This window comes from Actinoplanes sp. NBRC 103695 (assembly GCF_030269485.1).
Classification (GTDB): Bacteria; Actinomycetota; Actinomycetes; order Mycobacteriales; family Micromonosporaceae; genus Actinoplanes.
The window spans coordinates 1-55,336 of the sequence record NZ_BSTL01000011.1 but is presented as its reverse complement, the minus strand read 5'-3'; the positions used below and the strand labels follow the sequence as shown (position 1 = coordinate 55,336).

The window sequence follows — 55,336 nt, the reverse complement described above, 5'->3', positions numbered from 1 at the left end:
CCCGCTCGCGCACATAGGTGTGCACCTGCTCGGGGGTGGCGTGGCCGAGCTCGTGGACGGCCTCCAGGATCAGCTGGCGCTGCGGGGTGAGGCGCAGGCCGCGTTCCCGGAGCATCGTGGCGAGGGTCGAGGCGGACACGTTACGAGCATAGTTCGGCCGTGCGGCTAATCTGCGCCGGTGGACGTGCTGATCCCCGCCGGGACGATGATCCGGCCCGATGATCGCGGGGTGCTCTACGGCGAGGGCGTCTTCGAGACGCTGCTCGTCGAGGGTGGGAGGGCTCGGCTGCGGGCCGCCCATCTGGCCCGGATGGCACGGTCGGCGGCGCTGCTGGGGATCCCGCTGCCTGATCCGGCGCCGCTGGTCGACGAGGCGGAGCGGGCCTGGCCGGAGGGTGAGGGTGCGCTGCGGCTGGTGTGCACGGCGGGGCCGGCCGGTGGGGAGCCGGTGCTCTACGCGACCGTTTCTTCCGTACCCCCGGCGGTGATCGCACAGCGAGCAACCGGTGTGCGGGTGGTGACCGCCGAGGCCGGGGTGTCCCACCGGCGGCCCGCATGGTCGCTGACGACGGCGAAGACGATCTCCTACGCCGCGAACCTCGCGGCGCGGCGGGCCCGGGCCGAGGAGATGTTGTGGATCTCCACCGAGGGGTACGCCCTGGAGTCACCGACCGCGGGCCTGGTGTGGCTGGCGGACGGCGCATGGCACGGCGTCGCGGGCGGCGGAGTGTTGCCGAGCGTCACCGCAGCGGCGATTCTATCCGAAATAGGCGGTAATTACAGCTCTGTGACGGTCCCTGAGCTGCACCGATCGGACGGCGCCTGGCTGGTCTCGGCCCTGCGCGGCGTCGCCGAGGTGACCGAGCTGGACGGCCGGGAGCGCGCCCGGTCACCGTGGACCGGGCGCCTCCAGGAGATCATCGGCCGCGCCGGCGCGTGAGTCAGCCGCCGGCGTGTGAGTCAGCCGCCGGCGTGTGAGTCAGCCGCCCGCGCGTAAGTCAGCCGCCGACCCGGATGAGCCGAGCCGACATGTGCGGGTGCGGGCCGTCGCCGCCGGCCACCATCTCGTGCGCGTAGAGCAGGGCACCCTCGACGATGCCGAACAACCGCTGGGCGCCGGTCACCTCGGCGCCGGTGGGCGTGCGCACGATGGCGTCCGCCTCCATCTCCAGCCGGGTGCCGTTCGCCCGGCCGAGGTACAGCTCCATCACCCCGTCGGGCGAGATCATGGTGGCCTCCATGTCGTCCGAGGGCCGGTCGTCGACCAGCACCGGACGCCAGAAGCCGAACTCGCGCGCCGCCGAGCCGACCGGTTTGGAGTCGCCGTCGAGCACCCAGGCGCGCGACTCGTACATCAGGAACGGCCGCCCGTCGTGGCTGATCGTGATCTCCTGCGCGAAGTCGTAGTCCTCCGGCGCCGGGAATCCACCCTGGCCACGGCCGCGCCACTGCCCGACGAACGGCAGCAGGCCGAGCAGCGCCGGGTGCAGGTCAGGTCCCTTGCGCAGGTCGTATGTGTCCTCGTAGGGATACGGCTCGACGGGTGGCGCGTTCAGCCACGGCGGCGGGCCGATCGGGTTCTCGTCCGTCACCAACGCCCCCTAGCAATACGAATGGCCAGATAGCCGACGCCGCCGGCCATGGCGCCCAGTCCCGCGACGAGCAGGCTCACGAATCCGATCTCGGTAACCATGGGGACCCATCCTATGCTGAGCCGCATGGCACGCATGCTCGTCGTCAAGGCGACCGCCGGTTCGGACGCTCCGGAGCGCTGCTCGCAGGCCTTCACGGTGGCCAGCACGGCGGTCGCGTCCGGTGTCGATGTCTCGTTCTGGATGACCGGCGAGTCGACCTGGTTTGCGCTGCCGTCCAGGGCCGCGGAGTTCGAGCTCCCGCACGCCGCGCCGCTGCCCGAGTTGCTCGGCATCCTGCTGGAGGCGGGCCGCGTGACCGCGTGTACACAGTGCGCGGCCCGCCGCGGCATCGGCCCCGACGGCGTCCTCCCCGGCATCCGGATCGCCGGCGCCGCGGTCTTCGTCGAGGAGATCATGAGCGAGGGCGCCCAGGCTCTCGTCTATTAGCGGGCAGCCAGGTGTGGGAGGGGTAGGTCCTCCGGCTCGGGCGGGAGGTCGTCCACACCTGAGGCGACCGCCTCGGCGTGCCGGCGGCGGGCCGACGGGACCAGGAGCGCGGCGACGATGGCCAGGACGGCCACGCCGGCGCAGACCCAGAAGCCCATGGTGAACGCGTCGTCGGTGGGCAGGCCCCGCGGCGTCGTGTTCGAGGCGATGACCGCCGCGATGACCGCGGTGCCGATGCTGCTGCCGACCGTACGGGCGATGGTGTTGACGCCGATCGCCTCGCCGGTCTGGTCCGCCGGGACGCTCTCGATGATCGCGTTGGACATCGCCGCGAAGCAGAGGCCGATGCCGGCGCCGACCAGCACGCCGGAGAGGACGACCTGCCACAGCTGGCCGTGGCCGAGGGCGGGGACGGTGAAGCCGGCGACCACGACGACCGCGCCGAAGAACATCGGCACCTTGGGGCCGTAACGGCGGTCGAGCAGGCCGGCCAGCGGGCCGAAGATGACCATGGTGACGACCGTGGGCAGCAGGAACAGGCCGGCCTGAGAGACGGACTTGCCGAAGCCGTAGCCGGTCAGCGCGGGCAGCTGGAGCAGCGTCGGCACCAGCAGGAACGTGCCGAACATGGCGAATCCGAGGATCAGCGCGACCAGGTCGGTCGCCCACACGCCGCGGATGCGCATCAGGCGCATGTCGATCAGCGGCTCCTTCGTCCGCGTCTCGACGACGACGAAGACGACCAGCGCGACGGCTCCGAGGGCCAGCAGGCCGATCGTCGAACCCGAGCCCCAGCCCCACTCGCGGCCCTTGCTGATCGCCAGCAGCAGCGAGACCAGCGATACCGAGAGGATCGCGGCGCCGGCCCAGTCGAGGTGGCCCGGCTTACGCACGTCCGACTCGGGCATGCCGAAGAGGGCGCCGAGCAGCGCGACCACGACCAGCACCAGCGGCAGCCAGAACAGCCAGTGCCAGGACAGGTGCTCGACGATCGGGCCGGCGGCGACGATGCCGATACCGGCGCCGACGCCGAAGATGGCGGAGATCAGGCCGACCGTGACGCCGACCCGCTCGCGTGGCAGGGCGTCGCGGACCAGGCCGATGGAGAGCGGCATGATCGCGCCGGCCGCGCCCTGCAGAGCGCGGGCGACGATCAGCACGGCCAGGTTCGGCGCGAGGGCGGCCAGGGCGGTGCCGATGGCGAGGATCGCGAGTACGCCGATGAGCACCTTCCGCTTGCCGACCATGTCACCGAGTCGTCCGAGGATCGGCGTGAGCACCGACGCGGACAGCAGGTACGCGGTGATCACCCAGCTGGCGTCGCCGCTGGAGACCTCGAGCTCCCGCGCGATGGTCGACAGGGCGGGTGCCACCAGCGACTGGAGCACGGCGAAAGCCAGGCCGCCCAGCGACAGGTAGATCACGAGCAGGGTGCCGTTGACTTGACGGCGTGGCTGAGTCATGAACCCCAGTGTGGGGGTAGTTCCCCGGATAAGTAAACGGTTGTTTACGTCACACCACGCCATGGATACGCTGCACGGCATGACGCAACCCCCGCGCCGCCGCGACGCCGCCGGCACCCGGCAGGCGCTGCTCGCCGCGGCACGCCACCGGTTCGCCACCAACGGGTACGCGGCGACCACCGTGCGCGACATCGCCGACGAGGCGGGCGTCAACGTCGCCCTGATCAGCCGCTACTTCGAATCCAAGGAGGGCCTCTTCGAGGCGTGCCTGACCGGCGCCGTGGACGAGATCGGCCACAGCGTCGCGGCCGGCATCCCGCTCGACGACCTGCCCCGGATCATGGTCGAGAAGATGCTCGACGACCAGGCCGGCAAGCACCGCCTGCTGCTGCTCCTGCGGACGGCCGGCGACCCCGCCGCCGACCAGGTCCGGCGCAACGTCCTGCGGACCATCGCCGAGCGCCTGGTCGCGTCGGCCGGTCTGGACGCCCCCGACGCGGTCCTGCGTGCCGAGATGGTGCTGGCCACCGCCCTGGGCCTGGTGCTGATGCGGTCGACGATCGCGGTGGAACCGATGGCGTCGGTCGACCAGGAGGACCTGGTGGAACCGCTCGGCGACGTCATCACAGCACTGCTGCGGCCCAGTCCCCGAGCATCCTGATCAGACCCTGGAGACGCAGCATCGCGCTGTCGCCGGTGGTGTCCTTGCCGTACGTCTGCTGACCCAGCGTCCCGTCGCGCTTCATCCGGCCGAGCAGCGCGGGCGCGAACCAGCTGTACTTGGTAACGCCGAACAGCATGATCCACCGCCGGACGTCGTCGGCCGAGCCGGTCCAGCCGCCGTCCCGCAGCCCGCCCGCGTACTCCGTGATGACCGCCTCGGCCAGGGCGGGAAGGACGGTGTGGTCCATCAGGCCGTCGGTGACGCTGTCGATGATCAGGTTGGCCGGGTCCTCGCCGATCCCGCCGTCGCCGGCGAACGCCCAGTCCAGCAGCACGCTGGTCGAACCGTCCTCGATCAGGTTGTTCGGCCAGACGTCGAGGTGGCACAGCGTCCGCGGGACCGCCTCGCACCGGGCGATCAGCGCCGGCCGCGCCACCCACACCGCACGCAGCTTTTCCAGGGCGTCCGCCGGCCACAGTGGATGCGTCCACGGCTCGTCGGGTGAGAGCCGGACCGAGGTGCTCGGTCCGTGTTCGAGATATTGCGCCAGCCAATGCCGGGAGAGCCAGGGCAGATCCGGTACGCGGTCCGCGAACGGCGCCTGCGCCCGGCCGAGTTGCCGGGCGAACGCCGCCAGCCGGCTCACCGGCCACGACATCCCGGGCGCGCCGGGCATGTCGGCCAGCCACAGCTCGATCTCGCCGTCCGTCCGGTCGACGGTCCGCAGCAGCGCCGGCGGCACGATGCCGGCGTCCGCGTACGCCGAGGCGGCGAAGCCGGACCGGTAGGCGAGCACCTCGCGCTGCCAGTAGTTCCAATGTGCCGGGTCGTCGCTGGTCGGCCAGGTCACCGGGTGCAGCGGCGGTAACGACGGCGGGCGGGCGACCTTGAGCACGCCCTCGCCGGGCACCCGCCAGACCCCGCCGGTGGCGGCGTTGCCCTTGTTGTGAATCAGAGTCTCAAGCTGAGGCACGGACCACCAGTTCGGTCGCGAGCACGACGGACTGCGGCACGTCCAGATCGTCGTTGACCAGGCCGAGCATCTGCCGTGCCATGGTGCGCCCCATGTCCACTATGGGCTGCCGCACCGTGGTCAGCGGCGGATCGCTGTACCGGCTGATCTCGAAGTCGTCGAAGCCGATCACCGCCACGTCGTCCGGCACGGTGCGCCCGGAGTCCTTGAGGGCCCGCAGCGCGCCGTGCGCCATCATGTCCGACGCCACGAAGACCCCGTCCAGCTCCGGGTCGTCGGCGAGGAGCTGGGCCATCGCGCGTACGCCGGAATCGCGGGTGAAGTCGCCCACCGCGACGTGCCCGCTCAGCCCGGCCTCCTCCAGCGCCGCCCGGTAGCCGTTCAACCGGTCCACCCCGGCCACCATGTCCTGCGGGCCGGCGATCGTGGCGATCCGCCGCCGCCCGCCGGCCACCAGGTGCGCGACCGCCTGGGCCACGCCGCCGAAGTGGTCGACGTCGACGTACGGCACCGGCGACTCGGCAGGCGTCATCGGCCGGCCGCTGCACACCACCGGGATGCCCAGCCGGGCCAGCGCCCCGGGCAGCGGGTCGGCGCCGTGCATGGACGCGAACATGACGCCGTCCACGTGACCGGCCATCGCGTACCGCTCCACCCGGCCGTGGCTGGCGGGTGACCCGGCCATCATCAGCACCAGCTGCTTGTCGGCAGCTTCCAGCTCCTGGCTCACCCCGCGGATCACCGCGGGGAAGAACAGGTCGTCGGAGAAGACCCGGCTCGCGGTCTCCGGCAGGATCAGCGCGATCGACTCGGTGCGCTGCGTGACCAGGCTGCGTGCCGCCTGGTTGGGCACGTAGCCGAGTTCCTGCACGGCGGCGTTGACCGCGTCCCGGATCGCCACCGCGACCGTGGTCGAGCCGTTGACCACCCGGGACACGGTGGCCCGGGAGACACCGGCCCGCCGGGCGACCGCCTCGAGGGTGGGCCGTTCCCGGGTCACCATCGACTCACCCCAAGCCGTTGCGTCGGATCACGTCCGAGTACCAGAGCGCGCTGTCCTTCGGGCGGCGCTCCTGCGTGGCGTAGTCGACGTGGATCACGCCGAACCTTTTCGCATATCCCTCGGCCCACTCGAAGTTGTCCATCAGAGACCACACGAAGTAGCCCCTCAGGTCAACCCCGTGGGAGATGGCGTCGAGGCAGGCGCGCAGGTGGCCGTCGATGTACTCGATCCGGCGGGTGTCGTGCACCTCGTCCGAGCCGGCCGCCGGGCCGTCCGGGAACGCGGCGCCGTTCTCGGTGATCATCAACGGTACGCCGTAGTCGTTGTGCAGCCGTTCCAGCAGCAGGGTCAGCGCGGCCGGCTCGATCAGCCAGTTCATGTCGGTGACCGGGCCGGCCGGCTTGGTGAAGTCGATGCCCTCGGTGCCGGGGGCGGCCGGCGATGCGGGCTGCCCGGGCTTGGCCGACACGTAGGACGGCGTGTAGTAGTTCACGCCGAGCACGTCGATCGGCTGGTTGATCTGCTTCTCGTCGCCGGCGGAGATGAAGTCGAGCGGCGTGAACCGCGCCATCAGCTCCCGCATGTCGTCCGGGTAGGCGCCCTTGATCAGCGGGTCCAGGAAGATCCGGTTGTGCAGGCCGTCCGCGATCCGCGCGGCGGCCAGGTCGGCGGGGCTGGTCGGGTCGACCGGGATGACCGCGTCCGGGTTGAGCGTGATGCCGATCGTCTGGGCGCCGGCCGCGCGCAGCGCCTCGGTGGCCAGGCCGTGGCCGAGCAGCAGGTGGTGGACGGCGCGGAAGGTGGCGGCCGGGTCCTGGATGCCGGGCGCGTGCACGCCCGCGGCGTAGCCCAGGAAGGCCGAGCACCACGGCTCGTTCAGCGTGGTCCAGGTGCGGACCCGGTCGCCGATCCGGCCGTACACGATCTGGGCGTAGTCGGCGAACGCGAGAGCGGTCTCCCGGGAGGCCCAGCCGCCGCGGCTCTCCAGCGCCTGGGGCAGGTCCCAGTGGTAGAGCGTGATGACCGGGTCGATGCCCTTGCTCAGGAGCTCGTCGGTGAGCCGGTCGTAGAAGTCCAGCCCGCGGGTGTTGACCGGGCCGGTGCCGTCCGGCTGGATCCGCGGCCAGGCCACCGAGAACCGGTACGCCTGCAGCCCGAGGTCTGCCATGATCGCGACGTCGTCGCGGTAGCGGTGGTAGTGGTCGCAGGCCACGTCGCCGGTGTGCCCGGCGTGGACCCGGCCCGGCGTACGCGAGAACGTGTCCCAGATCGACGGCCCGCGCCCGTCCTCGGCGGCCGCCCCCTCGATCTGGTACGACGCCGTCGCCGATCCCCACACGAATCCGTCCGGGAACCGGGCCGATGCGGGCTGAGCCGCTTCGCCGGGGTCCACCGACTCGGACGTGACGGTTGCCGTCATGCCTTCACCGCTTCCTACGACTGGGTGTACGTCCGCTACAGACTAAATCCCCGAGCGGTTGCGGTAACCCACCGATAGTTGCGGAACCTTGTCCACGATATGGGATCGCCTACGCCGCGTGCAGGGCGTGCACCAAGCGTGGGTCGCCGGTCACGGACAGCGTTTCGGCCGGACGCCGGCCCATCAGCACCAGCTGGAGGTCGCTGGCGGTCCCGGTGGCCTCGGCCCGCGGGTGGTGGTCGTCGGTGTCCAGGATCGTCCCGGTGTCGAGCAGGGCCACGCCGGTCCCGCGCAGCCGGATGAACCACTCGTACGCCGCGTCGGTCGCGGTCAGGTGCACCACGCCGGAGAACTCGGTGCGCTCCAGGCGGCGTCCGGCCGGCAGCCAGGTGTCCAGGATCTCCATCACGCCGTCGGCGGCCAGCTTGGTCTCGATCGGGGTGGGCCGGCCGGCCGCGCTCTCCGCGTCCCACCGGTGCACCGAGACCTCGTGGGCCATCCGGCGCGACCAGAATCCGGCCTTCTTGGCCTGCGCCGGCCAGGTCCAGGCCGGAAATTCCGGGTCCAGCGCGTCCAGCGTCTCGATCGTGCCGGTGAGCTCGCGCCGCAGGCCCTCCAGCGCCTCGGACCACTCCGGGCGGGGCGGGGGCGGCTGCTTCTCCGGCGCGGTCGTCACGCCGCGCGGCGCCGACTCGCGCACCCGGCGCAGCACGCCGGTGAGATGCTCGACCAGGTCGGCCGCCGTCCAGTCCGGGCAGCCGGGCACCGGCGCGTCGGAGCCGGCCTCGGCCACCGCGTCCTGCAGCGCCGGACCGTCGGCGCGCAGAGCGGCCAGCCAGAAGTCCTTGGTCGCGTGCAACCTGTTCATGACAGCTCCCTGCCCGAGTCCTGCGAAATCGATGAGCCTAGGGTTTAACCGTGTCCGAAGTCTCCCCCGTGCAACGAGTAGAAGCACCCCCAGGTTCACTCGGGGCCTACACGACGCTACGCCTCGGCGGTCCGGCCGGCTTACTGACCGTGGCCACCGAACCCGACGAAGCGGTTCAAGCGGTGCGAAACGCCTCTGTCGCCGGGGAGCCGGTGCTCATCCTGGCAGGAGGGAGCAACCTGGTCGTCGGCGACGCCGGGTTTCCGGGCCACGTCGTGCTGCTTCGTACTCGCGGGATCAGCGAGATCGGGCGCGACGACGACTCCGTCACGCTCCGGGTCGCGGCCGGCGAGGTCTGGGACGACTTCGTCGCGCGTACGGTCGCCGAGGGCCTGTCCGGCGTGGAGTGTCTGGCCGGTATCCCTGGGTCGGCCGGCGCCACCCCGATCCAGAACGTCGGCGCGTACGGCCAGGAGGTCGCCCACACGATCGTGGCGGTGCACGCCTACGACCGGGTGGCCGGCGAGCTGGTCACGATGACCGCGGCGGAGTGCGGCTTCGGCTACCGCGGCAGCATCTTCAAGTACAGCGACCGCTGGCTGGTCCTCCAGGTCGACTTCCGGCTCGCCCGCAGCCGGGACTCGGCACCCGTCCGGTACGCCGAACTGGCCCGCCGGCTGGGCGTTGAGCCCGGCGACCGGGTGCCGCTGGAGCAGGCCCGCGACACCGTCCTCAAGCTGCGCGCCGGCAAGGGCATGGTGCTCGACCCGGACGACCGGGACACCTGGTCGGTGGGCTCGTTCTTCACCAACCCGGTGGTCGCCGAGCTCCCCGAGCCGGACATGCCGCACTGGCCGACCGAGGACGGGCGGGTGAAGATCCCCGCGGCCTGGCTGATCGAGCACTCCGGTTTCGCGAAGGGCTTCAGTACCGGCGGCGGGGTCGCCATCTCGAGCAAGCACACGCTGGCGCTGACCAACCGCGGCACGGGCACCACCACGGCGCTGCTGGAGCTGGCCCGGGTGATCCGGGACGGTGTGCGGGACCGGTTCGGCGTCGACCTGCATCCCGAACCGGTCCTCATCGGTTGTGAGTTCGGTTAGCCGAACTCACCTCCACCCGAAGATCTGGGTGTAATACGGCGTGCCGTCGGCCGCCCGGCGGGTGGCGATGCCGACCGACCGCACCTCGCAGTTGAGGATGTTCTGCCGGTGCGGCGGGCTGGCCATCCACGCGTCCATCACCTGGCCCGGGCTGCGGTAGCCGTAGGCGATGTTCTCGGCGGCCGGTTGCCGGTACCCGGCCTCGTGGGCGCGGACGGCGAAGTTCGAGCCGTCCGGGCCGGTGTGACCGAAGTTGCGGGTCGTGGCCATGTAGCCGCTCTGCTCGATGGACGCGTGGAGCAACTCGGTCTCGACCCGCAGCGGCTCGCAGCCGGCTTCGGCCCGGACCTCGTTCGTGGCGGTCAGCAGCGCGTAGCTGAGCATCCCGTCGGGCGAGTACCGCGGCGCGGCGGCCGCGGGCGAGGGCAGAGCGAGCAGAGCCGGCACTGCGAGGCCGGCGACCAGGGACTTCCACACCATGGGGTGCCTCCCGATAGAGGCCGGGCGTCCGTCGCCCGGTATCACGTATCGGACCTTCTTTCCGGCCGTCCGTCCGATTTATCGTGATTCTTACCGTCCGATTCGCTCGAAAGAGTCACGCTTGGTGTTTGAGGGGTAACTGGATCCGCGCTCCCGTGCCCGCCTCCGTGTCGTTCGTGAGCTCCACCGATCCGCCGTGCCGCCCGGCGATCGCATCCGCCAGCAGCATCCACAGCGCGGTGCTGCGCCGCCGGTGCGGTGGCTCGGGTGCGGCCAGCATCCCGGCCATCAGGGACTCGTCGGTGAACGGCTCGGCCTGCCGCGCGACGATCGTGATCGTCCAGCCGTCGTCCACCGTCGAGGCGGTGATCGCCGCCGACCGGTCGACGGCGCCGCTGGCCACGGTGCCGAGCACCGCGTAGAAGAGGTCGCGCAACAGGGGCCGGTCGGCGTACGGGTCGGGACCGGCCCCGATGTCGAGGGTGGCCGCGGTGTGCGGTTCCCGGCCGGCCAGCAGGTCGACCGCCTCCCGCAGGATCGGCGCCAGCGGCACGGTGGCCGGCTGCAACGCCAGGTCGCCGGTCTGCAGCCGGCTGACCACCATCAGGTCGTCGACCAGGGTCAGCATCCGGTCGGTGTTGCGCCGGACCGCGGAAAGCGCCAGCGAGCGTTCGTCGGGCGCGAGATCGTCGTGGTCGAGGCTTTCGGTGAACGAGGCGATGGTGGTCAGGGGCGTTCGCAGCTCGTGGGAGATGACGGCCAGGAAGCGGGCCTGTAAAGCGGCGGTCACCGGATCCACGCGGACCGGCCCGGACGGCTGATAAGCACGCTAAAGTTTAACTGTCCGTATTTGACTGGACACATCACGCTATCGCGGTGTTTCGCGTGTTTCGCGTGTACCGGCACGACGGGGGTTGTGGCGATGTTTACAACGAGCATGACGTGCTCCGGTGACGCCGGATGAGCCGGCTGCTGGTCGTCGAGGACGATCCGGACATCGCGCTTGCCCTGCGCCTGCTGTTCAGCCGGGCGGGCTACGAGGTGGCACACGCCGGTGACGGCCGGACCGGCCTCAAGGAGGCGTACGCCGAGCATCCCGACCTGGTGGTGCTCGACGTCGGTCTGCCGGAGATGGACGGCTGGCAGGTGCTCGAACGGCTTCGTGACGTCTCCGACGTGCCGGTGCTGGTGCTCACCGCGCACGGCCAGGAGGCGGAGAAGGTTCGCGGCCTGCGTGGCGGCGCCGACGACTACCTGACCAAGCCGTTCGCCAACAACGAGCTGCTGGCGCGGGTCGAGGCTCTGCTGCGGCGCTCGTCGGCCGGGCAGAACAGCTGGGCCAGTCAGATCTACGACGACGGTCTGGTGCATCTGGATCCGACCAAGCGCCGGGTCTACGTCAAGGGCGACGAGAAGCGCCTGACCCCGACCGAGTTCCGGTTGCTCAACGCGCTGGTGCGGCACGCGGGCGCGGTGCTCAGCCCGAACCAGTTGCTGACCCAGGCCTGGGACGACCCGACCGGGATCGGTCAGGAACGGGTGAAGTTCGCGGTTCTCCGACTGCGTCGCAAACTCGGCTGGTCGGATCCGGACGAGTCGCCGATCGAGTCGGTCCGCGGGTTCGGCTACCGGTACCGGAAGGCGTCCGGGGACGACGGATAAGGGTGCGGCCCCGGTGTGCTCAGGTTGCGCGTACACGGGTCGATCAGGGTCCTTGAAGGCTTGAGCGGGAGGTAGGCGCACGTGGAAGACCTTGGTGAGATCGTTGGCGAGTTCCTCATGGAAAGCCACGAGAACCTGGACCAGATCGACCGCGATCTCGTCGACCTGGAGCAGGACCCGAACTCGCGCGATCTGATCTCGCGCATCTTCCGGGCGATCCACACGATCAAGGGCACCAGCGGATTCCTGGCCTTCGGCCGGTTGGAGACGCTCGCCCATGCCGGAGAGTCGCTGCTGTCCAAGCTGCGGGACGGCGTCATGCCGGTCACGCCGCAGACGATCACCACGCTGCTGGCCACCATCGACGGCGTCCGGTCGCTGCTCGCCGAGATCGAGGCGAACGGCAACGAGGGCGACGTCGACGTGGAGAGCATCATCAGCGCGGTGCACGCCCAGATGCAGGCTCCCCTCGCAGAGGAGAAAGCTTCTGCCGAGCCCTCGGCCGAGGCGGCCGCCTCCAACGAGCCGGAGGTGGCGCCCGCACCGCTCGACGAGCAGGGCAGCCGCCCGGCGCCCGAGCCGGTCGAGGGTCAGCGCCGCCCGCTGGGCGAGATGCTGGTCGAGTCCGGCGCGGCCCAGCCCTCGGACGTCGGCTCGGCGCTGCAGTCCCAGCTCGAGGGCGACGAGCGCAAGCTCGGCACGATCCTGCTGGAGGAGGGCAAGGCCCAGCCGGCCGCGGTCACCGAGGCACTGCAGCAGCAGGCGCCCAAGCGCAGCGTCGCCGACTCGGCCATCCGGGTCGACGTCGACCTGCTGGACAACCTGATGAACATGGTCGGTGAGCTGGTGCTGGCCCGTAACCAGCTGGTTCGCGGCGTGATGGAGGTGGGCGACTCCGGCCTGGTCCGCAGCGCCCAGCGGCTCGGCATGATCACCAGCGAGCTGCAGGCCGGGATCATGAAGACCCGGATGCAGCCGATCGACCACATCTGGTCCAAGCTGCCCCGGGTCATCCGGGACCTGTCCGCCTCGCTCGGCAAGCAGGTCCAGCTGGTCATGCAGGGCAAGGAGACCGAGCTGGACCGCAGCCTGCTGGAGGCGGTCAAGGACCCGCTGACCCACCTGGTGCGCAACGCGGTCGACCACGGCATCGAGGAGACCGAGCGGCGGGTCGCGGCCGGGAAGTCGCCGGAGGGCACGCTGACCCTGCGGGCGTACCACGAGGGTGGGCACGTCGCGGTCGAGGTGGCCGACGACGGCGCCGGTATGGACGTCGACCGGATCGCGCAGAAGGCCGTCGAGAAGGGCCTGATCCGCGCCGACCAGGTGGCGAGCATGGACAAGCGCGACATCATGGCGATGGTCTTCCAGCCCGGCTTCTCCACCGCCGCCAAGGTCACCAACGTGTCCGGCCGCGGCGTCGGCATGGACGTGGTGAAGACCAACATCGAGCGGATCGGCGGCGCGGTCAGCGTCGACTCGACGCTGGGCGAAGGCACGGTGTGGCGGCTGAACATCCCGCTCACGCTCGCGATCATCCAGGCCCTGACCGTGGACTGCGGGGACCAGCGCTACGTCGTACCCCAGGTCGCGGTCCTTGAACTGGTCTTCATCGACGGCCAATCCACCAAGATCGAGTACGCGTCCGGCGCGCCCGTCTACCGGCTGCGCGGCAAGCTGCTCCCGCTGGTGCGGCTGGACGGCGCGCTCGGCCTCGAGGTCGGCGGCGACCAGGGCGTCTACATCATGGTGCTGCAGGCCGACGGCCGCCGTTTCGGCCTGGTCGTGGACCGCGTCCTCAACACCGAAGAGGTCGTCGTCAAGGCGCTCAACAGCAGATTCAAGGACATCGGCCTGTACGCCGGAGCGACCATCCTCGGTGACGGCAAGGTCGGCCTGATCCTGGACGTCTCCTCGCTCGCCCGGCGCAGCCACCTGGCCGCCGACTCGAAGGAGAGCACGGTCGGCACGTCCCGGGAGTCCAAGCTCGCGACCAACGGCGAGCGGCTGCTGGTCACCGCGGTCGGCGAGCGCCGGGTGGCGATCCCGCTGGACACGGTCACCCGGCTCGAGGAGTTCCCGCGGGACCGGATCGAGCAGGCCGGATCGCGCGAGGTCGTGCAGTACCGGGGGCAGATCCTGCCGCTGGTCCGGCTGTCGCATCTGCTCGGGGCGTACACCGAGGAACTCGAGGGGGACACCGTGTCGGTGGTGGTCTACAGCGAGGGCGGCCGCAGCGTGGCGCTGGTGGTCGACCGGATCGTGGACATCGCGGAGAACTCCACGACCGCGCGCCGGGACGCCGAGGAGGACGGCCTGGTCGGCACCGCGGTGATCCAGCAACGGGTCACCGAGTTGCTCGACGTGCGCCGGGCCATCCTCGCCGCGGACCCGAACTTCTATCAGGACAGCGACGACCCGATGCTGGTGGAGGCCTGACATGGCGAGCCGGCAGTTCGCCACCTTCGAGGTGGCCGATCAGCTCTTCGGCGTCGAGGTGGACACCGTGCAGGAGGTGCTCTCGTACAACGAGTACACCCCGGTGCCGCTCGCCCCGCCCGCCGTCGGCGGCCTCTTCAACCTGCGCGGTCAGGTGATCGCGGCGGTCGACCTGCGGGTGCAGCTCGGCCTGCCCCGGCAGTCGCTCGAAGGCCCGGTGATGAACGTGATCCTGCGCGGCGACGGCGAGCCGGTCAGCCTGCTGGTGGACCGGATCGGCGAGGTGGTCGACCTGGACGACGAGGCCTTCGAGCCGCCGCCGGACACGCTCGGCGGGCCGACCCGCGAGCTGGTGGTGGGCACCTTCAAGCTGGACGGGCGGCTGATGCTCGCCTTGGACGTACGCCAGGCCGTCGACACCTATCGAGCCACCACCTGATGTACAGCCTGGTCAGCGCTCCCGTCCTCGGCTTCGACCTGACCCGCCTGGGCGGCGGGTCGGCCACGGCCGAGGTGATGCTGCGCGGCCTCCGGCTGGGGCCCGGCGACCTGTCGATCCTCGCGGAGCGTCTGCCGCACGAGGACCTGCGCGGCCCGCTGTGGGTCGAGGTGGAGAGCGCCGCCCGCCGGTTGCCGTCGTTGAAGAAGCTCAAGGAGGACGACCCGGCCGGTGCGCTGGCCCTGGTCGAGCGCGCCCCGATCGGTTCGGTGGACGCGCTGCTCACCTGCCTGCGGTACGACGTGATGGCCTGGACGTGGCACGGCACCGGCCGGGACGCCCAGCAGTCCGAGCCGGCCGCCGCCGCCACCGCCCTGCTCTGCGACGCTGCCGTGGCCAGCTATCTGCGCGAGGTGCTGGACGAGTCGACCCGGCGGATGCTCGGCGCCGGATGGGTGTCCGCGTTGCGGAAGCTGCCGTCCGGCGCGCCGATCGACCTCGGGCCGCACCACTACGCGTTGTCCGCGTTGCTGGAGCGGCTGCGTGGCATCCGGCACCGCGATCTGACCCGCCTGACAGCCTCGGCGGAGGACGCGCGGCGCAACGCCGGAGGGTGGTCCCCGGCCGTTCATTCCGCGTCCTGGGCGGCCTATCTGTCGGATCGGGTCCGCACTGCCGCCGCAGCACAGATGCTGTTGGTGCAGGCCGTCGACACGGCCGGTATTCCGCTGGCCGATCGGGCCGGTGGGGTGTGGAACATGCTCAGCGGCGCGGTCCAGGCGCTGGTCGTGCGTGACCTCTTGGACACCGCCACGGCACACCGGCTGCTCGCGCCGGTGGTCGCGGCGCTCGGCCCGTCCTGGCTCGGCGAGAAGGGGGTGATCTGATGATCGCTGTCCTCGTCGTGGACGACTCCGTCGTGGTTCGCAAGCTGATCACCGACGCCTTGGGTGGTGCGCCAGGCATCTCGGTGGTCGGCACGGCGGCCAACGGTCAGCTGGCCCAGGCCAAGATCGACCAGCTGAAGCCGGACGTCATCACCATGGACATCGAGATGCCCAAGATGAACGGCATCGAGGCGGTCAAGGAACTGCGCAAGCGGCACCGGACGCCGGTCATCATGTTCAGCACCCTGTCCGCGGCGGGCGCCTCGGCCACGCTGGAGGCGCTGGCCGCCGGCGCCACCGACTACGTGACGAAGCCGTCCAACGTCGGCTCCATCGCGGAATCGGTCGCGGCGGTGCGCGAACAGCTCGTACCCAAGATCCACGCGCTGGCGAAGAAGGGCGGCCCACGGCCCACCCTGCGCGGGCCGCAGCGCCCACTTTCCGCACCCGGCCGGCTCGCGCCGCCGAAGCTCCCGGCCCGGCCCGCCCGGCCCGGCCCGGCGGCCGTCCGGCGCGGACCCCAGGGACGGGTCGACCTGATCGCGGTCGGCAGCTCCACCGGCGGACCGGACGCGCTCACCAAGGTGCTGCTCGGCCTGGCCGCCGACCTGCCGGTGCCGATCGTGGTCACCCAGCACATGCCGCCGGTGTTCACCAAGATGTTCGCCGAGCGGCTGGACCGCAGCACGCCGCTGCGCGTGGTCGAGGCCGGCGACGGCATGGAACTCACCGCCGGAACCGTCTACATCGCCCCCGGCGACAAGCACCTGGTGCTGCAGCGCAAGGGCACGGCCGTGGTCGCCCAGCTCAGCGGCGCCCCGCCGGAGAACTCGTGCCGGCCGGCGGTGGACGTGATGTTCCGGTCGGTGGCCCAGGTCTACGGCGGGTCCGCGTACGCCGCGGTGCTCACCGGCATGGGCCACGACGGCCGGGTCGGCGCCAAGGTGCTGCGCGACGCCGGCGCCGAGGTGCTCGCCCAGGACGAGGCGAGCTCGGTGGTCTGGGGCATGCCCGGCGCGGTCGTGCAGGCCGGGCTCGCCGACGAGGTACTGCCGCTGGACCGCATCGCGACCGGCCTGCTCACCCGGCTCAAGGTCGGCCGATCCGCGGCGGTGGCCCGATGACCCTCTCGCACACCGACTTCTCCTACGTCTCCACACTGGTGCGCCGCGAGGCGTCGATCGTGCTCGCCCCCGGCAAGGAGTACCTGGTCGAGGCGCGGCTCATCCCGGTCGCCCGGGCGGTCGGCGCGGCCGGTGTCGCGGACTTCCTGGCCGATCTGCAGCGCCGCCCGAACAAGCTGAACGAACGCAAGATCGTGGACGCGCTGACCACCAACGAGACGTCCTGGTTCCGGGACCGGGAGCCGTTCACGGCGCTCACCGACGTGGTGCTGCCCGAGCTGGTCAAGTCCCGGGCCTCCCAGCGCAAGCTGCGGGTCTGGTCGGCGGCCAGCTCCAGTGGCCAGGAGGCGTACAGCCTGGCCATCACCATGCAGGAGCACCTGCCGCCGGGCTGGTCGTACGACATCATGGGCAGCGACATCTCCACCGAGATGATCAAGCGGGCCGAGGCGGCCGAGTACAGCCAGGTCGAGGTCAACCGCGGCCTGCCCGCGGCGCAGCTGGTGCAGTACTTCGAGCGGGCCGGCGCGCACTGGCGGATCATGCCGGCGCTGCGCCGCAACGTCAGCTTCAAGCTGATGAACCTGACCGCCCCGTTGCCGTCGATGCCGCCGTTCGATGTCATCTTCCTGCGCAACGTGCTGATCTATTTCGACGTGGCGACCAAGAAGAACGTGCTGCGCAACGTCGCGCGGCTGCTGCGGCCGGACGGCTGGCTGTTCCTCGGAGCGGCCGAGACCACGATCGGCATCGACGACAACTACGAACGGGTGGCGGCCGGCCGGACCTCTGCCTACCGGATCCGCACCGCGGCACCCGTCGGCGCCGCAAGGAGAGGATGAATCCGCATGCGCGCCATGGTTATCGACGACTCCCGAGCGATGCGCATGATCCTCAAGCGCATCGTCAGCAAGCTCAACTTCGAGGCCACCGAGGCCGGTGACGGGCAGGAAGCCCTGGACCTGCTGGCCACGATGACCGAGGTGCCGGAACTGGCCCTCATCGACTGGAACATGCCCAACATGAACGGGCTCGAATTCGTCACCCGGGTGCGGTCGGAACCGCGCCTGCGGGAGATGACCCTGGTCATGGTCACGACCGAGAGCGAACAGAGTCAGATCGTGCGGGCGCTCGCGGCGGGCGCCCACGAATACGTGATCAAGCCCTTCACCGAGGGCGCGATGATCGAAAAATTGGCCCTGCTGGGCCTCGTCCCGACCGGAGCGAACTCATGAGCGTCGACGTCGTGGTGAAAGAGGGCGACCTCGCCGAGATGGTGGAACAGGTCTGGGTGTCCTACCTGGACCCGGAGGGGATCAGTCCGCTGATCCCGAACGGCGACGACAAGCAGCCGTCCGAGGTGCACTCGTCCGTCTCGATCACCGGAGCCTGGAGCGGACACGTGGTCTACGCGTCGTCCATCCACGCCGCGAAGAAGGCCGCGGCCGCCTTCCTGGCGATGGAGCCCGACGAGGTGAGCCAGGAGGACCTGACCGACGTCCTCGGGGAACTCGCCAACATCGTCGGCGGCAACGTCAAGGCGATGCTGCCGCCCGGCTGTCTGCTGTCCCTGCCGCAGGTCGTGATGGCGCCGGACACGGCCACCAGATATCCGGCCGCCGAGCGGATCAGCGGCCTCTACGGGGTCTGGGACGGCGAGCCGGTGTCGGTGTCGATGTGGCAGAGCCGGGAAGCGAGGGGAGAGGAACTGTGAAGATTCTGATCGCTGACGACAGTCGCGTGATGCGCCAGATCGTCACCCGGACGCTGCGTCAGGCCGGTTTCGGCGACCACGACCTGGTCGAGGCCGCGGACGGCAAGGAGGCGCTGGACAAGGCCGCCGCCGAGAGCCCCGACCTGGTGATCTCCGACTGGAACATGCCTGAGATGACCGGCATCGAGGTGCTGCGCCAGCTGCGTGGGGCCGGGAACGAGGTGAAGTTCGGCTTCGTCACGTCCGAGTGCACGCCGGAGATGCAGCAACAGGCGGAGGCGGCCGGCTCCCTGTTCTTCATCGTCAAGCCGTTCACCGCGGAACGTTTCGAAGAGGCCTTCTCACCAATCTTGGGATGATATTCATGTCTGACACCTCGGTTATCCCCGGTTCCCACCTCGTTCGCAACCTCTATGAGGACCTGCTCGGCCGCGACTGCAACGTCAGTCCCGGCGACCCCATGACCGCCGAGGACCTGCCCGGCGCCAGCATCGCCGTCTACACCGACAGCCAGCAGCAGATCTATGCCGTGATGGGCATGCAGCTCTCCTTGGCGGCCAACGTCGGCGCGGCCCTGGGCCTGCTGCCGGCCGGCGCCGCGGAGGACAGCATCGACGAGAAGAAGCTGGCGCCCAACCTCGCGGAGAACGTCTTCGAGCTGTTCAACGTGCTGACCTCGCTGCTGAACCGGGAGGGCGGGCCGCACGTCAAGCTCTACCAGGTGGTCTACCCCGGCATGGAACTCCCCAACGACGCCCGCGCGCACTTCCTCGCCCTGGGCCGCCGGCTGGACCTGACCATCGAAGTAAATCGCTACGGCAAGGGGAAGTTCTCGTTGTCGATGGCTCATTGAGATCAAGAGCTTTCGTTGCCCGCGTCCGTCGGGGTACGGACCGTATGCTCCCGCGGGCACCGGGAGAGGGGCCCACCTGACGGTGCCCCTCTCCCTTCCGGGTTCGTGCGTGCAAGGACAAGAACTGACCGCAATTGCTGACACGCTTTCGGCATGGCCGTTCTCACCGACCGCCGGCTCAACCGGGCGACGCTGCACCGCCAGCTCCTCCTGGAGCGGTCAGCGGCGACGACGCCGCTGGACGTCCTGAGGTTGCTTGTCGGGTTGCAGGGTCAGGATCCGGAGCTGCCCCACATCGGGCTGTGGAACCGGCTTTCCTCGTTCCGGACCGAGGAACTCGACGAGCTGCTGGAGCGGCGGGCGGTTGCCCGGGGGACGCTCTTCCGGGGCACGCAGCATCTGCTGGCCGCCGACGACTACGTGTGGGTCCGGCCGTTGCTGCAGCCTCTGCTCGGCCGGATGTGCACGACGCTCTTCAACCAGTGGGTGCCGGCGGCGGCGCATGACGAGCTGGCCGCCGAGGCGGCGCGGCTGCTGGACGGTGTCACGCTGAGCCGGCCCGAGCTCGGGCGTGCGCTGCGGGAACGCTGGCCGGAGCAGGAGGGCGTCTTGCTGGCGCGGGCCGCACAGGTGGCGCTGCCGATCGTCCACCCGTACCCGGACGGGACCTGGGGCAGGCGCGGGCCGACGCCGTTCGCACTGGCCGAGCAGTGGCTGGGGCGGCCCTTCGCGACCGGCGTCGAGCTGCGTGAGCTGGTACTGCGCTACCTGGCCGGCTTCGGGCCGGCGAGCGTGCGGGACATGCGGGCGTGGAGCGGCCTGACCCGGATGAAGCCGGTCTTCGAGGCCCTGCGGCCCGAGCTGGTCACCTACCGCAGCGAGCACGGGACCGAGCTCTTCGACCTGCCCGGCCGCGACCTGCCCGAGGAGGACCTGCCGGCGCCGGTCCGGTTCCTGCCCGGCTTCGACAACGTGACCTTCGGGTACGCCGACCGGCGCCGGATCATCGACGACGAGCGCCGGCCCGTGCTGGTGGAGTTCGCCGCGTTCACGGTCGACGGCCGGGTCCGCGGCGCGTGGAAGATCCGCGCCGGCGTCCTCACGATCCGGCCCTTCACCCCGCTGACCAAGACCGAGCTGGCCGACGTGGAGTCCGAGGCCGAGGCCCTGCGCGCCTTCACCGGCGCGCGGGAGCTGGCACTCTCAGCCGGCTAGATCCTGTCTCGTGGACCCCGCCTCGCACTGGGGTGATCCACGAGACACCAGGCTCAACCGGCCAAAACGAGAGCCATCCGGCCCTGTCGGGTGCGTTTGGCCTCGTACATGGCGGCGTCGGCGCGCGCGATCAGGGACTCGGCCGGGGCGCTGCCCGAAGCCGCCCACGCGACGCCGATGCTGGCCTGCGGGTGCATCTCGGTCGCGCCCACCTCCAGAGTCGCCGCGTTCAGGGTCGCGACCACGGCCTCCGCGATGCGGGCCGCCCGGTCGATGCCGGACACGTCGGCGCAGATCACGACGAACTCGTCCCCGCCGAAGCGGCCGATGACGTCGGCGGCGCGGACCGCGGCGCGCAGCCGGTCGGCGACCAGCCTCAGGAGCTCGTCGCCGATTGCGTGCCCGTACTCGTCGTTGACGGTCTTGAAGCCGTTGAGGTCGATGAACATCACCGCCGTGCCGCGGCTGCCCGGGCTCGCCAGCTCCTGCTGGAGGGCGGCCAGGGCACTGGCCCGGTTCAGGCAGCCGGTCAGCGCGTCGTAGGTGGCCCGGTGCCGGAGCTCCTCGCGCAGCCGGGACGCGTCGGTGATGTCGTTGAAGCAGACGATCGCGCCGTTCACCGCGTCGTCCTCGCCGGTCAGGGTGCGCAGCAGGGCGTGGATCCGGCGGTGGCCGGCGCGCGCGTCGACGTAGCCGTACTCGATGTCGATGTCGTCCTCGCCGCGCAGCACCGCCTCCACCGCGGCCCGCACCGCCGGCCGGTCGTCGGCGTCGACGGTGTCCAGCGGGAGCGTGTCACCGACCGTCGCGCCGGTGGACCGGGCGACCCGCGAGTTCTGGTAGACGACCCGCCCGTCCCGGTCCAGTTGCAGCACGCCGACCGGCAGCGTCTCGGTGAGCCGGGCCAGCATCCGCTCGTTGGCGCGTAACGCCTCCTGCGCCGCCATCTCGTCGGTGATGTCCAGCATCTCGGCCAGGACGTGCGGCAGGTCGGCGTCGTCGACGTGGCTGTGGTTGGTGATCTCGAACCAGATGGCGGTTCCGTCCTTGTGCAGGTGCCGCAGACGCACCCGGCGGGCGGCGCCGGGCGGCGCGGCGAGCATGTCGATCCAGCTCGTGATCGCGCGCGGGTGGTCGTCCGGGTGCACCAGGTCGAGGGCGCGGCGTCCGGTCAGCTCCTCGGCGGTCCAGCCGAGCACCAGCTCGACCGTGGGATCCACGTCGATGACCTGGGCCGCGGGGCTCTTGCGCATGCTGATCAGGCGCGGTTTGACCGGTCCGATGTCCAGCGCGCGGGCGGAGACGCTGCCGGCCGCGCCGGTGACCAGGCCGATGTAGACGCCGTGCGAGTGCCGGGCGTCGATGAAGTGCAGCCGTACCGGCTGCTCGGGCGCGGCGAGCAGGCGCACGTCGCAGTTCGCCACGCCCTCGGCGTGCACCTCGTACCAGGCCTCGAAGACGAAATGCTGGTCCTCGGCGACGACCAGGTCGAGCGCGGAACGGCTGTTGCTGATCGGCTGGTGCTCGATCAGCTCGAGCGTCGGCGGCACCGACACGAAAAGACCGTTCTGACTGATCCCGGTGATGTGAGCGTCCGGGTACTGCGCGAGGGCGGCGGTGAGCACGGCATCCAGCCCGGCATGGTCCATACCCCTCTGATCGGCCTGTTCTAGCCGCCGGTAAGGGAGACGACCGCGGAGACTGCCTTGTCGATCAGGCCGTCCAGGGCCCGGGGCAGCATCGTCACCGCGGTGCCGGCCAGCGTGAGGACCAGCAGGATCTTGGCGGGGAAGCCGAGCTGGAACGCGTTGAGCGCGGGCGCCACCCGGTTGAGCAGGCCGAACGCGACGTCCGTGAGGAACAGCACGGCGATCAGCGGGCCGGCGATCTGGAGCGCGGCGAGGAACATCTCGGCGATGCCGGTGATCAGCAGGCGGCTGAACGTCTCCATCGAGATGTTCGCGTTCAGCGGCAAGGCCCGGTACGACTGCATGAACCCGCGCAGGATCAGCTGGTGACCGTCGGACGCGAAGAGCAGCGTGGCGGCGGTCAGGTTGTAGAACCGGCCGAAGATCGAGCTCTGGTTCATCGACAGCGGGTCGAACGCCGAGGCCAGCGTGAAACCGCCGAACACGTCGATCAGGTCGCCGGCGGCCTGGATCGCGGCGAACAGCAGCGCGGTGATGAAGCCGAGCGACGCGCCGACGAACACCTGGAGCGCGGCGCAGGCGATCAGGTCCGGCGTCTCCAGCGAGGGCAGGCTGCCCCGCAGGTACGGCGCCATCGGCAGGGTGATCCCGATGGACAGCAGCACCTTCACCTGGCGCGGGATGAGCCGGCTCTGGAACGGCGGGCAGATGGCCAGCCACGCGCCCGCCCGGACCGCTCCCAGCATGATCGTGAGCAGCTCGTTGATCGGGACGTCGAAGTTCACTGGTAGCTCGCGACCAGCGCCGTGATGATCAGCCCCCAGCCGTTCACCAGCACGAACAGCAACAGCTTGAACGGCATCGCCACGGTCACCGGCGGCAACATCATCATGCCCAGCGACATCAGGGACGCGGACACGACCATGTCGATGATCAGGAACGGGATGAAGAGGACGAAGCCGATGATGAACGCCGCCCGGATCTCGGAGAGCACGAAGGCCGGGATCAGGGTGGTGAGCTCGACGTCGTCCTTGTTCTTCGGCTGCTCCTGACCGGACACCTTGACCAGCAGCGCCACCTCGTCCTGGCGGGCGGTCCGCCACATGAAGTCGCGCAGGGGCTCCACGCCGTCCTTGAACGCCTGGCTCTGACTCTTGTCGCCCTTCAGATAGGGCTGCACGCCCTGTTCGTTCACCTGCGAGATGGTCGGCGACATGATGAACAGGCTGATGAACAGCGCCAGCCCGGCCAGCACCTGGTTGGGCGGCATGCTGGTCATCCCGAGCGCGTTCCGGGTGATGCCCAGCACCATGAAGACCTTGGTGAAACACGTGCAGAGCAGCAGGCCCGCGGGTGCGATCGAGAGCAGCGTGAGGCCGAGCACGATGACCAGCGAGGTGGCCGGCTTGCTGCCGTCCGGGTTGGTGCCGCCGACGTCGATGTTGATGCTCGGCGCCGAGGGTGGCGCCGGTGGGGCGGGCGCCGCCCACGCCACGTCCGGCAGGAGCACCAGCCCCACACCGAGACCCAGGATCAAGATCAGCAGGGTACGCCGCATGTCAGCGCCTCGTGGTCCGGTCGCGCAGGAAGTCCATGGTCGATCGCCAGGTCTTGGGCGACAGCGCCGAGCCGTCCAGCGGCCCCGGCGTGGCGACCGTGTTCGTGGGCAGGTCGAGCGCGTCCCGCTTCTCGTGCGGATGGGCCGCCTGCTTCTGGAAGACCGCCAGTTCCGTCTCGCCCAGCAGGCTGACCTGCTGGTCGGTGACGCCCAGGATGAGCGCCTTGTCGGCCACCTGGACCACGGTGACCGCGGCGCCCCGGGCCAGCTGCTGCCGGGTGAGTACCGACAGCGTTCCCGTCCCGCGGTGCCCGCCCAGCGGGCGCCGGGCCATCTTGGCCAGGCCCCACATCAGGCCGAAGACGACCAGGAGCGAGAAGCCGATCCGCAGGGCGAGTTCGAACAAGGGGTCACTCCCGTTCGGTGCCCGGGGAGACGATCTCGGTGATCCGGATCCCGAAGTTCTCGTCCACCACGACCACCTCGCCGCGAGCGATCAACCGGCCGTTGACCAGTAGGTCGGCCGGGCTGCCCGCGGCCCGGTCCAGCTCGACGATCGCGCCGGGCGAGAGGGACAGGAGCTCGCGGACGCTCATCCGGGTCCGGCCCAGCTCGGCGGAGACCTCCATCTCGACGTCGTGCAGCATGTCCAGGCCGCCCCGGATGGCGGCGGCGCCGGGCGTCCGGGGGGCCACGCCGCCACTGTCGCCGTCGGACGGCCACGGGCTGAGCGCGAGCGCCACCACGGCCCGGGTCACCCCGGCGTCCAGCAGCGGCACGGCGACCGCGTCCGGCTTGGCGGCGATCGCGCTGAGTGCCACGCCGGGCTCCATCAGCTGGCCGGGGTCGAGCACGGTGGGGCCGAAGGCGCGGGCGGCGGCCTCGAGCGCCGGGCGTACCGCGGCGGTCAGGTCGAGCTCGCCGAGTGGGCTCTCCTTGAGGGCGTCGGCCAGGTCCTGACCGACGACCACGACCACCTCGCCGGTCGCCGCGCCGCTGAACCTGGCGGTGATCGCCTGGCCGTCGGTGAGGATGTCGGCGGAGGCCGCGACGGGTTCGCCGGCGACCAGCTCGCGGCTGGTCGGCAACACGCCCAGCGCGGCCTCGGCGGCGGTCCGGGCCAGCATGAGCTGCGGTGCGGTGATCGTCGGCGCGGTCATCGGCGGCCAACCTCCTTCGACTTCGGCGGCGTGGTCATCGGCGGCCGACCTCCCTCGACGGGGCCTCCTTGGGCGCCGGCACGACCAGGACGGCGAGCCGCGCACCCTGGTTGCCGGGGACCGCATGCGCGAACACGGTCTCGTTGACGGTGACCTCGAGCGGCAGGCTGGTCGAATGACTCAGCGGCACGACGTCGCCGGGTCGCAGATCCACGATGTCATCCGTACGCATACGAATGGGCTGGAATCGAACGGCTACGTCGATCGGCGCCGCGGAAAGCCCGGCGGTCAGATTGCGCGACGAGGTGTCCCGGACCATCCGCTCGGCGGCGGTCAGCTCGATGTGCTCCTGCTTCTCCAGCACCGGCAGGATCGTGTTGAACGGCAGGCAGATACTGGCCACGCACTCCTCGGTGCCGATCTTCACTTCGAACGACGCGACGACCACCGCGTCGCTGGGCTGATGGGCGCGCAGGAACTGGGCGTTGTACTCGATGTCGCGCAACTTGGGCGAGATGTCGACCAGCGTCTCGAAGCCGTACCGGAGCTCGCCCAGCATCCGTTCCAGCAGGCCGCGCAGCAGCGGCATCTCGACCTCGGTCAGCGGGCGTTGCGGCTGGGCACCGCCCGGGCCGCCGAGCATGTGGTCGATCGCGGTCATCGCGGCCGACGAGGCCATCTCCATCAGCACCGTGCCGGGCAGAGGATCGATCGAGACCGTCGCGAGGACGGTGGGATTCTCCAGCGAGCTCACGTACTCGTCGTAGTTCAGCTGCTCGATCGAGGCGAGCGTGACGCTGCTGACCACGCGCAGTCGCGTGGTCAGCAGGTTGCCGCAGCTGCGGGCGTACGTCTCGAAGCAGATCTGCAGGGTGCGCACGTGCTCACGGGACAGCTTGATCGGCCGGCGGAAGTCGTACGCCACCGGCCCGCTTCCGCGGCCTGACATCTTGCCCGGCGGGCGCGCTGCGGTGGAGGTCACATGGTCATAATCGCGTCATTTCACCCCACCCCGTGCCGCATTGCGCAAGATGCCTTGTTCCAGATTCGCTTTCGAGGCGTTGAACTGGCGGCGAATCTGGAACTTGGCAGAGGGCAGGTCCGGCGTCTGCCAGGCCTGCCCATCTGCGTGCTTTGCGTTACTGCGTCACGAACTGGGTGAAGTAGAGGCCCATCACGGGCGACTCCTCCTCACCCTCCTTCAGGTAAGCCTTCTCGATCTTCTTGAGCAGGTCTTCCTTCTTCGTCTCCCGGCCCTTCTCGGTCTCCAGCTCCGCGATCTTCACACCGGTGTACTCGTCGATGGCCAGGTCGATCGCCTCGGCGATGTCCGGGGCCTCTTCGCCGGCGGCCTCGGTCAGCTGCAGCGTGAAGGCGAGCTTGAGATAGTGGGCGTCGGCCAGGTTGATCGTGATCGCGTTCTCCATCGTCACCACCGCGCCCTTGACCGGCTCGACCGGCTCGGCGGCGGCCTTGTCGCCCTTCAACATGAAGAACGCGCCCGCACCACCGCCGCCCAGGACGACCACGGCGATGATGATGATCATCAGCATCTTCTTGGACTTCTTCGGCGCCTCGGCGGCGTCTTTCTTTTCTTTCTCAGCCATTTCGGTCCCCCTGTCGCTCAGTCGTGGGTGGTGGTGGTCGTGGTGGTCTTTTCGGCAGGAGCCTCGGCGTGCGTAGCGCCGGCGTGCAGCTTGGCGTCGTCACCGGCGACGGTCGGCAGCAGCGCCGCCTGCTCCGCGGTGAGCTGGGTGAGGACCACGACGTCGACGCGGCGGTTCATCGTCACGGACCTCGGGTCCTTCGGGTTGATCAGCGGCTTGGTGTCGGAGAACCCGACCGCGCTCATCCGGTTCTTGGTCAGGCCGTGACCGGTCAGGTAACGCACCACGGTCGAGGCGCGGGCCGCGGAGAGTTCCCAGCCGCTCGGGTAGTAGGTGGTCGTGGCCTTGAGCTGGTTGGTGTGCCCGTCGACCTCGACGCTGTTGGGCAGGTTGGCGAGCGCCGGCGCGATCGTGTCGAGGATCTTCGCGCCACCGGGCTGCAGGTCGGCGCGGTTGCCGGCGAAGACCACGTCGTTGGTGACCACGGTGATCACCAGGCCGCGCTGGTCGATGGTGAACTTGACCTGGTTCTGCAGCTTCGCCTTCACCAGGGCGTCGGTCACCTTCTTCTCGACCTCCTTGAGGTTCTTGGCCTCCTTGGTCGCCGCCTCGGCATCCTTCGAGGCCTTGGACCGGTCGGCGGCCCGCAGCGCGGCCTCGACCGCCTGCTTGTCCTTCTTCGACATTTCGGCCGTGCCCGAGCCGCCCTCACCCGGGTTCGCGCCCGGGTCGATCGGCACCACCGAGGTCGAGTTGCCCGAGCCGTCGAGCGTCGCGGCCGAGCCGCTGAACGCCGCGCTCTGGGCGCCGAAGCCGTCGGACAGGCCGGACGCCAGCTCGGCGAACTTCTTCTGGTCGACGCTGCTCATCGAGAACAGCACCACGAACAGTACGAACAGCAGCGTGAGCATGTCAGCGTAGGACACGAGCCAGCGCTCGTGGTTGACGTGCTCCTCGTGCTCCTCGTGACCGCCCTTCTTCCGCTTGCTCCCGCCGCCTGAACTCACCTAAATCACGCCGCCTTCTTCGTCGATGCGGCCTCGGCCGCCGCAGCGGCGTCCGGGGGCAGCAGGGAACGGAGCTTCTGCGCCACCAGGCGCGGGTTCGAGCCGGCCTGGATCGCCAGCACACCGTCGATGACCAGTTCCATCTCGTCCGACTCGATGCCGGAGAGGCGGTCGAGACGGGCGGCCATCGGCAGGAAGATCAGGTTGGCCGAGAGCACGCCCCACAGGGTGGCGACGAATGCCGCGGCGATGGAGTGGCCCAGCGACTCGGGCTTGTCGAGGTTCTCGAGCACGTGCACCAGGCCCATGACCGTGCCGATGATGCCGACGGTCGGTGCGTAGCCGCCCATGTTCTCGAAGATCTTCTTGCCGGCCTTGTCGGCCTTCTTCTTCGCGGCGATCTCCGCGTGCAGGATGTCGTGCAGTTCCTCGGGGTCGGTGCCGTCGATGGCGAGCTGCAGACCGCGCTTGAGGAACGGGTGCTCGACGGTCTTGACCGCGTCCTCGAGGGCCAGCAGGCCCTCGCGCCGGGCCCGCTCGGCCAGCTTGACGACCTCGTCGACCAGCAGGTTCGGCGGGGAGACCTTGGCCAGGAACGCCTTCTGGAGCAGCTTGCCGACGCCGAGCGCGTCCTTCATCACACCGCCGGCCATGGCGGCCATGAACGCGCCGCCGAAGACCAGGAGCATCGACGGGATCAGGATGATCGACGCCGGGCTGCCACCCTCCAGGATCTGGACGGTGAACACGATGACGACGGCGACTACGACACCAATGATGCTGGCGAGATCCATCAGCGGTCCTTCCGGTGCAGCGGGAGCACGACGGCGTCCTGCTCGACGTTGTCCGAGACCGCGGTGGCGGGCTCACTCTCGAGGCGACTCGCCTGGGCGATCAGGGAGGCGCGGTAGTGGCGCACCGAGTCGATGAACTCGGGCACGGATTCCGAGATGACGTACTTGGTGCCGTCGACCAGCGTGATGACCGTGTCGGGCGTGCAGTCGGCACGCTCGACCAGGTCCGGGTTGAGTGCGAACACGGCACCGTTGATGCGGGTTACGAGGATCAAGACGTCCATCCTTGGTCAGTCATGTTTCGGCTGGGTGGGCCATCCGTAGCCCGTCAACTTGTCCATCGGCCCCCGCCCGGTTGCCGATGAGCGCGCATTAGTCGCCATCCGGGTGTAGAAAAGCGAGGCTGGGGCGGGCATGGTGCCCACCCCCGCCTCGCCATTTGCACGATGCAACGGGACCGCCCGCGATTGCCGCCGGCGAGTTGCGGACTAAACCGGCCGCCGCGGGGTTTGCAGCAGTCGTTTTCGGCCGAAACTCGCCGGTTACAAGGCGATCGCCGCGGAGCGAAGCGGAGCCAGCCAGCTCAGCGCTTCAGGTTGACCAGTTCCTGGAGGATCTCGTCGCTGGTGGTGATGATCCGGCTGTTGGCCTGGAAGCCGCGCTGGGCGATCACCAGGTTGGTGAACTCCTGGGCCAGGTCGACGTTCGACATCTCCAGCGCGCCGCTGGTGATCAGACCGAGCCCGGCGGTGCCGGCCGAGCCGACCTGCGCCAGGCCGGAGTTGACCGTGCTGCGGAACATCGAGTCGCCGATCTTCTCCAGACCGTTGACGTTGTTGAAGTTCGCCAGCGCCACCGTGCCCAGCGTCTGCTTGAGGCCGTTGGAGAAGACACCGACGATCTGGCCGGTGTTCGACACCGTGTACGAGTTCAGCACGCCCGCCCCGGATCCGTCCGAGTTACTCACCCGGGCCTCGGTGTTGCCGCTGAACTGGGTCAGGTCGTGGATGTCGAAGCTGAAGTCGCCGATCTGCCACTTGCCGGAGTCCGCGCCGGTGTCCGGGTCCGGCGAGCCGACCGCCCTGCCGTCGGTGAACGTGATCGCCTGGCTGCTGCCGTCCGGCAGTGACGCCGTCCACTCCGTCGCGGCCGTCTTCTCGAACGTCACCACCATGGTGTTGGCGGCGCCCGCGGCGTCGTACACCTTGATCGGGATCTCTTTTTTCGTGCCGATCAGGGACTCGTTGGAGAAGTTGCCGGTCAGGGTGATGTTCTCGGTGATCTCGGGCTTGAGGCTGATGCCGATCGGCAGCTTGATGTTTCCCGGTGTGCCGGAGGTGTTGACCATCCCGTCGCTGTCCGCCGACCAGCCCTGCACGATCTGACCGCTCGGGGTGGTCAGCGAGCCGTTGGCGTCGAAGGTGAAGGATCCGGCCCGGGTGAACAGCGACTCCCCGCCGCTCTTCACCACGAAGAAGCCGTCGCCTTGGATCATCATGTCCGACGACTTGCCGGTGGTCTGCGCGGCGCCCTGGCTGAAGTTGGCGTTGATGCTCGCCAGCCGCACGCCCAGGCCGGCCTGCGCCGGGTTGGTGCCACCGGACTGGTTCTGCGGGGCGCCGGCCGCGTTGACCATCTGCGACAGCGTGTCCTGGAAGACGGTCTGGCTGGACTTGTAACCGGTGGTGTTGACGTTCGCGATGTTGTTACCGGTGACGTCCATCATCTGCTGGTGCGCGCGGAGACCGCTGATGCCGGAGAAGAGGGAACGCAGCATAGGTCAGACTTCCTTCTTGGTGGTGGAGGTGTCGGAGGTTTGCTGGACTTCCGTGACCTTCGACAGCTCCACATCCGTGTTCCCGACCGTGAGGGTCGGGCCGCTGTCGCCGTTGAGCTTGGTCTTCGTCACGACGCCGGTGTAGTCCATGCCGTCGGCGCCCTTGTACGTGACCGTGCGGCCGACCAGCGAGCTCGCGCCGATCAGCTGCTGGGCGGAGAGCATGTCGGCGATCTCGCCGAGCTTCTCCACCTGGGTGAACTGGGCCGTCTGCGCGAGGAACTGCGTCGAGTCGGCCGGGTTGCTGGGGTCCTGGTACTTGAGCTGGGCCACCAGCAGCTTGAGGAACGTGTCCTGGTCGCCGAGCTTCTTGGTGCCGGCGTCCGTGCCGCTCTTGTTGGTGTACATGGAGGTGGGCGACACGTTCGCGGCGTCGTACTCCCGGCTCACGTTTCCACCGATCGGCGACGTCATGACGATTCCCCCTGAACGTTGGCGGCTCTTACTCCCTGGTTTTCGGCCGCTCACGCGATCCGCTTAGGCAAGGATCACGGAAGGTGAGGGAGGTGAGAGTGGGCCGTGAGCGAGAAGACCGAACAACCCACCGCGCAGAAACTCAAGAAGGCCAAGCAGGAGGGCCAGATCGGGCGCAGCCAGGACGTCGGCGCCTGGTTCGGGATGCTCGCCGCCAGCATCGTGCTTCCTCGTACGCTCAGCTCGGCGATGGACCACGCGCGTGAGCTGATGGCCAAGGTCCCGGACGTGATCGCCGACCCGGACCCGGCCCTGGCCCTGGGCATCATGAAGGACGGTCTGATGAGCGCCGTCTGGGCGGTGCTGCCGCTGGCGCTCACGATGATGGCGGTCGGCATCGCCGCGGCCGGCGCCCAGGGTGGCATCCGGGTGGCCACCAAGCTGTTCATCCCGAAGTTCAACCGGCTGAACCCGTTTCCCGGCATCAAGAAGATGTTCGGGCCGCAGTCGTTGTGGGAGGGCACCAAGGCGCTGGTCAAGACCGGGGTGCTGGCCGGGGTGCTCTACCTGACGATGAAGGACATCGTGCCGCTGCTGATGACGGCCGGCCGGCTCCAGCTCGCCTCGCTGCTCGCGGTGATCAACGACGCGGTGCTGACGCTGATCCGGTCCGCTTCGGTGGCGGGCATCGTGATGGCCGCGGCCGACTACTTCGTGGTGCGCCGCCGGACCAACAAGCAGCTGCGGATGACGAAGGAGGAGGTCAAACAGGAGAACAAGAACTCCGACGGTGATCCGCACGTGAAGGCGGCGATCCGGCAGCGGCAGATGGCGATGGCCCGGAACAGGCAGATGGCCGACGTGCCGACCGCGGACGTCATCCTGGTCAACCCGACGCACGTGGCGGTGGCGCTGCGCTACGAGCCGGAGAAGGGCGCGCCCCGGGTGGTCGCCAAGGGCACCGGTCCGATCGCCGGCAAGATCCGGGATCTGGCGGCCGAGCACCGGATTCCGATGGTCCAGGACGTCGCGCTGGCCCGGGCGCTGGAGTCGGCGGTCGACGTCGGCATGGAGATCCCGGCGGACTTCTTCGGCGCGGTGGCGAAGGTGCTGGCGTTCGTGATGAGCCTGAAGAAACGGGGCTCGGCTGCCGGGTTGCATCGAAACCCGAACCCCACCCCAGTACCGGCATAAGCGAAATTTCCGCACATCACGCCCGGTTTCGAGAGACCATCGGGGTGAGGGGAGGAGGCCGTGGAAAAAAAGAGACTCAGCAGGCTCGCCGTGCCCATCGGGGTCATCGGCATCATCGTCATGATGGTCGTGCCGCTGCCGACCTTCCTCCTCGATCTGTTCATCGCCATGAACATCACCATCGCCCTGCTGGTGCTGCTCGTGTCGATGTTCGTGCAGAGGCCGCTGGACTTCTCGGTCTTCCCGGCGCTGCTGCTGGTCATGACGCTGTTCCGGCTGGCCCTGAACATCAGCGCGACCCGGCTGGTGCTGCGCGACGGCGACGCCGGCAAGGTGATCCACGCGTTCGGCGACTTCGTGGTCGGCGGCTCGCTGGTCATCGGCCTGGTGATCTTCCTGATCCTGATCATCGTGCAGATGATCGTGGTCACCAAGGGCGCCGAGCGGGTGGCCGAGGTGGGCGCCCGGTTCACCCTGGACGCGATGCCCGGCAAGCAGATGGCCATCGACGCCGACCTGAACGCCGGACTGATCGACGAGACCCAAGCCAAGAAACGCCGCGCCGACGTGACCGCCGAGGCCGACTTCTACGGCGCCATGGACGGTGGCTCCAAGTTCGTCAAGGGCGACGCCATCGCGGCCATCATCATCACGGTGATCAACCTGGTCGGCGGCTTCGCCGTGGGCATCCTCCAGCACGGCATGTCGCCGGCCGACGCGATGAACCAGTACAGCCTGCTGACCGTCGGCGACGGCCTGGTCTCCCAGATCCCGGCGCTGCTGCTCTCCGTCTCGACCGGTCTGATCACCACCCGCTCGGCCACCAGCGGCGACATGGGCACCAGCGTCACCCAGCAGCTCAGCCAGAACAAGCTGGCGCTGCGCATCGCCGGTGGCGCGGCGCTCGGGCTGTGCGTGATTCCCGGTCTGCCCAAGCCCCCGTTCCTGATCATCGGCGTGCTCACGCTGCTCATCGCCCAGCGCCTCAAGGACCCCGAGCCCGAGCCGGAGACGCCGGTCGGGGCGGAGGAGGGCGAGCTTCCGGCGCCGGACTCGCCCGAGCAGCTGATGGGCGAGATGCGGGTGGACCCGCTCGAGCTGGCGCTCTCGCCCGACCTCGTCGACCTGGTCGACACCAACGGCGGGGACCTTCTCGACCGGGTACGCGCGCTGCGCCGCAAGATGGCCATGGAGCTGGGCGTGGTCATGCCTCCGGTGCGTACCCGTGACGACCTCGATCTGCCGCTCTCCTCCTATGCGATCCGGATCTCCGGTGTCGACGCGGGCACCGGGCAGGCGCCACCGGGAACAGTGCTGGCCATCGGCGACGGCCTGCAGGGGCTGCCCGGCCGGGCCGGCGTCGAACCGGTGTTCGGGCTGGCCGGCAAGTGGGTGCCGGCCGAGCTGCACTACCAGGCCGAGCTGTCCGGGGCGACGGTCGTGGACCGGGCATCGGTGATCATCACGCACCTGGCCGAGGTGGTCCGCACCAACGCCAGCCGGCTGCTCGGCCGGGAGGACGTCCGGCAGCTCACCGAGATGGTCAAGCGCACCCACCCGGTGGTGGTCGAGGAGCTCACGCCGGCGCAGCTCAGCCTCGGCCAGGTCCAGAAGGTGCTGCAGGGCATGCTCGACGAGGGCGTCCCGATCCGCGACCTGGTCCGGATCTTCGAGGCGCTGTCGCTGCGCGCCAAGATGTCCCCCGACCATGACGGCCTGATCGAAGCGGCCCGCAGCGCGCTCGGCCCGGCGATCGCCGCTCAGTACGCCCAGCAAGGCCGGCTCACCGTGATCACCTTGGACCCGTTGCTCGAACAGGGCCTGCTCGAGTCGCTGCGGCCCAGCGAGAACGGTGTGTTCATGGCGATCGACGGCATGCGCGCCGAGGCCATCGTCAGCGAGGCCGGCAGCCTCGTCGAGGGCGCCGAGCAGCAGGGCGTCACACCCGTTCTGGCCTGCTCGCCGCAGCTGCGGCTGCCGCTGATGCGACTGCTCAAGGCCGGTGCGCGCCGGATTCAAGTCCTCTCCTACACGGAGATCTCAGGTTCCACCGCACAGATCGAGACGATGGGGGTGGTGAACGGTGCCTACGCGGGTGCTGCTTGAGGGACCGGCCATCGAGCCGTTGCTGGCTCAGGTTCGCGAGGAGTACGGCTCCGGGGTGCGGATCATCTCGGCCGACAAGGTCCGTAGCGGTGGCTTCGGCGGCTTCTTCGCGAAGCAGCACTACGAGCTCTCCGTCGAGGTGCCGGACGCCACTGACGACAGGAAGACCATGCCTCAGCGCAAAGCCCCGGCCATGGAACGTCCGGCCGTGAGCCGCCCGGCCAGGGAACGGCCGGCGCCGCCGAAGCCACCGGCGCGCGAGGAAGCCGCACACACCCTCGAGCAGCTCCTGGAACGGGCCGAGTCCCGGGACCGGATCGTGCCCGACGAGCCACCGGCGGAGAAGCCGAGGCCGAAGCCGGCGCCCGCCGAACGGCGGACGGAGCGGGACGCGGGGATCGAGAATCTGGAAGCGATCAACCGGCGGGACCTCTCGGACAACGCGGCCGCCTTCGCCGAACTCATGGCGGGCCTCGACGCGGCCAACCACATCGCCACCGCCGCGCCCCACCGCCCGTCGCCGCGGACCAGGTCGGAGGACAAACCCGAGACCCCGACGGTACGGCCGTTCCGCCCGGCCGCGGCCGCCGAGGCGCCGGTCAACGCGCCACTGCGGCCGCTCCCGCCCGTACCCAGTCTTGCGGAGCTGATGGGCGGCCTCGGGGTGACCGAGCCGAAGAGCCCGGCCCCGCAGCCCTCCGGGCCCTCGTCCGGACCCGCGTCCGGGCGCCAGGCAGGACCCGCGTCCGAGCCTCCGGCCGGACCCGCGTCCGAGCCTCCGGCCGGACCGGGGATGACGGCCGCGGACGCCTTCGGCCTCAACCAGACGCTGCCTCCGCCGAAGACCCCGCCGACGCCGCCCGCGGCCCCGGAACCGACCTCCGACGCCACGACCCCGGCGCCGGGCACCGACGTGGCGCTCCGGCCGATGCGCAGCGACCCGGTGCACACCGACCCGGTGGTCAGCAACCTGGTGTCGGTGGGCATGCCCGAACTCCTGGCCGCCCAGATCACCGGCGGCGACACGTACGCCGGGGTGCTCACCGCCCTGGCCTCGCGCCCCGCCGCACCCGCCATCCCGGACGGCTCCGGGGAGATCCTGGTCCTGGCCGGCGACCTGACCTACGCTCTGCCGATCGCCCGCAATCTGCTCGACCAGGCCGGCCTCGACCCCACCCACCTGCTGCTGGCCGGCACCTCGGCGGCCGGCACCGGGCTGCATTCCTCGCGCGTGCTGCACAACGCCAAAGAGGCCGGCGCGCGCTCGGACAAGCTGCAGAACAGCACGTCGGCCTGGGTGGTGGTGATGGACGCCCGGGTCGGCGCGACCGACCCGATCTGGGTCAACGACATGTGCGACGCGATCGGCGCGACCGCGCTGTGGGCGGTGGTCGACGCCACCCGCAAGACCGCCGACACCGCGCGCCACCTGCGGGCGCTCGGCGACGTCGAGGCGCTGGTCGTGCACAGCGTCGAGCTCACCGCCGACCCGGCCACCGTGCTCGGCCTGGACCTGCCGATCTTCTCGCTGGACGGCAAGCCGGCCACCCCGCACGCCTGGGCGGCGATGCTCTGCGCCCGGATCGCGGCGGACGTGACACCGCAGATCGCCGCGCCGCGCCGGCAGGTGCGATCCGCGAGATGATCCGCTGGTCGGTGCTGCTGTTCGCGCTGCTGATGAGCGCACCGGCGGTGTACCGCTTCGTCCTCGACGAGATCGACGTTACCGAGATGCTGGTCCGTTTCCTCATCGCGGTGCCGATCGCGGCGATCCTGCTCGCCGGGCTCCGGTTCGTCACCGCCGGGTACGGCCGCACCGACGAACCGGGCACCTCGATCACCCCGTCGCCGGCCTCGGACCGCGACGACCGCTCCTGACCGGGAACATCGCCGAGCGCCGGAAGGAATGGAACTAGTTGATCAGCGTGCGGAACTTGTCCGCCGCGCCGTCGGTGACCGCCTTGCCGTGGCCGAAGACGACCACCTCGAAGTCCAGGGCGGCCAGCCGGCGCAGGCTCTGGTCGGCCTCCGCCCGGTCCTCGGTCATCACGCCCGGCGAGCGCCGCACCTTGCGGCCGTTGCCGGCGGCCGCGTCGCCCGCGAAGAGCACGCCGCCCGCGCGGTCCAGCAGGTAGGAGACGTGCCCGGCGGTGTGGCCGGGGGTGTGCACGGCGGTGAATCCAGGCACCGAGGTCGCCCCGTCGGCGGACAGCATCTCGTCGACCGGCGCCGCCTCCGCGGGCTTCATGACCTTCGCCAGGAGCCGCTGGAGCGGGGTGAGCGACGGTGCCGGCGCGCCCTCGATCGCCGGAGCGTCCAAGCGGTGGGCCACCACCCGGGCGCCGGATCGGCGGCGCAACTCGGCCAGCCCGCCCACGTGGTCGGGATGCCGGTGGGTGAGCAGGATGGCGGTGACGTCGCCGATCGTGCGGCGGATCTCCCGCAGCCCCTTGCCGAACTCGGCCGAGCGCCCGGGCAGACCGGTGTCGACCAGCACCACCCCGGTGTCGGTCACCACCAGGTGCGCGTGCACATAGCCGAGGCTGATCTCGAACACGCCGTCCACGATCTCCCGCATCGCGCCATCGTCTCATCCGGCCCGGTGTCCCTTTTTGATTAGCCTGGGAGTTTCGTTGATCATGTTTACCGGGAACACCTGCGCTCGGGCAGTGTCCTGGCCGGAGTGGGCGCGGCCGGGTTCGGCGGAGCGTCGAGACGCTGACCGCCGCCCGGGCCCGCCGCGCCGCCGTCCGGGCCGGGATGTGACGAATGCTGGCACACTCCTGGCGTGAGACGACGCGCAGCAGCATTGATGTCGCTGACGGTGCTCGCCGGCTGCACCGACTCGCCGGCCCCGCCGCCTGCGCCCCCGTCGGCCGCCCCATCCGGAGCCACGTCGCCGGCCCCGGTGCAGGTGCGCGAGGTGGACGCGGCCGGCGACCGTCTCACCATGACGGTGCAGCCCCTCGCCCGGCGTGACGAGACGGTGGTCCTCACCATCGCCACCCGGCTCGACGCGGCGCACGACGGCGTCAGGTCGGCCCGGATCACCGACCCGTTCTCGACCCTGACCAGCTCCGCGTTCGACACTGTCCGGCTGGTCGACCCGGCCGGTCGGCGGGTCTGGACGATCGCGCCGGGCGCCGACGGCAAGGGCTGCATGTGCACCGGGCCGCTGCGTGCCGATGTCGGCGAGACCCGGTCGTTGCAGGCGGTCTTCACCGGCGTGCCGGCCGGCGTGACCCGGCTGGCGGTGATGCTGCCGTACGCCGGGGTGTTCCCGGACGTGCCGGTGGTGCCCGGCGACCTGCCCGGCCCGCTCGACGTGACCGGGGCGGGCGCCTCGTACAGCGCGTCCCTGGACGCCTGGACCGAGCGGCTGGACGCGCCGATCACCACCCGGCGTACGCCCAGCCAGGTGGATATCAACCTGGACGCCGACGTGCTCTTCCGGGTGGACGAGGCGACGCTCACCCCTGCCGGGACGCGGGCGGTGCGGGCCATGGTGACGGATCTGCAGGCGGCCGGCCCGGCGGCGCTGACGATCACCGGGCACACCGACAACACCGGGGCCACGGCACACAATCAAGAGCTTTCCGAGCAACGAGCGCGTACGGTCGCGCGGGCGATGACCGGGTCGCTGCCTCCGAAGTCGTGGCCGCAGACGGTGGCCGGCCGGGGCGAGCAGGAGCCGGCCGCCTCGAACAAGGAGGCGGATGGCCGCCGCCGCAACCGCCGGGTCACCGTGTCCTACCGGCTGGCCACGCCCGCCGCCGCTCCGAGTGCGCTGGCTCCGAGTGCGCCGGCTCCGAGTGCGCCGGCCGGGGCGAGGGCCGTGCCGCTGCCGAAGACCAAGGGAACGGTCGGGACCGCGACGGCCGGTGCCGAGGTGGCGCTGCCGCTGAACCGCGGAACGCTGCGCCTGACCGCGGCCCCGGCCCGGACTGTCGGCCCGTTCCTCCAGGTCGATCTGTTGGCAACGAACATCGGCGACGACGACGCGACCATCCACGACTACCTCGGCCAGGGGGTGTTCACCGTCCGCGACGAGTTCGACCCGTTCGCCCGTTTCGGCGCGAGTGGTGTCCGCACGCTGGCGGGCGGCTCGGTGGGCTACAACCTGGACTACGTCATCGCTGGAGGCGGCCACCGGTGCCTCTGCGACCGGGTGCTCAATCAGCGGATCCCGCCCGGCAGCACGCGAACCATCGCGCTGTGGTTCCCGGCCCCGCCGCCGGGCACGACCGAGATCGCCTTGGACGTGCCGGACAACTTCCGCCTGACCGGCATCCCGATCAGCTGAGGCGCGAGGCGGCGACGGCCGAATCGATCTGCGCGCGGTTGCAGCTCGGGTGCAGGCGCTCAGCGTTCCGCGTCTCGGGCCGATGCGGCAGATGAGGAACGAGGAGGACTGGGTGAATCGTCTGTTTCGGTTGGGGCCGGTGTTGCGTGCGCGGAAGGCCCAGGAGGATGCCGCGCGCGGTGCGGTGATCCAGTCCCGTCAGGAGATCCGGGAGGCGCAGCAGCTGGCCAAGCGGCGGGCGCTCGACCTGACCGGCGCCGACGCGCCCACCGAGGGCACCGCGAGGGCCATGGTCGCGTCGATGGTCGCCCGGCAGTCGCTGGCGCAGAGCCTGACGAACGCCCACCGGATGGTCGCCGACGCCGAGGAGGTCACCAGGGAGAAGGTGGCCGAGCTCGCCGACGCGGCCAAGCGCCGGCGCGCGGTGGAGATGATGTCCGAACGCCACGCCGAGACCGTCCGCAACCACGACCTCAAGGTGGACCAGGGCAACCTCGACGAGCTCGCGATCACGACGAAGGCGCGTAACGCCGCGCGCGGCCTCGACGGGCAGACCGAAGAGCGGGCCCATCTGTTGCGTACGGGTGCGGGCACGGCCGCGAACCGGGAGGCCGACCGGAGGGACGCCGCGCTCGCCGTGCACGCCACCCGCAGCCAGCTGCTCGACCTCGTCGACGCGGCCCAGGCGATCGCCGCCCGCCGCGGTGACCTGGCCGAGGCGGTGCGGCACACCGAGCACGCCGAGTCCACCCAGCCCGCCGAGCACGCCGAGTCCGCCCAGCCCAGCGAGTCCGAGTCCGACAAGCCCGGGCCGACATGACGTCGATGGGCCTCACGGGAGTCCTCTCCCGCATCTCCGAGTTGCAGTCGCAGCTCGGCCTGACCCCGACCGCCACCACCGCGACAGCGGCCAACGGAGCCAGCTTCGCCACGGCGCTGGCCGACGCCACCACGAAGGGCGGCACGTCCGGCGGGGTCACCGGCGACCAGATCGTCACGTCCGCCAAGAAGTACCTGGGCACCAAGTACACCTTCGGCAGCACCGACCCCAGCAAGGGCCTGGACTGCTCGGCGCTGGTGCAGCGGGCGTACAAGGACCTGGGTATCGAACTGCCCCGGAACTCCTGGCAGCAGGCCAAGGCGGGCACCGAGGTGAAGAGCCTCAAGGAGGCGAAGCCGGGCGACATCCTGGCCTTCGACTCGCCGGTCGACCACGTGGCCATCTACCTCGGGAACAACAAGATGATCGCCGCTCCGAAACCCGGCGACCATGTCAAGATCCAATCGGTGTACGAGACGCCGACCCACATCCGCCGCGTCGTCGGCACCGAGGCAGCCGCCGGAGCGACCGGCGCCGCGGCGGTGAACGGCGCCGCCGCGGTCCGCCCGGCCAATCTCCAGCGCTCCGGGCAGCTGTCCGGTGTCCCGTTCGCGGACCTGTTCGTCCAGGCCGGCAACAGGTACGGCGTCTCGCCCAAGCTGCTCGCCGCCGTCGCCAAGGTGGAGTCGAGCTACAACCCGAAGGCGGTCAGCAAGGCTGGGGCGCAGGGCCTGATGCAGCTGATGCCGGGCACCGCGAAGGGCCTGGGCGTGCACGACTCGTTCGACCCCGCGCAGGCGATCAACGGCGCGGCGAAGCTGTTGTCCCGCAATCTGAAGGAGTTCAAGTCCCTGCCGCTGGCGCTGGCCGCGTACAACGCGGGCGGCGGGGCGGTGCACAAGTACGGCGGCATCCCGCCGTTCGCCGAGACCCAGGCCTATGTGCCGAAGGTGCAGAAGGCGTTGGCCGCCCTGGGCGGCTGACTGTTCCCCCATCGATGAGGAGAAGAAGATCAGATGAGTACGCCGGGCTCCGTGACCGGGCCGGACCGCCGTCCGGCCGTCGACGCCACCCGCCGGGGCGCTTCGGGGCGCCAGGGCGAGGGCGGCGAGGAGTTCGGCACGGCGCTGTCCGCCGAACTCGGCCGACCTGACTCTGACCAGGACCGGCTCAGCCAGGACCGGTACGCCCGCAACCAGGCGGCCCAGTACGGCAACGCGCAGGTCCAGGCGGCCCGGGACCGCGTCGCCGCGGGCCGTGCTGCCGCCGGGCGCGCCGCGGCCGACCGGGCGGTGACGGCAGATCGGGTGATCGCCGGCCGGGTCGCGGCTGCGGAACGGGCCGCTAACGCCAGGGCCGCGCATACCACGAGACCCGCCGCGCAGGGCAACCTCGACCGGCCCGGTGCGAGTCGGGTGGGTGCGAATCGGGTGGGTGCGGACCGGCTGGGTGCCGATCGGGCGGGTGTGGCTCGGCCGGGTGTGGATCGGGCGGGTGTGGATCGGGCGGGTGTGGATCGGCCGGGCGCGGATCGCGTGGCCGGGGATCGGGTGGCCGGGCAGGTGGAGGCGCGGCAGGCCGCCACCGAGCGGTCGCAGGCACGGGCGGCGTCGCAGCGGACCACGGCCGACCGTTTCGTCGGTTCCGGCGACCCGGCGCCCACCGAAGCGCCGACGGGACAGACCGAACCGGCTGCCCCGCAGCCCACGACGGTCACGCCGACGACCGTTCCCCTGGTCGCGGCACCGGTGGTCGCGGCACCGGTGGTCACGGCATCGGTGGTCGCGCAGGGCACGGTCGCCTCGGCGGAGCCGGCCGCGGTGGCGGCGGGCGTGTCAGCGCTTCCTACCGGCCAGCCCGCCGCCGACGGGACGCCGCGGGTCGCCACACCCATGCCGGACGCGCCCGTGCAAGGCGGACCGATCGCTCCGGCCGGCCCGGGCGCGGCCGCCGGCGCAGGAACGTCGACCGGTCTGTCCATCGAGGGTCTGACGCCGGTGACCACCGACGCGGCCCGCGCACCTGACCTGGCCGCGCTGCCCGCACCGCAGGGCTCGGCGACCCAGGCGCCGACCACGTCACCCCTCACGACCTCGGCGACACCGGCCCAGCCGTCCCTGACTCAGCCGTCTCTCGCTCAGCCGTCCCTCACCCAGCCGTCCGCGACTCAGCCGCCTCTCGCCCCGCCGGCCCTCGACCAGCCGTCGGGTCAGCAGGCCACGCCGCCCGCCGGGCAGCCGGTCGCCGGGCAGCCGGTCGCCGGGCAGCCGGTTACCGGGCAGCCGGTCGCTGGGCAGCCGGTCGCTGGGCAGCCGGTCGCTGGGCAGCCGGTCGCTGGGCAGCCGATCGCCGGGCCGCCGATCACGACAGATCCCGCCGCCGCGACAACCCAGCCCGCCGCGGCCGTCTCCCCTCAGGGCGCGCAGGGTGTGAGCCCGCAGACCGGAGCGTTCGTCGCCGCGAGCGCACTGACCGACCCGGCCGCCACACCACCGGCCGCCACGTTGTCGACAGCCGAGGGAATCCCCGGCGCCCTGCCTCCCGCCGCCGGGTTCCAGGCCGACCTGGCAGCCCAGGCGGACCTGACGGCAGGCGTACCCGGAATCACCGGAATCGCCGCGACCGCACCGGCCGCACCCGCCGCACCCGCCGCCCCGGCCGCGCCTGCCCCGCCGGCGCCGCACGTGCCGGTCCCCGGCAGCCCCGCGACCCAGATGGCGATGCGCATCGCGCCGCTGCGCCTGGAGGCCGACGGCATCCACCGGCTGACCGTCAACCTGCACCCCGCCGACCTGGGCCCGGTGCAGGTGGTCGCCGAGATCCGCAACGGCCAGATCAACGTGCAGCTGTCCGGCTCGACCGACGCCGGCAACGACGCGCTGCGCAACGCGATGGACGACCTGCGCCGCGAGCTGGAGCAGTCCGGCTTCTCGAACACCAACCTGGACCTGCGCCAGGGCTCCGGCCAGCAGGAACAGGCTCGCCAGCAGTTCGCGTTCATGGATTCTCGACGCTCCGGCGGAGGCCCGGGTGGCGGTCCCGCCGGCTCCGGCGCACCGGCCGACGCCCCGGCGCCGACCGTGCCACGCGCCGAACCCGCAGACGGCCGGGTCGACATCGAGGCCTGACCGCTTTGCTCTGAGCACATATACGCATCAGGCGGTGGGTGATGTGTATATGTGCTCAGAGCAAAGCGCCGGCGAGGGAACGAGGCGCGGCGGGGGAAAGAGGCGCGGCGGGGGAAAGAGGCGCGGCGGGGGAAAGAGGCGCGGCGGGAGTAAGGCGGTGGCGAAGCGGCGGGGCGGGGTTCAGCTGGCGGCGATCAGCTGGCGGAGCTCGTTCCAGGCGTCGTCGGCCGTCACCCGCTCGTCCAGGCCCTGGCGCAGGAATGACGTGATCTGCGGCCAGACCGCGGTCGCCCGGTCCGCCTCCAGGTTGGTGCCGGGCACGTAGGCGCCGATCTCCACCAGTTCGCGCACCTCGCGGTGGGCGGCCATCATCCGGCGCAGCTCGGTGGCGTCCGACTTCTGCTGCGGCGTGGTGATCTTGTTGGCCACCCGGGAGATCGAGTCGAGGGCCTGGACGCTGGGGAAGTGGCCGGCGGTGGCCAGCTTGCGGTCCAGCACCACGTGACCGTCCAGGATGGAGCGGGCGGCGTCGGCGATCGGCTCGTTGTGGTCGTCGCCCTCGACCAGCACCGTGTAGAGGCCGGTGATGCTGCCGCGGGCGCCCGGGCCGGCGCGTTCCAGCAGGCTGGCCAGCATCGCGAAGACCGACGGCGGATAGCCACGGGTGGCCGGCGGCTCGCCGACCGAGAGCCCGACCTCGCGTTGCGCCATCGCCGCGCGGGTCACGCTGTCCATCATCAGCAGCACGTCCTGGCCCTCGTCGCGGTAGTACTCGGCGATCCGGGTGGCCACGGCGCCGGCGCGCAGGCGTACCAGAGGAGGGGTGTCCGAGGTGGCGATCACCACCACCGAGCGGGACAGTCCCTCGGGTCCGAGGTCGTGCTCGATGAACTCGCGCACCTCGCGGCCCCGCTCGCCGACCAGGGCGACCACGTTGAGCTCGGCGGACGTGCCTCGCGTGATCATGCTCATCAGGGTGGACTTGCCCACACCGGAGCCGGCGAAGATGCCGATGCGCTGGCCGCGGCCGCAGGGGACGAGCGTGTCGAGCACCCGTACGCCCAGCGACATCGGCGCGTCGACCAGCTGACGCTCCATCGCCGAGGGTGGCGCGGCGTCGATGCCGACCAGGTCGCCGCGCAGCGGTGGGCCGCCGTCCATCGGACGGCCCAGTCCGTCCAGGATCCGGCCGCGCAGGTCCGGACCCACCGCCACGCGCAGCGGTCCGCCCGTGCTCACCACCGGTTCGCCGGTGCTGAGGCCGGCGATCGGACCCAGCGGCAGACAGGAGATCCGGTCGGCGTCCAGCGCCGCGACCTCGGCGAACACCGCCGACGAGCCCTCGCCGATCTGCAGCAGCTCGCCGACCCGCGCCTCCAGTCCGCCGACGGTGACCCGGAGACCGACCGCTCCGGTGACCCGTCCGCGGCTGAGCGGGCGGGCGGCGGAGAGCGCGGCGTCGATGCGGGCGCGGAACAGGTCACTCACAGGCGCAGAGCCTCCCGGGCACGTTGCACCGCCGCCGCGATGGACGCGTCGACGGTGGTGGAGCCGGTCTCCGCGGTGGCGTCGCCCGGCCGCAGCGCCGGGTCGGGTCGCAGGTGGACCGGCCTTCCCGCGTAATTGTGGTCGGCCGAACCGGTGTCACCGACCAGATTGCGGTAATCCTCCGGATGCAGGTTGACGACGATCTCGCCCTGATCGGGCGCGGCGGCCATGGCCCGGCGCAGGGCGTCGGCGGCACGGTGCTCCGGGTCGTCGAGCGCTCGCCCGACGATCGCCTCGGCCAGCTCGAACGCGTGCGCCAGCACCGCCTCCTGCAGCTCGTGCAGGGTCGGCATGAGCTGGGTCTCCAGCCCGGTGACCGCGCGGCCGAGCGCGTTCACGGCCTGGGCGAGCGCGGCCGTCCGGCGCTGCTCGTGCGCGTGCTCCATGGCGCGCGCCCGGTCCGCCGCGGCCACCGCCTCCAGCCCGGCGGCCCGCTGGCCCTGGGCCCAGCCCTCGGCGTACCCGGCGGTCCGGGCCTGTTGTTTGGCCCGCTCGACCGGGGCGCTGTCGATCGGCGGCTCGCGGCGCAGGTCCGTGCCGAAGCGCGCGGCCGCCGCCGTGTCGGCGACGTTGCCGCGTAGCACCGGCGGACGCTCGTCAGGCAATGAGCTCCTCCTGCTCGCCGCCGCGCTGGATCTCGATCTGGCCGGAGTCCTCCAGCGAGCGGATCACCGAGACGATCTTCTGTTGCGCCTCCTCGACCATCTTGACCTTGACCGGGCCGAGCAAGTCGATCTCCTCGAGCAGGTTCTCCCGGCCGCGTTCGGAGAGGTTGCCGGTGACCTTGTCCCGGACCGCGTCGTCCACGCCCTTCAGCGCGGTGGCCAGGTCGGCCGGCTCCACCTGGCGGAGCACGAGCTGGATCGACCGGTCGTCCAGGTTGACGATGTCCTCGAACATGAACATGCGCCGGCGGATCTCCTCGGCGATCTCCGGGTTGCGCGCCTCCAGCGCCTCCAGGATGAGCCGTTCGGTGGTCCGATCGGCACGGTTGATGATGTCCACGAGCGGGCCCAGGCCGCCGACCGTGGAGAGCTCGTCCGGCTGGAGCACGCTGGAGAGCTTGCGTTGCAGGGACACCTCGACCTGGCGGATCACGTCCGGCGAGGTGCGGTCCATCACCGCGATGCGGTGCGCCACGTCGGACTGCACCTCCGGCGCGAGACCGGACAGGATCGAGGAGGCCAGGGCCGACGGTACGTGGGCCAGTACCAGCGCGATGGTCTGCGGATGTTCGTACTGCACATAGGACAGCACCTGACGTGGATCGGCGTGGCTGAGGAAGTTGAACGGCATGTCGTTCATCGACGCCTGGAGCCGATCCAGGATCAGGTTCGCGCGTTCGGTGCCGAGGGACGCCTCGAGCAGCTCACGGGCGTAGCCCATTCCGCCGGCGCCGGCGTGCTTGGTCGTGGCCAGGGCGTAGAACTCGTCGATCACATCGACCACCACCGCGGGCTCCAGCTTCCCGAGCCGGGCGATCTCCGCGGACAATTCCTCGACCTCGGCCTCGCTGAGGCTGGCCAGCACCCGGGTCGAGTACTCCTTGCCCATCCGCACCAGCAGGATCGCGGCCTTGCGCAGGCCGGTCATCGACGTCGTGCTCAATACCGGGGTGGTCGTCAACGTGGTCCTCTCTCAAACCGCGGGGGGTGGATCGGTGGTTCAGCGGCCCGCACCGAGCCAGCCGCGCAGCAGAGCGGCCATCTCCTCGGGTTGGTCCTCGACCATCTGCTCGATCTCGCGCTGCCGCTCCTCCAGGGCTTCCTCGGCGCGGCTGGGCGCCTCGATGGACGGGCCGGGGATGGACGCGTTCAGCTCGGCGAGACGCTGCGCCTCCAGGGCGGCCTGCATCTGTTCCAGGTGGGCGAGCTCGGTGGGGCTGAGCGCCTTGCGCTTCCTCGCGCGGCGGCTGGCCCGCCAGGCGATGAGGAGCAGGAGCAGGACGACCGCGACCAGGGCGGCGGTCTTGACCAGGGACTGCTGCTTCTCGGCCTTGGCCGCGTTCGAGGACTCCGCCAGCGTCTTCTGGGCCGCCTCGGCGGCGCTGGTGTCGAACGGCATGGCCGCGATCGCCACCGAGTCGCCGCGGGTGGCGTCGATGCCGGCGGCCGTGCTGACCAGCTGCTGGACCTGGGCCGAGTCGACGGTGCCGGCCGTGGTGGCGTTCAGCAGCACGGCCACGGACAGCTTCTTCACGCCGCCGGGGGCGCTCTTGCGGACCTCGTCCACCTGGTTCACCGCGTTGTTGCGGGTCTGCTGGGTGTTCTCGTACTGGCCCGCGCCGGCGGTGCTGGTGTTGCCGTTGGGTACCTGGATGTTGTCCGGGCCGAGCACGCCGCCCTGGCCCTTGCCGTCGTCGCCGTTGTAGGCCTCGCGGCTGATCTGCTCGGAGAGCGCCGCCACGGACGGGTCCGAGGTGTACTGCCGCGACGTCGTCGAGGTCTGGTCGAAGTCCAGCTCGGCGGTCGTGGTGACCACGGCGTTGCCCGGTCCGACGACGCTGTCCAGCATGTTCTGCAGGGACGTGTTCAGCCGGTTCTGGTAGGCCGCGGTCTGCGAGTCGGCGCCGCTGTCGCCGCCGGTGGCCACCGCGGCCCCGCCGCCGGTGGAGAGGATCTTGCCGTCCGCGCCGGCCACCGTGACCTGGGTCGGGTCGAGGCCTTCGACGCTGGAGGCGACCAGGTTGACGATCGCCTGCACCTGCTGGTTGGAGAGCGGTTTGCTGGCCGAGGACTGCACGAGGACGGAGGCGGTGGTCTTGTTCTGGTCGTCGGCGAAGACGTCCTTCTGCGGGATGACCAGGTGCACGGTGGCGGCCTCGACGCCGTCGATCGACTTGATCGTGTTCGACAGCTCGCCCTCGAGCGCGCGCTGGTAGTTGGTGTGCTGCATGAAGTCGCTGGTGGTGATGCCCTGCTGGTCGAGCAGGGCGTACCCGGTGTCGGACTCCCCGGGCAGTCCTTCGCCGGACAGCTGCAGCCGCAGGTCGTAGACCTGATCCTGGGGCACCAGAATGGTCTGCCCGCCGTTGGCCAGCTCGTACGATGTCCCGGTTTTCTGCAGCGACTCGACGATCGCGCTCGCGTCCTTGCTCGACAGATTGCTGAACAGGGCGGCGTACGACGGCTTCGATGCCCAGGTGGCGAAGAAGTAGCCGCCGACGGCGAGGGCGACGACCGCGAAGAGTGTGACGGCCTTCTGTCCCGGGGTGAAGGACTTGAAGGCGTCGCTTGCCTTGCGAACGGGTGCGGGGAGACGGTCCGACATGTCAGGCCTGCATTCTCATGATCTCCTGAAAGGCCTCCAGCGCCTTGTTCCGGACCGCCATGGTCAGCTGCAGACCGAGCGCGGCCTCGGTGGAGGCCATGGTGTACTGCGCCGGGTCGGCCAGGGTGCCGTTGGCGACCTGGACGGCCAGGTCGGACGCCTTCGTCTGGGCGGCCTGGACGCTCTCCAGACCGGAGGACAACATGCCGGCGAAGTCGGTGCCGGCCGTGCCCGTGGGGGCGGTGGCCTCGGTGCCCGAGGTCTTGGCCATCTCGGTGACGCGGCTGAGCGCGTCGACCGGGCTGACCCCGGAGAAGCCACTGATCGCGCCGATCGGTGAGGTCATGGTCAGCTCTTCCCGAGGTTGATGGCGGCGTTGTACGAGTCCCGGGCCCGGTCGACGACGGACAGGTTCGCCTGGTACGCGCGCTGCGCCATGATCATCTGGGCCATCTGGCTGCCGAGGTCGATGTCCGCCCGGCGGACGTACCCCTCGCTGTCGGCGAGCGGGTTGTCCGGCTCGTAGGAGAGCTTGCCCTCGGCGCTGCCGTATGCGATGCCGGTGACCTGGGCGCCGTTGCCGTCCTGCGCCTCCTGGGCCATCACGTATCGCGCCTGGAAGGCGTTCTCCGAGGTCCGGGAGACGTTGTCGACATTGGCGATGTTGTCGGACACCGCGTCCAGCCACTTGCGGTAGACGGTGACGCCGGTGCCGGCCACGCCGATCGCGTTGAAGGTGCTCATCTGGATCAAGCCCCCTTGATCGCGTCGCGGATCAGGCCGTACTTACCGTCCAGCGCGCGGATGGTCAGCTGGTACCGCATCGTGGTGTCGATGTGCGAGAGCGTCTCCTCGTCGAGGTTGACGTTGTTGCCGTTCAGCCGCGTCGGCTCCAGCGAACGCGCGACGCTCGGCGTGACCGACTGCGGCGAACGACCGTGCTCGACCGCGCTGCTCAACGCCTCTTCGAACTTGACCTTACGGGCCTGATATCCCGGCGTCTCGATGTTCGCGATGTTGTCCGCGATGGCGGTCTGACGGGCGGCGAGGCCGGCCACGGAGACCTTGAGCGAGGAAGTGGACACGTCGTTGAACACGGCAGTTCCCTCTCGGTCGAGCAGGTCGCCGGTCCGTGGCGGTCGTTGAGCGATCCGTCGCTCGTATCATCCGATTCGGCTCCTCGGGGGATCCGCTTAGTGTCAAACGGTTGCCGCGGGGTTGTAAGAGAAGGCTGGACTTGGGCTCCCCCAACTCACCGGTTACCAGGCAATCGCCGCGGAGCGAAGCGCCACCAGTCACATAGCGCGGTCGAGATAGACGGGGCGTTTGACGGCCTCGCCCGTCTCGATGCGGGAGTTCATCGCCATCTGCTGGCGGGTGGCGACCATCCGGCGGGCGATCTCCTCCGCCGCGCGCAGCTGGCGGGTGAGGATCTCGTCGGCGCGGGGCCGCAGTTCCAGGGGGAGGGCACCGAGTTCGGTGGGCGGCTTCCACAGGTTCGCCGGCGGATGCTCGGCGTACCGGTGGTCGTCGGCCAGCATGGCCTCGGCCGCCACGACGTCGAGTTCCATCTCGTCTAGCGCGGCGACCCACGCGTCCCGCCAGTCCACAGTCACACCGATGCCCTCTCTCGTCTCAGGATGACTGGGCGGCGGCCTCACGCCAGGCGTCGCGCAGCGGCTCGACCAGGGCCCGGCAGGCGGCGACCCGGTCGGCTTCGCGCCGGATGTTCGCCCCGATCAGCTCGGTGAGCAGGAAGCCGTACAGGTTGGCCAGGCCGGGTGCGCCGGACCAGGCGTCCAGGTCGAGCGTCGTACGCAGCTCGAGGATGATCTCCTGGGCGTGGGTGAGCTTGTCGGCGGCCTGTTCGCGGCTGCCCGCCCGCAACGCCTCCTCGCCCTGCATCAGGTCCATCACCAGGCGGTCGTAGAGCATGACCAACAACTTGCCGGGCGAGGCAGTGTTGATCGAGTCCGCCAGATAGCGGTCACGCAGTGCGGGAGAAGACATCAATTCCCTCGTGTCTAGGTCAGCCGAGCTGACTGGAGAGGTAGGAGGACTGTGACTTGAGGCTGCTCAGCGCGGTCTCGAGGGCCGCGTACTGCTTGGTCAGGGTGGTGCGTCGCTGCTCCAGCCGGACGTCCCAGTTGTCGATCTGGTCGTTCATCGAGTCGATCAGCGACTTGCGGCCGGTGACCGCGTTGGTGACGTTTGTGGTCTGCTTCTTCGCCAGCGCCTCCATGGTGTTGCCGAAGGCGATGCCCGCGTCGGTGAACTTGTCCGGGTCGGCGTTGTAGGACGCCTCGAAGGCCTCCTTCTTGAAGCTGAGCGTGCCGTCCTTCTCGAGTTGCACACCGAGCTTGCTGAGGCTGCCGATGTCGGTCTGGCCCTGGCTGACCGCGCTGAGCACGTTCTGGCTGATCTGCCGGACCATGAAGTCGGCGGACAGCGCCGAGCCCTTCTTGGTGGTCGCGTCGTACTTGGTCTGCTTGGTGACCTCGCTGAGCACGGCGTTGGCGGCGTCCACCATCGCCTTGATCTTGTCGGCCATGCCGCTGATGTCGGCGCCGACATCGACCGTGACGTTCTGCTCCTGCTTGGTGGCGGTGAGGGTCACGCCGTTCATGAGGTTGGTGAAGGTGTTGGAGCTGCTGGTGACGGAGTAGCCGCCGTCCTCGTCGGCGCCGCCGACCTGGAGCATGGCGTCCTGCGCGGCGACAGCGGTCTGCAGCGCGAAGTCGGTGCCGTCGATGGTGAAGGCGTTCGCCTCACCGGTCTTGGACGAGGTGAACTGAAGCACGCTGTCACCGGTGCTGGTCTTCACCACGGAGGACTTCACACCGATGCCTGCGCTGTTGACCGCGTCGGATACGTCCTGCGCGGTTCGCTTGCCGGCCAGGTCGATGGTGACCGGGTCGCCGGTGCCGATGGTGATGGTGAAGGTGTCGCTCGAGGTGATGTCCGCCCCGGAGTCGACCCGGGTCGTGGAGATCTGCGCCTTGGCCAGCCGCGCCACGTCGAAGGTCAGCGAGCCGGTCTGCGGGCTGGTGACACCGGGGGTGGCCGCGGCAGTGACCGCCGTGGACGTGGACGCGGGCTTGATGGAGCGCCACGTGGACAACTGGCTCAGATCGTTGCCGGCGGTCTTCAGCGCCGCCAGTTTGGTGTTGACCGATTGGTAGGCGGTGACCACGCTCTCGGCGGACGAGACCTTGGATTTGAGCCGGGTCTGCGGTAGCGCCTCGATCTGCATGAGCTGCCCGATCATCGAGGAGGTGCTCATGCCGCTCACGAGGCCGTCGACGGTTGTACCCATGGACGCCCCCTTTCTGCCGGTGGTGCGGGATGTACAGATGTGCTGAGGGCGGCTGGCGCCGTCTGCCAGCCGCCCTCAACCTGTTCGGTCGCGCGTTGTGTTCAGTTAGGGACTACCGGTTGCGGTTCGGTTAGCGGAGCAGCGAGAGCACGTTCTGCGAGGCCTGGTTGGCCTGCGACAGCATCGACGTGCCGGCCTGGGTGAGGATCTGGCTCTTGGTGAAAGAGACCATCTCCTGCGCCATGTCGGTGTCCCGGATCCGGGACTCCGACGCCGACAGGTTCTCAACGGCGACGTTGAGGTTGTTGATGGTGTGCTCGAACCGGTTCTGGTACGCACCGAGGGATGCACGCTGCTCCGACACCAGCTCGATGGCGCTGTCGAGGGCCGTGATGGCGGCCGGGCCGGCCGTGTCCAGGTCCTGGCCGGCGGTACCCAGCGTGGTCGAGCTGATTTCGTCGATCGTGATGTCCACCGTCTCGGTGGCGTTGGCGCCCACCTGGAAGGACTTGGCCGTGTAGCTGCCGTCGAGGAGCTTCGACGTGCCGAACGAGGTGGTCTCGCCGATCCGGTCCAGCTCGAGGTTCAGCTCGTCGAACTCCAGCTGAGTCGCCTCGCGGGCCTTCTGGTCGTTACCACCGGTGTTCGACGCCTGCACCGAGAGGTCACGCATGCGCTGCAGGATGGAGTGCACCTCGTTCAGGGCCCCTTCAGCGGTCTGCGCGACGCTGATGCCGTCCTGAGCATTGCGAACGGCGACCTTGAGGCCACCGGTCTGGGCGCGCAGGCCCTCGGAGATCGAGAGGCCCGCAGCGTCGTCAGCCGCCCGGTTGATACGGAAACCGCTCGACAGCTTTTCCAGCGACTTGGACATCTGGCCGTCGGTGACCGACAGGTTCCGGTAGGCGTTCTGTGCGGCGACGTTGTTGTTGATGCGAAGACCCATGGTGTGTTTCCTCCTTGATGAGGGTCTGATCCGGGCTCATCCGTGAACCCTTGGCTTACGCCCTGAGTGATCGGCCCATTGCCGTCAGTCATGAGAAGTATCCGAGACGGGTTCGCACTTGTTTCGAAAACGCGAGAAACGAAGCGCCCCGGACGGCAACCCAATGGACCCCAAATCCTCAGAGACGTACTCCCGTTGCCGACCCTCTTGGTGAGCGGGGGAGAAGCTTCCGCGGATGGAGGACCGGCGTGAGCCTTACCGACCTGTCCAGCGTCCTGTGGCGGTCCCGCGAACTTCTCGAGCTGCTGTTGTTCAAGCTGGAGGAGGAGCAGTTGCTCCTCGCGGCGAACCGATCGCGCTGGCTGTCGCACGCCACCCGCGAGGTTGAGGTGGTGCTGGATCAGATCCGGCAGACGGAAGTGGCGCGTGCGGCGTACGCGCAGGCCGTGGCCACCGAGCTCGGCCTGCCCGCCGAGGCCTCGCTGGGTGAGCTCGCCGACGCCGCGCCGGCCCCCTGGTCCGAGCTGCTTCACCAGCACCGCAAGGCTTTTCTGACGCTGACCTCGGAGATCAGCGCGATGGCCGAGGCGAACCGGGACCTGCTCACCGCCGGCCAGCGGGCAGCTCGCGAAACGATGCTCGCGTTCGCCGGAACCGTGGAAACCTATGGCCGACAAGGACAAACCGTCAACGGCGGCATGCGCCGCCCCAGCCTGGTGGACGAGGCGATCTGATGGCAAGCAGCTTCGGGGGCATTAATACTGCTCTGACCTCGCTCTACGCGCAACGTCGAGCCCTGGATGTGACGGGTCAGAACATCGCGAACGCGAACACCGAGGGCTACACCCGGCAGCGTGCCGAGATGCAGTCCCAGGTCGGCTCGATCTCGCCGGCCATGTACTCCAGGACCGACGGCCTCGGCACCGGTGTCGCGGTGTCCGACGTGCAGCGGCTGCGCGACGAGTTCCTGGAGAACCGGGGCCGCGCCGAGCATTCGAAGAGCTCGTACCTGACCCAGACGACGTCGGCGTACAACTCGATCGAGGACATGTTCGCCGAGCCGGGCGACACCGCGCTGGCCGCGCAGATGCACGACATGTGGGGTGGCTGGAACGACGTCTCCAACAACCCGCAGCTCGCCGCCACCCGCTCCACGCTGCTCCAGCAGTCGTCGACGGTGGCGGACGGGCTCAACAGCGCGCACTCGTCACTCGCGGCACAGTGGTCACAGAACAACACCCAGCTTTCCGCGTACGTGAACGAGGTGAACACCGCGGCCACGTCGATCGCCCAGCTGAACGACAGCATCGTCAAGGCGAAGGCCACCGGTCTGACCGTGAACGAGCTGGAGGACCGGCGCGACCTGCAGGTGATGAAGCTGTCCGAGCTGACCGGCGCCACCGCGTCCGCCCGGGCCAACGGCGCGGTCGACGTGTTCGTCGGCAACTCCACATTGGTCAGCGAGTTCACCACCCGCAATCTGGAGGTCTCCGGCGCCAGGCGGCTGGACGACCAGAACGCCGACCCGATGACGCTGCGCTGGGCGGACACCAAGACCGCGGTGCAGGCCGGCGGCACGATGGGCGCGATGGCCGACACGATGACGACGATCATCCCGGCCATCTCGGACGCCCTGGACGCGGTCGCGAAGAACCTCGCCGACAAGGTGAACGCGTTGCACAGCAGCGGGTACAGCAAGGACGGCGGCACCGGACGGGACTTCTTCACCAGCAGTTCCGGCGGTGACATCACGGCCGGCACGATCCGGCTGGCGATCACCGACCCGGACGAGGTCGCGGTCTCCGGAGCGCCGGGCACCCTGGACAACACGATCGCCGAGCAGATGGCCGACATCGGCGAGGCGATGGACGGGCCGGACCGCGAGTACCGGGGCATGATCGGCCAGCTCGGCGTCGCTTCCCAGGCGACCATCCGGCGCAACGACATCCAGGCGACCGTGACCGAGCAGGTGGACGCGTCCCGCGAGGCGTACTCCGGCGTCAATCTCGACGAGGAGATGACCAACCTGCTCACGTACCAGCGCGGCTACGAGGCCGCGTCCCGCGTGCTGACCACCATCGACTCGATGCTCGACCAGCTCATCAACCGCACCGGCCTGGTCGGCCGATAAGGAGTAACGAACCCATGGCGATCAGCGGCGGACGTGTCACCGAAGGCAGCATCCATACCCGGGTGCTGGCCAACCTTCAGCGCAACATCGCGAAGGGCGAGAAGATCCAGGAGCAGCTGTCCAGCGGCAAGCAGATCAACCGGCCGTCGGACTCACCGACCGGCACGGTGTCGTCGCTCCAGCTGCGGGGCGAGGCGCGAGCCAGTCAGCAGTACGCGCGGAACGCCGACGACGGCATCGGCTGGCTCGGCACGATGGACGACACGTTGATGAGCGTCTCCTCGCGGACGATCGCGGCGCGCGACCTGGTCGTGCGCGGCCTTAACCAGGGTGCCCTCGACCCGACGGCCAGCGATGCCATCGCGACCGAAATTGAACAGATTCGGGCGCAGCTGATCAGCTACGGAAATACGAAGTACATGGACCGTCCGGTGTTCGGCGGCTCGACCACGGGCGAGGTCGCGTACGACCCGAGCGGCGCCTATGCCGGCGATGGCGGCAGCACCTCACGGACCGTCGGCGCCGGCTCGAAGGTGCGCATCGACACCACCGGCCCGGAGGCGTTCGGTTCCGGAGATACCCAGCTCTTCAAGGTTTTGCAGGACGTGGCGGACAGCATCCGGGCCGGCGACGCCACGACGACCGCGGAGAACCTGAAGAAGCTTGACGCCGCGCACAATCTCGTGAAAACCACTCTTTCGGATGTTGGCGCTCGTTACAATCGGCTAGAGCAGATGAAACAGTCCGCTCAGGATCGATTGCTGACCGTGACGACGCAGCTGTCCGATATCGAGGATGTCGACCTGCCGAAAACGATCATGGAAATGCAGCTTCAGCAGACCTCGTACCAGGCAGCTTTGGCCGCCTCGGCCAAGGTGATCCAGCCCTCGCTCATCGATTTCTTGAGGTGACCATGAGCACGCAAGCAATCTCTCGAACGCACGGGGATCAGATGATCACGACCATTCCCACGATCCACCTGGCCGCGCCCATGCCCGGCTTCCCGGCGCACACCCGCTTCGCCCTGGTCCGGCTCAACGATGACGGCCTTCTCTACGCCTTCACGTCGCTGGACAACCCGGAACTCCGCTTCCTCGTCGTCCCGCCGGACCCGTTCTTCGAGGACTACACGCCCGAGATTCCGGACGAGGCGCAGGCCTTGCTCGGGTACCCAGAGGCGGAGGATGTGATCACCATGCTGGTGATCACCGCCGGCAAGGAGGCCACCGCCGCCAACCTGATGGCGCCGATCGTCATCAACACGGTGAACCGGATGGCCGTCCAGGTCGTACTGGCGGGCACGGACATGCCGGTGCGCGCCATCCTCAACCGGAAGTAGGCATCGGGCCCAGCACACGGGCGACGACCAGGTCCTGTCCACGGATGGAAAGGGGCACCGGTGCTCGTGCTGACCAGACGGGCCGGCGAGAGCGTGATGATCGGCGACGACGTCGTCATCACCGTCCTCGAGGCCCGGGGCGATGTCATCCGGCTCGGCATCCAGGCGCCACGGGACGTACGTGTGCATCGCGAAGAGGTCTATCGCGAATTGCAGGCGGCCAACATCGAGGCGGCCTCACCCACCGACGCGGTGGTCGAGGAACTGTCCCGGACGCTCCGGCCATCGTCCGAACCGGACGGTGCTGACGACAAGTAGCACGACGAAAAGCGCCCCGCCGGACCACCGGCGGGGCGCTTTCGTGAGTCGGATCAGGCGCAGGGCTTTGTAGGTCGTATCAAACCCCGACCTAGCTAGAGACTCTTCGCGGTGGAGGTCCGGCTCGCCTTGCCGGGTCTCCTCGGGTTGCCGGGTCTCCTCGGTGCGTGCGCTTGTTGCCGGCGCTTTCGCCGGGTGTCGGCTTTCGGTTGGTCTGCCAGGCGCCCGGGTGCCTGCTCACCGTCGCTGCCGCCGCTCGCGGCTCTGCCCGGGCGCGGTCAGTGGTAGCCGCGGCCCGCGGTGGTAGCCGGGCACGAGGGCGGTAGCCGCAGCCCTGCGGTGGTAGCCGCGGCCGGCGGGGTGGTAGCCGGGCACGAGTGGTAGCCGCGGCCCGCGGTGGTAGCCGGGCACGAGGGCGGTAGCCGCAGCCCTGCGGTGGTAGCCGCGGCCGGCGGGGTGGTAGCCGGGCACGAGTGGTAGCCGCGGCCCGCGGTGGTAGCCGG

Annotated in this window: 63 protein-coding genes (1 of these 63 cut by a window edge); 28 read left to right on the top strand and 35 right to left on the bottom strand. The window is 70.0% G+C overall.

Features of this window, described 5'->3' with window-relative positions; genetic code table 11:
* On the bottom strand, positions 1-115 hold the start of the coding sequence (locus QSK31_RS20710) for a Fur family transcriptional regulator (protein WP_285686160.1). It extends 284 nt beyond the left edge of the window; 115 of the gene's 399 nt are visible here — the first part of the coding sequence; the start codon lies at positions 113-115; the stop codon falls past the left edge of the window.
* A gap of 63 nt (positions 116-178) precedes the next feature.
* Between QSK31_RS20710 and QSK31_RS20705 the strand changes: the two genes are divergently transcribed.
* Positions 179-940, top strand: a complete 762-nt coding sequence (locus QSK31_RS20705; RefSeq protein ID WP_285685892.1) for an aminotransferase class IV — start codon at positions 179-181, stop codon at positions 938-940.
* Between the two features lie 58 nt (positions 941-998).
* Here the strand turns inward: QSK31_RS20705 and QSK31_RS20700 are convergent, their stop codons facing one another.
* Positions 999-1,592: a heme-binding beta-barrel domain-containing protein gene (locus QSK31_RS20700; protein ID WP_285685891.1), complete on the bottom strand. Its 594-nt coding sequence runs from the start codon at positions 1,590-1,592 to the stop codon at positions 999-1,001.
* On the bottom strand, positions 1,589-1,693 hold the full coding sequence (gene mtfM / locus QSK31_RS20695) for a small membrane protein MtfM (protein ID WP_285685890.1): 105 nt from the start codon (positions 1,691-1,693) through the stop codon (positions 1,589-1,591). Before mtfM ends, QSK31_RS20700 begins: the two co-directional genes overlap by 4 nt.
* A gap of 13 nt (positions 1,694-1,706) precedes the next feature.
* On the opposite strand from mtfM, the gene QSK31_RS20690 reads away from it, so the two are divergent.
* Positions 1,707-2,081, top strand: a complete 375-nt coding sequence (locus QSK31_RS20690; protein ID WP_285685889.1) for a DsrE family protein — start codon at positions 1,707-1,709, stop codon at positions 2,079-2,081.
* Here QSK31_RS20690 and QSK31_RS20685 read toward each other — a convergent pair.
* Complete coding sequence (locus QSK31_RS20685; protein WP_285685888.1) at positions 2,078-3,544, bottom strand: MFS transporter; 1,467 nt, start codon at positions 3,542-3,544, stop codon at positions 2,078-2,080. The genes QSK31_RS20690 and QSK31_RS20685 overlap by 4 nt on opposite strands.
* A gap of 79 nt (positions 3,545-3,623) precedes the next feature.
* Between QSK31_RS20685 and QSK31_RS20680 the strand changes: the two genes are divergently transcribed.
* Positions 3,624-4,205: a TetR/AcrR family transcriptional regulator gene (locus QSK31_RS20680; RefSeq protein ID WP_285685887.1), complete on the top strand. Its 582-nt coding sequence runs from the start codon at positions 3,624-3,626 to the stop codon at positions 4,203-4,205.
* Here QSK31_RS20680 and QSK31_RS20675 read toward each other — a convergent pair.
* The 4 genes from QSK31_RS20675 to QSK31_RS20660 all read right to left on the bottom strand — a co-directional run bounded on the left by QSK31_RS20675 (position 4,168) and on the right by QSK31_RS20660 (position 8,472).
* On the bottom strand, positions 4,168-5,181 hold the full coding sequence (locus tag QSK31_RS20675; protein ID WP_285685886.1) for a phosphotransferase: 1,014 nt from the start codon (positions 5,179-5,181) through the stop codon (positions 4,168-4,170). The genes QSK31_RS20680 and QSK31_RS20675 overlap by 38 nt on opposite strands.
* Positions 5,168-6,184 carry a LacI family DNA-binding transcriptional regulator gene (locus QSK31_RS20670; protein WP_285685885.1) on the bottom strand — a complete coding sequence of 339 codons (1,017 nt, stop codon included), beginning with the start codon at positions 6,182-6,184 and terminating at the stop codon, positions 5,168-5,170. The genes QSK31_RS20675 and QSK31_RS20670 overlap by 14 nt, the downstream gene beginning before the upstream one ends.
* A 4-nt stretch (positions 6,185-6,188) precedes the next feature.
* Positions 6,189-7,604: a GH1 family beta-glucosidase gene (locus QSK31_RS20665; protein WP_285685884.1), complete on the bottom strand. Its 1,416-nt coding sequence runs from the start codon at positions 7,602-7,604 to the stop codon at positions 6,189-6,191.
* A 109-nt stretch (positions 7,605-7,713) separates the two neighbouring features.
* A complete protein-coding gene (locus tag QSK31_RS20660) occupies positions 7,714-8,472 on the bottom strand; it encodes a maleylpyruvate isomerase family mycothiol-dependent enzyme (protein WP_285685883.1) in 759 nt (252 codons plus the stop codon).
* A 50-nt stretch (positions 8,473-8,522) separates the two neighbouring features.
* Between QSK31_RS20660 and QSK31_RS20655 the strand changes: the two genes are divergently transcribed.
* Positions 8,523-9,575: a UDP-N-acetylmuramate dehydrogenase gene (locus QSK31_RS20655; protein ID WP_285685882.1), complete on the top strand. Its 1,053-nt coding sequence runs from the start codon at positions 8,523-8,525 to the stop codon at positions 9,573-9,575.
* Positions 9,576-9,581: 6 nt separating this feature from the next.
* Here the strand turns inward: QSK31_RS20655 and QSK31_RS20650 are convergent, their stop codons facing one another.
* Complete coding sequence (locus QSK31_RS20650; RefSeq protein ID WP_285685881.1) at positions 9,582-10,055, bottom strand: CAP domain-containing protein; 474 nt, start codon at positions 10,053-10,055, stop codon at positions 9,582-9,584.
* Between the two features lie 115 nt (positions 10,056-10,170).
* Positions 10,171-10,845 (bottom strand): sensor histidine kinase, encoded by a 675-nt coding sequence (locus QSK31_RS20645; protein WP_285685880.1) that lies wholly within the window; start codon positions 10,843-10,845, stop codon positions 10,171-10,173.
* 170 nt (positions 10,846-11,015) lie between these two features.
* Here QSK31_RS20645 and QSK31_RS20640 point away from each other — a divergent pair, with 170 nt between their 5' ends.
* From QSK31_RS20640 to QSK31_RS20590, 11 genes are all read left to right on the top strand, one after another.
* Entirely contained in the window at positions 11,016-11,717 is a 702-nt protein-coding gene (locus tag QSK31_RS20640; protein WP_285685879.1) for a response regulator transcription factor, read from the top strand.
* Between the two features lie 81 nt (positions 11,718-11,798).
* A complete protein-coding gene (locus QSK31_RS20635) occupies positions 11,799-14,156 on the top strand; it encodes a chemotaxis protein CheW (protein WP_285685878.1) in 2,358 nt (785 codons plus the stop codon).
* A 1-nt stretch (position 14,157) separates the two neighbouring features.
* Positions 14,158-14,595 carry a chemotaxis protein CheW gene (locus QSK31_RS20630; RefSeq protein WP_285685877.1) on the top strand — a complete coding sequence of 146 codons (438 nt, stop codon included), beginning with the start codon at positions 14,158-14,160 and terminating at the stop codon, positions 14,593-14,595.
* Complete coding sequence (locus tag QSK31_RS20625; protein WP_285685876.1) at positions 14,595-15,482, top strand: hypothetical protein; 888 nt, start codon at positions 14,595-14,597, stop codon at positions 15,480-15,482. Before QSK31_RS20630 ends, QSK31_RS20625 begins: the two co-directional genes overlap by 1 nt.
* Entirely contained in the window at positions 15,482-16,606 is a 1,125-nt protein-coding gene (locus QSK31_RS20620) for a protein-glutamate methylesterase/protein-glutamine glutaminase (RefSeq protein ID WP_285685875.1), read from the top strand. The genes QSK31_RS20625 and QSK31_RS20620 overlap by 1 nt, the downstream gene beginning before the upstream one ends.
* Positions 16,603-17,448 (top strand): CheR family methyltransferase, encoded by an 846-nt coding sequence (locus tag QSK31_RS20615; RefSeq protein WP_285685874.1) that lies wholly within the window; start codon positions 16,603-16,605, stop codon positions 17,446-17,448. The genes QSK31_RS20620 and QSK31_RS20615 overlap by 4 nt, the downstream gene beginning before the upstream one ends.
* Positions 17,449-17,454: 6 nt before the next feature.
* Complete coding sequence (locus QSK31_RS20610) at positions 17,455-17,841, top strand: response regulator (RefSeq protein WP_285685873.1); 387 nt, start codon at positions 17,455-17,457, stop codon at positions 17,839-17,841.
* Positions 17,838-18,320: a chemotaxis protein CheX gene (locus QSK31_RS20605; RefSeq protein ID WP_285685872.1), complete on the top strand. Its 483-nt coding sequence runs from the start codon at positions 17,838-17,840 to the stop codon at positions 18,318-18,320. The genes QSK31_RS20610 and QSK31_RS20605 overlap by 4 nt, the downstream gene beginning before the upstream one ends.
* The gene (locus tag QSK31_RS20600; protein ID WP_285685871.1) at positions 18,317-18,679 is read left to right on the top strand and encodes a response regulator; all 363 of its coding nucleotides are present in this window, start codon (positions 18,317-18,319) and stop codon (positions 18,677-18,679) included. The genes QSK31_RS20605 and QSK31_RS20600 overlap by 4 nt, the downstream gene beginning before the upstream one ends.
* A gap of 5 nt (positions 18,680-18,684) precedes the next feature.
* A complete protein-coding gene (locus tag QSK31_RS20595; protein WP_285685870.1) occupies positions 18,685-19,173 on the top strand; it encodes a hypothetical protein in 489 nt (162 codons plus the stop codon).
* 153 nt (positions 19,174-19,326) lie between these two features.
* Positions 19,327-20,388 carry a winged helix DNA-binding domain-containing protein gene (locus tag QSK31_RS20590; RefSeq protein WP_285685869.1) on the top strand — a complete coding sequence of 354 codons (1,062 nt, stop codon included), beginning with the start codon at positions 19,327-19,329 and terminating at the stop codon, positions 20,386-20,388.
* 53 nt (positions 20,389-20,441) lie between these two features.
* Here the strand turns inward: QSK31_RS20590 and QSK31_RS20585 are convergent, their stop codons facing one another.
* The 12 genes from QSK31_RS20585 to QSK31_RS20530 all read right to left on the bottom strand — a co-directional run bounded on the left by QSK31_RS20585 (position 20,442) and on the right by QSK31_RS20530 (position 30,414).
* A complete protein-coding gene (locus QSK31_RS20585; RefSeq protein WP_285685868.1) occupies positions 20,442-22,037 on the bottom strand; it encodes a GGDEF domain-containing protein in 1,596 nt (531 codons plus the stop codon).
* A gap of 20 nt (positions 22,038-22,057) precedes the next feature.
* The gene (locus tag QSK31_RS20580; RefSeq protein WP_285685867.1) at positions 22,058-22,822 is read right to left on the bottom strand and encodes a flagellar biosynthetic protein FliR; all 765 of its coding nucleotides are present in this window, start codon (positions 22,820-22,822) and stop codon (positions 22,058-22,060) included.
* A complete protein-coding gene (fliP, locus tag QSK31_RS20575; RefSeq protein WP_285685866.1) occupies positions 22,819-23,595 on the bottom strand; it encodes a flagellar type III secretion system pore protein FliP in 777 nt (258 codons plus the stop codon). The genes QSK31_RS20580 and fliP overlap by 4 nt, the downstream gene beginning before the upstream one ends.
* A gap of 1 nt (position 23,596) precedes the next feature.
* A complete protein-coding gene (fliO, locus tag QSK31_RS20570) occupies positions 23,597-24,001 on the bottom strand; it encodes a flagellar biosynthetic protein FliO (protein WP_285685865.1) in 405 nt (134 codons plus the stop codon).
* A gap of 4 nt (positions 24,002-24,005) precedes the next feature.
* A complete protein-coding gene (gene fliN, locus QSK31_RS20565; RefSeq protein ID WP_285685864.1) occupies positions 24,006-24,755 on the bottom strand; it encodes a flagellar motor switch protein FliN in 750 nt (249 codons plus the stop codon).
* Between the two features lie 34 nt (positions 24,756-24,789).
* Positions 24,790-25,737, bottom strand: coding sequence for a flagellar motor switch protein FliM (locus QSK31_RS20560; protein ID WP_285685863.1), 948 nt, complete (start codon positions 25,735-25,737; stop codon positions 24,790-24,792).
* 157 nt (positions 25,738-25,894) lie between these two features.
* Positions 25,895-26,362 carry a flagellar basal body-associated FliL family protein gene (locus tag QSK31_RS20555; protein WP_285685862.1) on the bottom strand — a complete coding sequence of 156 codons (468 nt, stop codon included), beginning with the start codon at positions 26,360-26,362 and terminating at the stop codon, positions 25,895-25,897.
* Between the two features lie 17 nt (positions 26,363-26,379).
* Positions 26,380-27,369, bottom strand: coding sequence for a flagellar motor protein MotB (locus tag QSK31_RS20550; protein ID WP_285685861.1), 990 nt, complete (start codon positions 27,367-27,369; stop codon positions 26,380-26,382).
* Positions 27,370-27,374: 5 nt separating this feature from the next.
* Complete coding sequence (locus tag QSK31_RS20545) at positions 27,375-28,163, bottom strand: flagellar motor protein (RefSeq protein ID WP_285685860.1); 789 nt, start codon at positions 28,161-28,163, stop codon at positions 27,375-27,377.
* Positions 28,163-28,447: a flagellar FlbD family protein gene (locus QSK31_RS20540; protein WP_285685859.1), complete on the bottom strand. Its 285-nt coding sequence runs from the start codon at positions 28,445-28,447 to the stop codon at positions 28,163-28,165. The genes QSK31_RS20545 and QSK31_RS20540 overlap by 1 nt, the downstream gene beginning before the upstream one ends.
* Positions 28,448-28,746: 299 nt before the next feature.
* On the bottom strand, positions 28,747-29,940 hold the full coding sequence (locus QSK31_RS20535; RefSeq protein ID WP_285685858.1) for a flagellar hook protein FlgE: 1,194 nt from the start codon (positions 29,938-29,940) through the stop codon (positions 28,747-28,749).
* Between the two features lie 3 nt (positions 29,941-29,943).
* Positions 29,944-30,414, bottom strand: a complete 471-nt coding sequence (locus QSK31_RS20530) for a flagellar hook assembly protein FlgD (RefSeq protein ID WP_285685857.1) — start codon at positions 30,412-30,414, stop codon at positions 29,944-29,946.
* Between the two features lie 105 nt (positions 30,415-30,519).
* Here QSK31_RS20530 and QSK31_RS20525 point away from each other — a divergent pair, with 105 nt between their 5' ends.
* The 4 genes from QSK31_RS20525 to QSK31_RS20510 are packed head-to-tail and all read left to right on the top strand — an operon-like array spanning position 30,520 to position 35,592.
* Entirely contained in the window at positions 30,520-31,608 is a 1,089-nt protein-coding gene (locus QSK31_RS20525; protein ID WP_285685856.1) for an EscU/YscU/HrcU family type III secretion system export apparatus switch protein, read from the top strand.
* Positions 31,609-31,668: 60 nt separating this feature from the next.
* A complete protein-coding gene (locus QSK31_RS20520) occupies positions 31,669-33,714 on the top strand; it encodes a flagellar biosynthesis protein FlhA (protein ID WP_285685855.1) in 2,046 nt (681 codons plus the stop codon).
* Positions 33,692-35,359: a hypothetical protein gene (locus QSK31_RS20515; protein ID WP_285685854.1), complete on the top strand. Its 1,668-nt coding sequence runs from the start codon at positions 33,692-33,694 to the stop codon at positions 35,357-35,359. The genes QSK31_RS20520 and QSK31_RS20515 overlap by 23 nt, the downstream gene beginning before the upstream one ends.
* Positions 35,356-35,592: a hypothetical protein gene (locus QSK31_RS20510; protein WP_285685853.1), complete on the top strand. Its 237-nt coding sequence runs from the start codon at positions 35,356-35,358 to the stop codon at positions 35,590-35,592. Before QSK31_RS20515 ends, QSK31_RS20510 begins: the two co-directional genes overlap by 4 nt.
* 34 nt (positions 35,593-35,626) lie before the next feature.
* Here QSK31_RS20510 and QSK31_RS20505 read toward each other — a convergent pair whose 3' ends face one another.
* Positions 35,627-36,292, bottom strand: a complete 666-nt coding sequence (locus QSK31_RS20505) for an MBL fold metallo-hydrolase (protein WP_285685852.1) — start codon at positions 36,290-36,292, stop codon at positions 35,627-35,629.
* Positions 36,293-36,502: 210 nt separating this feature from the next.
* Here QSK31_RS20505 and QSK31_RS20500 point away from each other — a divergent pair, with 210 nt between their 5' ends.
* From QSK31_RS20500 to QSK31_RS20485, 4 genes are all read left to right on the top strand, one after another.
* Positions 36,503-38,017 (top strand): OmpA family protein, encoded by a 1,515-nt coding sequence (locus QSK31_RS20500; protein ID WP_285685851.1) that lies wholly within the window; start codon positions 36,503-36,505, stop codon positions 38,015-38,017.
* Between the two features lie 112 nt (positions 38,018-38,129).
* Entirely contained in the window at positions 38,130-38,837 is a 708-nt protein-coding gene (locus tag QSK31_RS20495) for a flagellar FliJ family protein (RefSeq protein ID WP_285685850.1), read from the top strand.
* 5 nt (positions 38,838-38,842) lie between these two features.
* Positions 38,843-39,820, top strand: coding sequence for a transglycosylase SLT domain-containing protein (locus tag QSK31_RS20490; RefSeq protein ID WP_285685849.1), 978 nt, complete (start codon positions 38,843-38,845; stop codon positions 39,818-39,820).
* Between the two features lie 33 nt (positions 39,821-39,853).
* Positions 39,854-41,965, top strand: coding sequence for a flagellar hook-length control protein FliK (locus tag QSK31_RS20485; protein ID WP_285685848.1), 2,112 nt, complete (start codon positions 39,854-39,856; stop codon positions 41,963-41,965).
* 180 nt (positions 41,966-42,145) lie between these two features.
* Here QSK31_RS20485 and QSK31_RS20480 read toward each other — a convergent pair whose 3' ends face one another.
* From QSK31_RS20480 to QSK31_RS20430, 11 genes are all read right to left on the bottom strand, one after another.
* A complete protein-coding gene (locus QSK31_RS20480; RefSeq protein ID WP_285685847.1) occupies positions 42,146-43,453 on the bottom strand; it encodes a FliI/YscN family ATPase in 1,308 nt (435 codons plus the stop codon).
* Entirely contained in the window at positions 43,450-44,118 is a 669-nt protein-coding gene (locus QSK31_RS20475) for a FliH/SctL family protein (RefSeq protein WP_285685846.1), read from the bottom strand. Before QSK31_RS20475 ends, QSK31_RS20480 begins: the two co-directional genes overlap by 4 nt.
* Positions 44,111-45,139: a flagellar motor switch protein FliG gene (gene fliG, locus QSK31_RS20470; RefSeq protein ID WP_285685845.1), complete on the bottom strand. Its 1,029-nt coding sequence runs from the start codon at positions 45,137-45,139 to the stop codon at positions 44,111-44,113. Before fliG ends, QSK31_RS20475 begins: the two co-directional genes overlap by 8 nt.
* A 39-nt stretch (positions 45,140-45,178) precedes the next feature.
* A complete protein-coding gene (gene fliF / locus QSK31_RS20465) occupies positions 45,179-46,783 on the bottom strand; it encodes a flagellar basal-body MS-ring/collar protein FliF (RefSeq protein WP_285685844.1) in 1,605 nt (534 codons plus the stop codon).
* 1 nt (position 46,784) lies between these two features.
* Positions 46,785-47,129: a flagellar hook-basal body complex protein FliE gene (gene fliE / locus QSK31_RS20460; protein WP_285685843.1), complete on the bottom strand. Its 345-nt coding sequence runs from the start codon at positions 47,127-47,129 to the stop codon at positions 46,785-46,787.
* Between the two features lie 2 nt (positions 47,130-47,131).
* The gene (locus QSK31_RS20455; protein WP_285685842.1) at positions 47,132-47,527 is read right to left on the bottom strand and encodes a flagellar basal body rod protein FlgC; all 396 of its coding nucleotides are present in this window, start codon (positions 47,525-47,527) and stop codon (positions 47,132-47,134) included.
* A 5-nt stretch (positions 47,528-47,532) separates the two neighbouring features.
* Complete coding sequence (locus tag QSK31_RS20450) at positions 47,533-47,880, bottom strand: flagellar basal body rod protein FlgB (RefSeq protein ID WP_285685841.1); 348 nt, start codon at positions 47,878-47,880, stop codon at positions 47,533-47,535.
* A 198-nt stretch (positions 47,881-48,078) separates the two neighbouring features.
* Positions 48,079-48,399 (bottom strand): hypothetical protein, encoded by a 321-nt coding sequence (locus QSK31_RS20445; protein ID WP_285685840.1) that lies wholly within the window; start codon positions 48,397-48,399, stop codon positions 48,079-48,081.
* Between the two features lie 19 nt (positions 48,400-48,418).
* On the bottom strand, positions 48,419-48,793 hold the full coding sequence (fliS, locus tag QSK31_RS20440; protein ID WP_285685839.1) for a flagellar export chaperone FliS: 375 nt from the start codon (positions 48,791-48,793) through the stop codon (positions 48,419-48,421).
* Between the two features lie 19 nt (positions 48,794-48,812).
* On the bottom strand, positions 48,813-50,099 hold the full coding sequence (gene fliD, locus QSK31_RS20435) for a flagellar filament capping protein FliD (protein WP_285685838.1): 1,287 nt from the start codon (positions 50,097-50,099) through the stop codon (positions 48,813-48,815).
* 130 nt (positions 50,100-50,229) lie between these two features.
* Positions 50,230-51,045 (bottom strand): flagellin N-terminal helical domain-containing protein, encoded by an 816-nt coding sequence (locus tag QSK31_RS20430; protein WP_285685837.1) that lies wholly within the window; start codon positions 51,043-51,045, stop codon positions 50,230-50,232.
* A 248-nt stretch (positions 51,046-51,293) separates the two neighbouring features.
* Here QSK31_RS20430 and flgN point away from each other — a divergent pair, with 248 nt between their 5' ends.
* Genes flgN through csrA form a run of 5 tightly spaced genes read left to right on the top strand, consistent with a single transcriptional unit; the run spans position 51,294 to position 54,833 of the window.
* A complete protein-coding gene (gene flgN, locus QSK31_RS20425) occupies positions 51,294-51,779 on the top strand; it encodes a flagellar export chaperone FlgN (RefSeq protein ID WP_285685836.1) in 486 nt (161 codons plus the stop codon).
* A complete protein-coding gene (flgK, locus tag QSK31_RS20420) occupies positions 51,779-53,176 on the top strand; it encodes a flagellar hook-associated protein FlgK (protein WP_285685835.1) in 1,398 nt (465 codons plus the stop codon). Before flgN ends, flgK begins: the two co-directional genes overlap by 1 nt.
* A 14-nt stretch (positions 53,177-53,190) precedes the next feature.
* Positions 53,191-54,087, top strand: a complete 897-nt coding sequence (flgL, locus tag QSK31_RS20415) for a flagellar hook-associated protein FlgL (protein WP_285685834.1) — start codon at positions 53,191-53,193, stop codon at positions 54,085-54,087.
* Positions 54,088-54,089: 2 nt separating this feature from the next.
* Complete coding sequence (fliW, locus tag QSK31_RS20410) at positions 54,090-54,515, top strand: flagellar assembly protein FliW (protein WP_502872985.1); 426 nt, start codon at positions 54,090-54,092, stop codon at positions 54,513-54,515.
* Between the two features lie 60 nt (positions 54,516-54,575).
* Positions 54,576-54,833 carry a carbon storage regulator CsrA gene (gene csrA, locus QSK31_RS20405; RefSeq protein WP_285685832.1) on the top strand — a complete coding sequence of 86 codons (258 nt, stop codon included), beginning with the start codon at positions 54,576-54,578 and terminating at the stop codon, positions 54,831-54,833.
* A gap of 237 nt (positions 54,834-55,070) precedes the next feature.
* Here the strand turns inward: csrA and QSK31_RS20400 are convergent.
* Positions 55,071-55,336: hypothetical protein (locus tag QSK31_RS20400; RefSeq protein WP_285685831.1), on the bottom strand; the 266-nt coding region annotated here is incomplete at its 5' end.

Coding starts and splice junctions, on each gene's coding strand:
- mtfM (WP_285685890.1), bottom strand. CDS start 1,693: ATGGTTACCGAGATCGGATTCGTGAGCCTGCTCGTCGCGGGACTGGGC.
- QSK31_RS20690 (WP_285685889.1), top strand. CDS start 1,707: ATGCTGAGCCGCATGGCACGCATGCTCGTCGTCAAGGCGACCGCCGGT.
- QSK31_RS20685 (WP_285685888.1), bottom strand. CDS start 3,544: ATGACTCAGCCACGCCGTCAAGTCAACGGCACCCTGCTCGTGATCTAC.
- QSK31_RS20680 (WP_285685887.1), top strand. CDS start 3,624: ATGACGCAACCCCCGCGCCGCCGCGACGCCGCCGGCACCCGGCAGGCG.
- QSK31_RS20670 (WP_285685885.1), bottom strand. CDS start 6,184: ATGGTGACCCGGGAACGGCCCACCCTCGAGGCGGTCGCCCGGCGGGCC.
- QSK31_RS20665 (WP_285685884.1), bottom strand. CDS start 7,604: ATGACGGCAACCGTCACGTCCGAGTCGGTGGACCCCGGCGAAGCGGCT.
- QSK31_RS20660 (WP_285685883.1), bottom strand. CDS start 8,472: ATGAACAGGTTGCACGCGACCAAGGACTTCTGGCTGGCCGCTCTGCGC.
- QSK31_RS20650 (WP_285685881.1), bottom strand. CDS start 10,055: ATGGTGTGGAAGTCCCTGGTCGCCGGCCTCGCAGTGCCGGCTCTGCTC.
- QSK31_RS20640 (WP_285685879.1), top strand. CDS start 11,016: ATGAGCCGGCTGCTGGTCGTCGAGGACGATCCGGACATCGCGCTTGCC.
- QSK31_RS20630 (WP_285685877.1), top strand. CDS start 14,158: ATGGCGAGCCGGCAGTTCGCCACCTTCGAGGTGGCCGATCAGCTCTTC.
- QSK31_RS20625 (WP_285685876.1), top strand. CDS start 14,595: ATGTACAGCCTGGTCAGCGCTCCCGTCCTCGGCTTCGACCTGACCCGC.
- QSK31_RS20620 (WP_285685875.1), top strand. CDS start 15,482: ATGATCGCTGTCCTCGTCGTGGACGACTCCGTCGTGGTTCGCAAGCTG.
- QSK31_RS20615 (WP_285685874.1), top strand. CDS start 16,603: ATGACCCTCTCGCACACCGACTTCTCCTACGTCTCCACACTGGTGCGC.
- QSK31_RS20610 (WP_285685873.1), top strand. CDS start 17,455: ATGCGCGCCATGGTTATCGACGACTCCCGAGCGATGCGCATGATCCTC.
- QSK31_RS20605 (WP_285685872.1), top strand. CDS start 17,838: ATGAGCGTCGACGTCGTGGTGAAAGAGGGCGACCTCGCCGAGATGGTG.
- QSK31_RS20595 (WP_285685870.1), top strand. CDS start 18,685: ATGTCTGACACCTCGGTTATCCCCGGTTCCCACCTCGTTCGCAACCTC.
- QSK31_RS20590 (WP_285685869.1), top strand. CDS start 19,327: ATGGCCGTTCTCACCGACCGCCGGCTCAACCGGGCGACGCTGCACCGC.
- QSK31_RS20585 (WP_285685868.1), bottom strand. CDS start 22,037: ATGGACCATGCCGGGCTGGATGCCGTGCTCACCGCCGCCCTCGCGCAG.
- fliP (WP_285685866.1), bottom strand. CDS start 23,595: ATGCGGCGTACCCTGCTGATCTTGATCCTGGGTCTCGGTGTGGGGCTG.
- fliN (WP_285685864.1), bottom strand. CDS start 24,755: ATGACCGCGCCGACGATCACCGCACCGCAGCTCATGCTGGCCCGGACC.
- QSK31_RS20555 (WP_285685862.1), bottom strand. CDS start 26,362: ATGGCTGAGAAAGAAAAGAAAGACGCCGCCGAGGCGCCGAAGAAGTCC.
- QSK31_RS20545 (WP_285685860.1), bottom strand. CDS start 28,163: ATGGATCTCGCCAGCATCATTGGTGTCGTAGTCGCCGTCGTCATCGTG.
- QSK31_RS20540 (WP_285685859.1), bottom strand. CDS start 28,447: ATGGACGTCTTGATCCTCGTAACCCGCATCAACGGTGCCGTGTTCGCA.
- QSK31_RS20535 (WP_285685858.1), bottom strand. CDS start 29,940: ATGCTGCGTTCCCTCTTCTCCGGCATCAGCGGTCTCCGCGCGCACCAG.
- QSK31_RS20530 (WP_285685857.1), bottom strand. CDS start 30,414: ATGACGTCGCCGATCGGTGGAAACGTGAGCCGGGAGTACGACGCCGCG.
- QSK31_RS20510 (WP_285685853.1), top strand. CDS start 35,356: ATGATCCGCTGGTCGGTGCTGCTGTTCGCGCTGCTGATGAGCGCACCG.
- QSK31_RS20505 (WP_285685852.1), bottom strand. CDS start 36,292: ATGCGGGAGATCGTGGACGGCGTGTTCGAGATCAGCCTCGGCTATGTG.
- QSK31_RS20490 (WP_285685849.1), top strand. CDS start 38,843: ATGGGCCTCACGGGAGTCCTCTCCCGCATCTCCGAGTTGCAGTCGCAG.
- QSK31_RS20485 (WP_285685848.1), top strand. CDS start 39,854: ATGAGTACGCCGGGCTCCGTGACCGGGCCGGACCGCCGTCCGGCCGTC.
- fliF (WP_285685844.1), bottom strand. CDS start 46,783: ATGTCGGACCGTCTCCCCGCACCCGTTCGCAAGGCAAGCGACGCCTTC.
- fliE (WP_285685843.1), bottom strand. CDS start 47,129: ATGACCTCACCGATCGGCGCGATCAGTGGCTTCTCCGGGGTCAGCCCG.
- QSK31_RS20455 (WP_285685842.1), bottom strand. CDS start 47,527: ATGAGCACCTTCAACGCGATCGGCGTGGCCGGCACCGGCGTCACCGTC.
- fliS (WP_285685839.1), bottom strand. CDS start 48,793: ATGTCTTCTCCCGCACTGCGTGACCGCTATCTGGCGGACTCGATCAAC.
- fliD (WP_285685838.1), bottom strand. CDS start 50,099: ATGGGTACAACCGTCGACGGCCTCGTGAGCGGCATGAGCACCTCCTCG.
- QSK31_RS20430 (WP_285685837.1), bottom strand. CDS start 51,045: ATGGGTCTTCGCATCAACAACAACGTCGCCGCACAGAACGCCTACCGG.
- flgK (WP_285685835.1), top strand. CDS start 51,779: ATGGCAAGCAGCTTCGGGGGCATTAATACTGCTCTGACCTCGCTCTAC.
- flgL (WP_285685834.1), top strand. CDS start 53,191: ATGGCGATCAGCGGCGGACGTGTCACCGAAGGCAGCATCCATACCCGG.
- fliW (WP_502872985.1), top strand. CDS start 54,090: ATGAGCACGCAAGCAATCTCTCGAACGCACGGGGATCAGATGATCACG.